The organism is Paenarthrobacter sp. NPDC089675, from assembly GCF_044749185.1.
Taxonomy (GTDB): Bacteria; Actinomycetota; Actinomycetes; order Actinomycetales; family Micrococcaceae; genus Arthrobacter.
This window is the reverse complement of record NZ_JBIVHM010000008.1, coordinates 1-53258: the sequence shown is the minus strand read 5'-3', so window position 1 is coordinate 53258 and position 53258 is coordinate 1. Positions and strand designations below refer to the sequence as shown.

General features: G+C 64.0%; 62 protein-coding genes (1 of these 62 running past the window's edge). 28 read left to right on the top strand and 34 right to left on the bottom strand.

All coding sequences use genetic code 11. The features are described from left to right. The 4 genes from ACIPY2_RS16670 to ACIPY2_RS16655 all read right to left on the bottom strand — a co-directional run. Positions 1 to 53, bottom strand: partial view of a Rho termination factor N-terminal domain-containing protein gene (locus ACIPY2_RS16670; RefSeq protein ID WP_400267504.1) — the 5' portion only. Its footprint begins 214 nt before the window's first position; 53 of the gene's 267 nt are visible here — the first part of the coding sequence; the start codon lies at positions 51 to 53; its stop codon lies off the left edge, out of view. Positions 54 to 102: 49 nt separating this feature from the next. Continuing rightward, positions 103 to 813, bottom strand: coding sequence for a DUF6766 family protein (locus tag ACIPY2_RS16665; RefSeq protein ID WP_400267503.1), 711 nt, complete (start codon positions 811 to 813; stop codon positions 103 to 105). 3 nt (positions 814 to 816) lie between these two features. Beyond that, positions 817 to 1329 (bottom strand): DUF6328 family protein, encoded by a 513-nt coding sequence (locus ACIPY2_RS16660; RefSeq protein ID WP_400267502.1) that lies wholly within the window; start codon positions 1327 to 1329, stop codon positions 817 to 819. 135 nt (positions 1330 to 1464) lie between these two features. Beyond that, a complete protein-coding gene (locus ACIPY2_RS16655; RefSeq protein ID WP_347109261.1) occupies positions 1465 to 1635 on the bottom strand; it encodes a hypothetical protein in 171 nt (56 codons plus the stop codon). A gap of 266 nt (positions 1636 to 1901) precedes the next feature. On the opposite strand from ACIPY2_RS16655, the gene ACIPY2_RS16650 reads away from it, so the two are divergent. Together ACIPY2_RS16650 and ACIPY2_RS16645 are read left to right on the top strand one after the other, a co-directional pair. Continuing rightward, on the top strand, positions 1902 to 2381 hold the full coding sequence (locus ACIPY2_RS16650; protein WP_400267501.1) for a Dps family protein: 480 nt from the start codon (positions 1902 to 1904) through the stop codon (positions 2379 to 2381). Positions 2382 to 2415: 34 nt separating this feature from the next. Next, the gene (locus tag ACIPY2_RS16645; RefSeq protein ID WP_400267500.1) at positions 2416 to 3372 is read left to right on the top strand and encodes a DNA topoisomerase IB; all 957 of its coding nucleotides are present in this window, start codon (positions 2416 to 2418) and stop codon (positions 3370 to 3372) included. 84 nt (positions 3373 to 3456) lie between these two features. Here ACIPY2_RS16645 and ACIPY2_RS16640 read toward each other — a convergent pair whose 3' ends face one another. From ACIPY2_RS16640 to ACIPY2_RS16615, 6 genes are all read right to left on the bottom strand, one after another. After that, positions 3457 to 3732, bottom strand: coding sequence for an HPr family phosphocarrier protein (locus tag ACIPY2_RS16640; protein WP_387436850.1), 276 nt, complete (start codon positions 3730 to 3732; stop codon positions 3457 to 3459). A gap of 29 nt (positions 3733 to 3761) precedes the next feature. After that, entirely contained in the window at positions 3762 to 5804 is a 2043-nt protein-coding gene (locus ACIPY2_RS16635; RefSeq protein WP_400267499.1) for a fructose-specific PTS transporter subunit EIIC, read from the bottom strand. Between the two features lie 2 nt (positions 5805 to 5806). Beyond that, positions 5807 to 6793, bottom strand: coding sequence for a 1-phosphofructokinase family hexose kinase (locus ACIPY2_RS16630; protein WP_400267498.1), 987 nt, complete (start codon positions 6791 to 6793; stop codon positions 5807 to 5809). Beyond that, positions 6790 to 7584 (bottom strand): DeoR/GlpR family DNA-binding transcription regulator, encoded by a 795-nt coding sequence (locus ACIPY2_RS16625; protein ID WP_400267497.1) that lies wholly within the window; start codon positions 7582 to 7584, stop codon positions 6790 to 6792. The genes ACIPY2_RS16630 and ACIPY2_RS16625 overlap by 4 nt, the downstream gene beginning before the upstream one ends. Positions 7585 to 8014: 430 nt before the next feature. Beyond that, positions 8015 to 8224: a hypothetical protein gene (locus ACIPY2_RS16620; RefSeq protein ID WP_400267496.1), complete on the bottom strand. Its 210-nt coding sequence runs from the start codon at positions 8222 to 8224 to the stop codon at positions 8015 to 8017. A gap of 25 nt (positions 8225 to 8249) precedes the next feature. After that, positions 8250 to 8681, bottom strand: coding sequence for a hypothetical protein (locus ACIPY2_RS16615; protein WP_400267495.1), 432 nt, complete (start codon positions 8679 to 8681; stop codon positions 8250 to 8252). Positions 8682 to 8844: 163 nt separating this feature from the next. Between ACIPY2_RS16615 and ACIPY2_RS16610 the strand changes: the two genes are divergently transcribed. The 3 genes from ACIPY2_RS16610 to ACIPY2_RS16600 all read left to right on the top strand — a co-directional run bounded on the left by ACIPY2_RS16610 (position 8845) and on the right by ACIPY2_RS16600 (position 11530). Continuing rightward, complete coding sequence (locus tag ACIPY2_RS16610) at positions 8845 to 9618, top strand: GAF and ANTAR domain-containing protein (protein WP_400267494.1); 774 nt, start codon at positions 8845 to 8847, stop codon at positions 9616 to 9618. A 400-nt stretch (positions 9619 to 10018) separates the two neighbouring features. After that, the gene (locus ACIPY2_RS16605; protein ID WP_400267493.1) at positions 10019 to 10348 is read left to right on the top strand and encodes a hypothetical protein; all 330 of its coding nucleotides are present in this window, start codon (positions 10019 to 10021) and stop codon (positions 10346 to 10348) included. 42 nt (positions 10349 to 10390) lie between these two features. After that, entirely contained in the window at positions 10391 to 11530 is a 1140-nt protein-coding gene (locus ACIPY2_RS16600) for a glutamate--cysteine ligase (protein WP_400267492.1), read from the top strand. 68 nt (positions 11531 to 11598) lie between these two features. Here ACIPY2_RS16600 and ACIPY2_RS16595 read toward each other — a convergent pair whose 3' ends face one another. Both ACIPY2_RS16595 and ACIPY2_RS16590 read right to left on the bottom strand, forming a co-directional pair. Then, the gene (locus tag ACIPY2_RS16595; RefSeq protein WP_400267491.1) at positions 11599 to 12000 is read right to left on the bottom strand and encodes a VOC family protein; all 402 of its coding nucleotides are present in this window, start codon (positions 11998 to 12000) and stop codon (positions 11599 to 11601) included. A gap of 48 nt (positions 12001 to 12048) precedes the next feature. Continuing rightward, complete coding sequence (locus ACIPY2_RS16590; protein WP_400267490.1) at positions 12049 to 12471, bottom strand: helix-turn-helix transcriptional regulator; 423 nt, start codon at positions 12469 to 12471, stop codon at positions 12049 to 12051. 26 nt (positions 12472 to 12497) lie between these two features. Between ACIPY2_RS16590 and ACIPY2_RS16585 the strand changes: the two genes are divergently transcribed. From ACIPY2_RS16585 to ACIPY2_RS16570, 4 genes are all read left to right on the top strand, one after another. After that, positions 12498 to 13136: an alpha/beta hydrolase gene (locus tag ACIPY2_RS16585; protein WP_400267489.1), complete on the top strand. Its 639-nt coding sequence runs from the start codon at positions 12498 to 12500 to the stop codon at positions 13134 to 13136. Positions 13137 to 13402: 266 nt separating this feature from the next. Further along, entirely contained in the window at positions 13403 to 14401 is a 999-nt protein-coding gene (locus ACIPY2_RS16580) for a LacI family DNA-binding transcriptional regulator (protein WP_400267488.1), read from the top strand. 8 nt (positions 14402 to 14409) lie between these two features. After that, entirely contained in the window at positions 14410 to 15141 is a 732-nt protein-coding gene (locus ACIPY2_RS16575) for an HAD family hydrolase (protein WP_400267487.1), read from the top strand. Between the two features lie 30 nt (positions 15142 to 15171). Next, a complete protein-coding gene (locus ACIPY2_RS16570) occupies positions 15172 to 17526 on the top strand; it encodes a glycoside hydrolase family 65 protein (protein ID WP_400267486.1) in 2355 nt (784 codons plus the stop codon). Between the two features lie 6 nt (positions 17527 to 17532). On the opposite strand, the gene ACIPY2_RS16565 is transcribed toward ACIPY2_RS16570, so the two are convergent. From ACIPY2_RS16565 to ACIPY2_RS16555, 3 genes are all read right to left on the bottom strand, one after another. Further along, positions 17533 to 17724 (bottom strand): YegP family protein, encoded by a 192-nt coding sequence (locus tag ACIPY2_RS16565; RefSeq protein WP_400267485.1) that lies wholly within the window; start codon positions 17722 to 17724, stop codon positions 17533 to 17535. After that, a complete protein-coding gene (locus ACIPY2_RS16560) occupies positions 17724 to 18119 on the bottom strand; it encodes a hypothetical protein (RefSeq protein WP_400267484.1) in 396 nt (131 codons plus the stop codon). Before ACIPY2_RS16560 ends, ACIPY2_RS16565 begins: the two co-directional genes overlap by 1 nt. 133 nt (positions 18120 to 18252) lie before the next feature. After that, positions 18253 to 18993 (bottom strand): ANTAR domain-containing protein, encoded by a 741-nt coding sequence (locus tag ACIPY2_RS16555; RefSeq protein ID WP_400267483.1) that lies wholly within the window; start codon positions 18991 to 18993, stop codon positions 18253 to 18255. 262 nt (positions 18994 to 19255) lie between these two features. Between ACIPY2_RS16555 and ACIPY2_RS16550 the strand changes: the two genes are divergently transcribed. Continuing rightward, a complete protein-coding gene (locus tag ACIPY2_RS16550; RefSeq protein ID WP_400267482.1) occupies positions 19256 to 19783 on the top strand; it encodes a MarR family winged helix-turn-helix transcriptional regulator in 528 nt (175 codons plus the stop codon). Here ACIPY2_RS16550 and ACIPY2_RS16545 read toward each other — a convergent pair. Genes ACIPY2_RS16545 through idi form a run of 6 tightly spaced genes read right to left on the bottom strand, consistent with a single transcriptional unit; the run spans position 19778 to position 25634 of the window. Next, on the bottom strand, positions 19778 to 21049 hold the full coding sequence (locus ACIPY2_RS16545) for a prenyltransferase (RefSeq protein ID WP_400267481.1): 1272 nt from the start codon (positions 21047 to 21049) through the stop codon (positions 19778 to 19780). The genes ACIPY2_RS16550 and ACIPY2_RS16545 overlap by 6 nt on opposite strands. Further along, positions 21046 to 21402, bottom strand: coding sequence for a lycopene cyclase domain-containing protein (locus ACIPY2_RS16540; protein WP_400267648.1), 357 nt, complete (start codon positions 21400 to 21402; stop codon positions 21046 to 21048). The genes ACIPY2_RS16545 and ACIPY2_RS16540 overlap by 4 nt, the downstream gene beginning before the upstream one ends. Then, the gene (crtI, locus tag ACIPY2_RS16535) at positions 21402 to 23087 is read right to left on the bottom strand and encodes a phytoene desaturase family protein (RefSeq protein ID WP_400267480.1); all 1686 of its coding nucleotides are present in this window, start codon (positions 23085 to 23087) and stop codon (positions 21402 to 21404) included. The genes ACIPY2_RS16540 and crtI overlap by 1 nt, the downstream gene beginning before the upstream one ends. Further along, positions 23084 to 23989 carry a phytoene/squalene synthase family protein gene (locus tag ACIPY2_RS16530; protein ID WP_400267479.1) on the bottom strand — a complete coding sequence of 302 codons (906 nt, stop codon included), beginning with the start codon at positions 23987 to 23989 and terminating at the stop codon, positions 23084 to 23086. Before ACIPY2_RS16530 ends, crtI begins: the two co-directional genes overlap by 4 nt. Continuing rightward, positions 23986 to 25089 carry a polyprenyl synthetase family protein gene (locus ACIPY2_RS16525; RefSeq protein WP_400267478.1) on the bottom strand — a complete coding sequence of 368 codons (1104 nt, stop codon included), beginning with the start codon at positions 25087 to 25089 and terminating at the stop codon, positions 23986 to 23988. The genes ACIPY2_RS16530 and ACIPY2_RS16525 overlap by 4 nt, the downstream gene beginning before the upstream one ends. After that, a complete protein-coding gene (gene idi, locus ACIPY2_RS16520) occupies positions 25086 to 25634 on the bottom strand; it encodes an isopentenyl-diphosphate Delta-isomerase (RefSeq protein ID WP_400267647.1) in 549 nt (182 codons plus the stop codon). The genes ACIPY2_RS16525 and idi overlap by 4 nt, the downstream gene beginning before the upstream one ends. Before the next feature lie 83 nt (positions 25635 to 25717). Between idi and ACIPY2_RS16515 the strand changes: the two genes are divergently transcribed. Continuing rightward, entirely contained in the window at positions 25718 to 26281 is a 564-nt protein-coding gene (locus tag ACIPY2_RS16515) for a MarR family winged helix-turn-helix transcriptional regulator (protein ID WP_400267477.1), read from the top strand. Positions 26282 to 26294: 13 nt separating this feature from the next. On the opposite strand, the gene ACIPY2_RS16510 is transcribed toward ACIPY2_RS16515, so the two are convergent. The 4 genes from ACIPY2_RS16510 to ACIPY2_RS16495 form a co-directional block, all read right to left on the bottom strand. Beyond that, positions 26295 to 27545 (bottom strand): Nramp family divalent metal transporter, encoded by a 1251-nt coding sequence (locus ACIPY2_RS16510; protein ID WP_400267476.1) that lies wholly within the window; start codon positions 27543 to 27545, stop codon positions 26295 to 26297. Between the two features lie 101 nt (positions 27546 to 27646). Beyond that, positions 27647 to 28465, bottom strand: coding sequence for a CPBP family intramembrane glutamic endopeptidase (locus tag ACIPY2_RS16505; protein WP_400267475.1), 819 nt, complete (start codon positions 28463 to 28465; stop codon positions 27647 to 27649). Between the two features lie 12 nt (positions 28466 to 28477). Continuing rightward, positions 28478 to 30289 carry a thiamine pyrophosphate-requiring protein gene (locus tag ACIPY2_RS16500; RefSeq protein ID WP_400267474.1) on the bottom strand — a complete coding sequence of 604 codons (1812 nt, stop codon included), beginning with the start codon at positions 30287 to 30289 and terminating at the stop codon, positions 28478 to 28480. A 52-nt stretch (positions 30290 to 30341) separates the two neighbouring features. After that, on the bottom strand, positions 30342 to 31193 hold the full coding sequence (locus ACIPY2_RS16495) for a LysR family transcriptional regulator (protein WP_400267473.1): 852 nt from the start codon (positions 31191 to 31193) through the stop codon (positions 30342 to 30344). A gap of 86 nt (positions 31194 to 31279) precedes the next feature. Between ACIPY2_RS16495 and ACIPY2_RS16490 the strand changes: the two genes are divergently transcribed. Continuing rightward, positions 31280 to 32119: an EamA family transporter gene (locus tag ACIPY2_RS16490; protein WP_400267472.1), complete on the top strand. Its 840-nt coding sequence runs from the start codon at positions 31280 to 31282 to the stop codon at positions 32117 to 32119. Here ACIPY2_RS16490 and ACIPY2_RS16485 read toward each other — a convergent pair. Together ACIPY2_RS16485 and ACIPY2_RS16480 are read right to left on the bottom strand one after the other, a co-directional pair. Beyond that, entirely contained in the window at positions 32116 to 32904 is a 789-nt protein-coding gene (locus ACIPY2_RS16485; protein WP_400267471.1) for a TIM barrel protein, read from the bottom strand. The genes ACIPY2_RS16490 and ACIPY2_RS16485 overlap by 4 nt on opposite strands. Further along, complete coding sequence (locus ACIPY2_RS16480; protein ID WP_400267470.1) at positions 32901 to 34076, bottom strand: Gfo/Idh/MocA family oxidoreductase; 1176 nt, start codon at positions 34074 to 34076, stop codon at positions 32901 to 32903. The genes ACIPY2_RS16485 and ACIPY2_RS16480 overlap by 4 nt, the downstream gene beginning before the upstream one ends. A 555-nt stretch (positions 34077 to 34631) precedes the next feature. Between ACIPY2_RS16480 and ACIPY2_RS16475 the strand changes: the two genes are divergently transcribed. Then, positions 34632 to 35621 (top strand): LacI family DNA-binding transcriptional regulator, encoded by a 990-nt coding sequence (locus ACIPY2_RS16475; RefSeq protein WP_400267469.1) that lies wholly within the window; start codon positions 34632 to 34634, stop codon positions 35619 to 35621. A gap of 70 nt (positions 35622 to 35691) precedes the next feature. Here ACIPY2_RS16475 and ACIPY2_RS16470 read toward each other — a convergent pair whose 3' ends face one another. Then, positions 35692 to 35859 (bottom strand): hypothetical protein, encoded by a 168-nt coding sequence (locus ACIPY2_RS16470; protein WP_400267468.1) that lies wholly within the window; start codon positions 35857 to 35859, stop codon positions 35692 to 35694. A 200-nt stretch (positions 35860 to 36059) separates the two neighbouring features. Between ACIPY2_RS16470 and ACIPY2_RS16465 the strand changes: the two genes are divergently transcribed. From ACIPY2_RS16465 to ACIPY2_RS16455, 3 genes are read left to right on the top strand one after another with little or no spacing between them, the layout of a single operon-like run. Further along, on the top strand, positions 36060 to 36866 hold the full coding sequence (locus ACIPY2_RS16465) for a hypothetical protein (RefSeq protein ID WP_400267467.1): 807 nt from the start codon (positions 36060 to 36062) through the stop codon (positions 36864 to 36866). Then, a complete protein-coding gene (locus ACIPY2_RS16460) occupies positions 36850 to 37599 on the top strand; it encodes a LamB/YcsF family protein (RefSeq protein ID WP_400267466.1) in 750 nt (249 codons plus the stop codon). The genes ACIPY2_RS16465 and ACIPY2_RS16460 overlap by 17 nt, the downstream gene beginning before the upstream one ends. Positions 37600 to 37626: 27 nt before the next feature. Then, on the top strand, positions 37627 to 38400 hold the full coding sequence (locus ACIPY2_RS16455) for an allophanate hydrolase (RefSeq protein ID WP_400267465.1): 774 nt from the start codon (positions 37627 to 37629) through the stop codon (positions 38398 to 38400). Between the two features lie 6 nt (positions 38401 to 38406). Here ACIPY2_RS16455 and ACIPY2_RS16450 read toward each other — a convergent pair whose 3' ends face one another. Next, positions 38407 to 39762 (bottom strand): DUF445 domain-containing protein, encoded by a 1356-nt coding sequence (locus tag ACIPY2_RS16450; RefSeq protein WP_400267464.1) that lies wholly within the window; start codon positions 39760 to 39762, stop codon positions 38407 to 38409. 50 nt (positions 39763 to 39812) lie between these two features. On the opposite strand from ACIPY2_RS16450, the gene ACIPY2_RS16445 reads away from it, so the two are divergent. The 4 genes from ACIPY2_RS16445 (at position 39813) to ACIPY2_RS16430 (ending at position 42285) form a co-directional block, all read left to right on the top strand. Then, positions 39813 to 40703, top strand: a complete 891-nt coding sequence (locus ACIPY2_RS16445) for a glycerophosphodiester phosphodiesterase (protein WP_400267463.1) — start codon at positions 39813 to 39815, stop codon at positions 40701 to 40703. Positions 40704 to 40799: 96 nt separating this feature from the next. Beyond that, positions 40800 to 41243: a hypothetical protein gene (locus ACIPY2_RS16440; RefSeq protein ID WP_400267462.1), complete on the top strand. Its 444-nt coding sequence runs from the start codon at positions 40800 to 40802 to the stop codon at positions 41241 to 41243. Continuing rightward, entirely contained in the window at positions 41240 to 41977 is a 738-nt protein-coding gene (locus ACIPY2_RS16435; protein ID WP_400267461.1) for an AzlC family ABC transporter permease, read from the top strand. Before ACIPY2_RS16440 ends, ACIPY2_RS16435 begins: the two co-directional genes overlap by 4 nt. After that, the gene (locus ACIPY2_RS16430) at positions 41974 to 42285 is read left to right on the top strand and encodes an AzlD domain-containing protein (RefSeq protein WP_400267460.1); all 312 of its coding nucleotides are present in this window, start codon (positions 41974 to 41976) and stop codon (positions 42283 to 42285) included. Before ACIPY2_RS16435 ends, ACIPY2_RS16430 begins: the two co-directional genes overlap by 4 nt. Before the next feature lie 29 nt (positions 42286 to 42314). On the opposite strand, the gene ACIPY2_RS16425 is transcribed toward ACIPY2_RS16430, so the two are convergent. Then, on the bottom strand, positions 42315 to 42944 hold the full coding sequence (locus ACIPY2_RS16425) for a TetR/AcrR family transcriptional regulator (protein ID WP_400267459.1): 630 nt from the start codon (positions 42942 to 42944) through the stop codon (positions 42315 to 42317). Between the two features lie 92 nt (positions 42945 to 43036). Here ACIPY2_RS16425 and ACIPY2_RS16420 point away from each other — a divergent pair, with 92 nt between their 5' ends. From ACIPY2_RS16420 to ACIPY2_RS16410, 3 genes are read left to right on the top strand one after another with little or no spacing between them, the layout of a single operon-like run. Beyond that, the gene (locus ACIPY2_RS16420) at positions 43037 to 43369 is read left to right on the top strand and encodes an MTH1187 family thiamine-binding protein (protein WP_400267458.1); all 333 of its coding nucleotides are present in this window, start codon (positions 43037 to 43039) and stop codon (positions 43367 to 43369) included. Positions 43370 to 43409: 40 nt separating this feature from the next. Next, positions 43410 to 44081, top strand: a complete 672-nt coding sequence (locus tag ACIPY2_RS16415; protein WP_400267457.1) for an O-methyltransferase — start codon at positions 43410 to 43412, stop codon at positions 44079 to 44081. Continuing rightward, positions 44081 to 44572, top strand: a complete 492-nt coding sequence (locus ACIPY2_RS16410) for a GNAT family N-acetyltransferase (RefSeq protein WP_400267456.1) — start codon at positions 44081 to 44083, stop codon at positions 44570 to 44572. The genes ACIPY2_RS16415 and ACIPY2_RS16410 overlap by 1 nt, the downstream gene beginning before the upstream one ends. On the opposite strand, the gene ACIPY2_RS16405 is transcribed toward ACIPY2_RS16410, so the two are convergent. Continuing rightward, positions 44569 to 44703, bottom strand: coding sequence for a hypothetical protein (locus ACIPY2_RS16405; protein ID WP_400267455.1), 135 nt, complete (start codon positions 44701 to 44703; stop codon positions 44569 to 44571). The two genes, ACIPY2_RS16410 and ACIPY2_RS16405, sit on opposite strands and share 4 nt — an antisense overlap. A 150-nt stretch (positions 44704 to 44853) precedes the next feature. Between ACIPY2_RS16405 and ACIPY2_RS16400 the strand changes: the two genes are divergently transcribed. Further along, positions 44854 to 45771: a spermidine synthase gene (locus ACIPY2_RS16400; protein ID WP_400267646.1), complete on the top strand. Its 918-nt coding sequence runs from the start codon at positions 44854 to 44856 to the stop codon at positions 45769 to 45771. Here the strand turns inward: ACIPY2_RS16400 and ACIPY2_RS16395 are convergent. Next, positions 45760 to 46650 (bottom strand): LysR family transcriptional regulator, encoded by an 891-nt coding sequence (locus tag ACIPY2_RS16395; RefSeq protein ID WP_400267454.1) that lies wholly within the window; start codon positions 46648 to 46650, stop codon positions 45760 to 45762. The two genes, ACIPY2_RS16400 and ACIPY2_RS16395, sit on opposite strands and share 12 nt — an antisense overlap. A gap of 144 nt (positions 46651 to 46794) precedes the next feature. On the opposite strand from ACIPY2_RS16395, the gene ACIPY2_RS16390 reads away from it, so the two are divergent. Together ACIPY2_RS16390 and ACIPY2_RS16385 are read left to right on the top strand one after the other, a co-directional pair. Beyond that, the gene (locus tag ACIPY2_RS16390) at positions 46795 to 48183 is read left to right on the top strand and encodes an MFS transporter (RefSeq protein WP_400267453.1); all 1389 of its coding nucleotides are present in this window, start codon (positions 46795 to 46797) and stop codon (positions 48181 to 48183) included. A 3-nt stretch (positions 48184 to 48186) separates the two neighbouring features. Next, a complete protein-coding gene (locus tag ACIPY2_RS16385) occupies positions 48187 to 48936 on the top strand; it encodes a 3-hydroxybutyrate dehydrogenase (protein WP_400267452.1) in 750 nt (249 codons plus the stop codon). 99 nt (positions 48937 to 49035) lie between these two features. On the opposite strand, the gene ACIPY2_RS16380 is transcribed toward ACIPY2_RS16385, so the two are convergent. Continuing rightward, positions 49036 to 50499 (bottom strand): amino acid permease, encoded by a 1464-nt coding sequence (locus ACIPY2_RS16380; protein WP_400267451.1) that lies wholly within the window; start codon positions 50497 to 50499, stop codon positions 49036 to 49038. Positions 50500 to 50767: 268 nt separating this feature from the next. On the opposite strand from ACIPY2_RS16380, the gene ACIPY2_RS16375 reads away from it, so the two are divergent. Then, entirely contained in the window at positions 50768 to 51574 is an 807-nt protein-coding gene (locus tag ACIPY2_RS16375; protein WP_400267450.1) for an IclR family transcriptional regulator, read from the top strand. Positions 51575 to 51580: 6 nt separating this feature from the next. On the opposite strand, the gene ACIPY2_RS16370 is transcribed toward ACIPY2_RS16375, so the two are convergent. Next, positions 51581 to 52036: an SRPBCC domain-containing protein gene (locus ACIPY2_RS16370; RefSeq protein WP_400267449.1), complete on the bottom strand. Its 456-nt coding sequence runs from the start codon at positions 52034 to 52036 to the stop codon at positions 51581 to 51583. 164 nt (positions 52037 to 52200) lie between these two features. Between ACIPY2_RS16370 and hutU the strand changes: the two genes are divergently transcribed. Continuing rightward, on the top strand, positions 52201 to 53258 hold a 1058-nt coding region (gene hutU / locus ACIPY2_RS16365), incomplete at its 3' end, for a urocanate hydratase (protein WP_400267448.1).

Genomic DNA, 53258 nt, shown 5'->3' with positions numbered 1-53258 from the left:
AGTTCCTCGTAGAGTTCGGGGTCCTTCAAACTCGGATTCTTCTTTTCCGGCATGGTGGGGTTCCTTTCTGCTGTGCTTGTTTGCAGTTGTTTGCAGCTCGGGTCAGGCGCCTGTCTCGTAGTGCGGTTCGGCCACCGGCTTGGACTCGGGGGAACCGCGCTCGCGGAGGTATACGGAGGCTCCCACGAGCACTGCCACCGCCAGGAATTCGCTTTGCCAGTTCTGGAAGGACTCGAACCAGAACTGGCTGGACGCGATGTAGCCCCAAGTGGACACGGGTTCCAGTCCGTGGCTGACTTGTTCCTCGTTGTACGCCGATGTGCCGCCGATTGCGTGCAGCGCGAAGGACGCCAGGAAGAGGATGGCAAAGAGGATCGAGAGCGAGTGCTCGTAGAGTTTCAACACCCAGCCGCCGCGACGGACCGGCCAAGGGGTCTTGGCTGTCCTCTTTGCTTCCCGCGGGTCCTCGTCCTGGGGTGCGTCCTTGTCCACGGGCTTCGATTCCGAGGAGCCCCGTTGGAAGAGGAAGACCGTCAGGACCACGTACATGGCCATCTGGAGGAATTCGGACTCCCAGTTCTCGAAGGTCGCTTCCACGAAAGCCCCGGTGGAGAGGTATTCAACGATTCCTACGGCTTGCCCGCCGTGGGTTTGTTGCTCATCGCTGTAGTTGGCGGCACCGGAGACGATCATTCCGCAAAAGAACGCGATGAAAAGACCGGCATTGGCCAGCAGCAGCCCGTGGTCTTTGACCCAGCGGCGCGCAGGGCTTGTTTCTGAATGGGCGGCTTGATGCTTGGTTTGTTCGGTCACTGATCAGTCCTCCTTCAGGATTCCGTTGTTTCGGACGGCCCTGTGGTGGATCCAGAACGGCATGCCCACAACAAAGACGAGCACTACGAGGATGATAAAAGCCCCTGTGACCAGGCCTGCGGTGTGGCCCACCGTTACATCGAACACAAGGGCCGCCGATCCAACGATCAGGATGGTCACGCCGGCAAGTGCCAGCTTGGTAATGGTGTCCGCGCTGGAAACGAGCGTGACTTTGAGCCCGCGCCGGAAAAGCCTCCGGTGGATGCTTACCGGTATCACAATAAGAATGGTGGTGAGGGCTGCCACCAGGACATTGAACAAATACAGGCCGGTCTGCCAATCGTCCAATTGGGAAAAACGTGCTTGGAACGGCAATGTCAGCAGAAAACCGCCCAGGATCTGCACACCTGTTTGGAGGACCCGCAGTTCCTGGATCAACTCCATCCAATTGCGGTCCATTTTTTCTTCGGTGGATTCATTCCTGCCGGTCCTCGCGGCCGGCTGCGCCTCTGCCATCCAGGCACCTCCAACGGTATAGTGCGCCGGAGGACTGTCCCCACCTTGCAGCTGTGCTGCGGGGACAGCCCTCACGTTCCGCGGATATTCAATGTGCGCCGGCTTCAAAATCCGGCCGGGGTCGCGTTGCGGGTCCTATACCGTATGGCCCCTGCGGCCTGACATGAAGCTGAGAAGCCAGCCGATGGCCGCTACTACCAGGAGGACGATACCCACCCAAAGCAGCCAGTTGAGGGCGGACGAGAATCCGCCCACCAAAAGAAGGACAATCGCAACTACACCAGCAATGATCAAAAGCGTGTTCATGGTCAGCACATTCCTTTCCGATGAATCCAAACAATCCGGATTCCTGACTATGCATTCCTGCTTACTTCAATTGAGTTATGCCGGTACCTCGAATCTTTCCGAGGTGCCCGTATCGCAGCCACTTACTGGTCTCCGCAAGCGAAAGTTCGCCAGTTGTGAACAGCGACACTCCTCATTGTACTACTAAGCATCCTTATGAAAGAGTTGTTGAAGTAGTTACTTTGTTGATTAGGTGAACGTCCAGACGGCGTCCAAGAGAGGAACACATGAAAGCGTCACAGCAACTCGCAGACAACCTTCAGATCGTCCTGACAGACCTGATCGAGCTCCAGCTTCAAGGGAAGCAGGCACACTGGAACATTGTGGGACCCAACTTCAGGGACCTCCACCTCCAGTTGGATGAGCTGGTCCTGGCAACCCGGCAGTTCGCAGATGACACGGCCGAGCGCATGCGGGCCCTGCACGCGCTGCCGGATGGCCGGAGCGCCACCATTGCCAAGAACACGCGCCTCGAAGAGTTCCCCGGTGGCCTCGTCAACACTAAGAACGCCGTAAAACTGGTCACCGACCGCGTGGAACGTGCCGTCCAGACCATGCGGGATGTCCACGACGAGGTGGATGAGGAAGATCCGACGACGGCGGACCTGCTGCATGAGTTCATCGCCCGCCTTGAGCAGCTGGTATGGATGATCAACGCAGAAATCATGGGCGCTGGGGCGTCTGTCACGGATCCTGACGAAGCCTAGCAGGCATCCCGGAACCGGACAGGCGGGGAGAAACATGGTCAGGCTTCGGAGGAGCGACCTTTCCAAGCCCGGCATCACACGGCGCCGTTCCGGCAAGGGCTTCAGTTACAGGCATCCGGATGGAACACTCCTGAACAGTGAGGATCGCCAGCGCATCAACGCGCTGGCGATCCCGCCTGCATGGACGGATGTCTGGATCAGCCCCTACGAAAATGCCCATATCCAAGCCACGGGCGTAGATGCAGCAGGGCGGAGCCAGTACATCTACCACCCCCGCTGGCGCGAACGTAAAGACACTGAGAAGTTCCAGCGGGCCGCCGAGCTCGGCTTGGTTTTTCCTTCCATCCGGCGTGCCGTCACCCTGCACCTCAAGGACAGTTCTTCCCCGAGGCAGCAAACACTCGCAGCAGCCGTCCGGCTCATGGACCTCGGTGCCCTGCGCGTGGGCTCCGAAAGCTACATGCGCCAAAACGGGTCCTACGGACTGACCACCCTCAGGTGCAGGCATGCACGCGTCAAAGAAGACGCCGTCGGTTTGAAGTTCCCCGGCAAGAGCGGCCAATGGTGGGACACGTCCATCCATGACCCGGCCCTGGCGGCGTTCCTGGAACCGCTGGCCCGCCGGCCCGGGAAGGAAAGGCTGCTGGCGTATAAGGACAACGGCTCGTGGGTTCCCCTGGATGGATCAATGATCAACGAATACCTCCGGAGCATTGCCGGAGAGGCTTACACGTCCAAGGATTTCCGCACCTGGAAAGGCACCGCAGCCGCCGCACTGTGCCTGATGAAAACCGAGGGCACCATGACCCGGCCGCAAGCGTTGGTGAAAGCCATGAAGGAAGCGGCTGAGATGCTGGGCAACACTCCTGCAGTCGCCCGGACTTCCTACGTGGATCCACGGATCGTGGAGGCGTACCTCTCCGGGGAGCTGACGGAGGTCAAGCCAACAGAGCCGTCCATTGCCGAGTTCCTGATCGGGAAGCAGAGCTGACGCGGTCTCACACCAAAAGAAAGAGCCTGGCGACACCCATTTCCGGGTGCCGCCAGGCTCTTTACGTGTCGCTGGTAAGTGCGATCAGGCGTCGTGGTCCGTTTCGAGGATCTTCACGAGGCTGTCCAGGGCGGCGTCCGCGCCTTCACCTTCGGCGCGCAGCACCACCACGTCTCCGTGGGATGCACCGAGGCTCATGAGGGACAGGATGCTGGCGGCGTCCATGGCGTCGTCGGCCGGCTCGCCTTCACGGGCGATGGTGACCTCGAGGTCCAGGTCTCCTGCTGCCTCGGCGAAGATGGCTGCCGGGCGGGCGTGGAGGCCGACGCGGCTGGCGATGGTGGCTGTACGTTCAGGCATTGATGCTCCTTTGTGAGGTTGTGGGAAGTCTAGACGGTTGCGGGAACGGCTTCGGGGGAAACCTCGGCAGGCTTGCGGACTGCCCAGCGCTTGAGGGCAATGACCAGGAGGGCGGTGATGACCACGCCTACCGCGATCGACAGGAAGAAGAGCAGGAAGTTGTCGATTGCGAAGAAGACGAACAGGCCGCCGTGCGGTGCCTTGGAGGTAACTGCGAAGGCCATGGACAGTGCGCCGGTGACAGCACCGCCCACCATGCTGGCAGGGATGACGCGCAGCGGATCGGCAGCGGCGAACGGGATGGCACCTTCGGAGATGAAGGATGCACCCAGGAGCCAGGCAGCCTTGCCGTTCTCGCGCTCAGCGAGTGAGAAGAGCTTCTTGTCCAGAACGGTTGCCAGGGCCATGGCCAGCGGCGGAACCATGCCCGCTGCCATGACAGCAGCCATGATCTGCCAGGGAGCCTGGTTGGTGACGGAGGCCGTTCCGAGGCCGGCGACCGCGAAGGAGTAGGCAACCTTGTTGACCGGACCGCCCAGGTCGAAGCACATCATGAGGCCCAGGATGACACCGAGGATGATGGCACCCGCGCCGGTCAGGCCGGACAGGCCGTCGTTGAGGGCCTTGGTCAGCGCCACGATCGGGGCACCGAGGATCAGGAACATCAGGCCGGAGGCAACCAGTGAGGCCAGGAGGGGGATGATGACGACGGGCATCAGGCCACGGAGCCAACGTGCCACGTTGAGCTTGCCCAATTGGTAGGCGATGTAGCCGGCCAGGAGGCCACCCACGATGCCGCCCAGGAAGCCCGCCCCCATGAAGCCGGACACTGCACCGGCGACGAAGCCGGGAGCGATACCCGGCCGGTCGGCGATGGCATAGGCGATATAACCCGCCAGGGCCGGGACCAGGAATCCGAGGGACAGCGCGCCGATCTTGAACAGCACTGCGCCGAGGTAGGCGCCGAGCGGCCCCCAAGCGTTGTCCGGGAACTGGGTGGGCAGGTTGAAGATGCTGTTCTCAACCACGATCTTGTCTGCGAAGCCCGTGATCAGGTAGCCGCCCATGAGGAACCCCAGCGCAATCAACAGACCGCCACCGGCAACGAACGGAATCATGTAGGAGACGCCGGTGAGGAGGGCGCGCTTCAGCTTCTGGCCGATGTGCTCGCCCTTTTCCTCGGCTTCGCGCTCGGCCTGCTCCTCCGCTCCAAAGTGTGCGACGCGGTGCGCGTGCGGGTCGTCCGCGGCGGCCAGTGCTTCCTGGACCATCTTGGCGGGTTCGTCGATGCCGCGCTTGACCGGGGCGTTGATGACCGGCTTTCCGGCGAAGCGCTCCTTGCCGCGGACGTCGACGTCGACGGCAAAAATCACGGCGTCGGCCGCAGCGATCACGGCCGGGTCCAGTGGCTTGGCGCCGGAGGAACCCTGGGTCTCGACCTGCAGGTCCACGCCCATTTCCTTGGCGGCGGCAACCAACGAGTCCGCAGCCATGTAGGTGTGCGCGATGCCGGTGGGGCAGGCGGTCACGGCGACCAGCCGCTTGGGTGCGGCAGCCGCCGTCGTGCTTTCAGCAGGTGCGGCGGAAGCGGCGGGGGCGGCAGCAGCGTGGGCGGCAGGCTTGTCGGCGAGGGCGCCGTCCACCAGTTCCACGATCTCCTGCTCGGAGGAAGCCGCGCGCAGGGCTGCGGTGAAGTCCTTCTTGATGAGCGAGCGGGCCAGCTTGGAGAGCAGTTTGAGGTGCTCCTGGTCGGCTCCGTCAGGGGCTGCGATGAAGAAGATCAAGTCCGCAGGGCCGTCCTTGGCGCCAAAGTCCACCTTGTGTGACAGGCGGGCCATGGCCAGGGCAGGTTCGGTGACCGCTGCTGAACGGCAATGCGGGATGGCGATGCCGCCGGGAACACCCGTGGCGGTCTTCTGCTCGCGGGCGAAGGCGTCGGTGAAGAGACCCTCCACCTCGGAAGCACGGCCGGCGGCGGCAACCTTGCCGGCCAGGACGCGAATGACGTCGGCGGGGGAGTCGCCCAGGTTCTGGTCGAGGGTGACCAATTGGGTTGTGATCAGCTGGGTCACTGTTAGTCCTTCTGAAGGGCCGTGATGGTTACGGCATCTGGGGTTGTCTGGTGGACTGCCGGGACAGTGGAGCCCGGCAGCGAAGCAGCAGCGGCACCATGTGCCACGGCTTGACGAAGGCAGTCCGGGGCGGACCCGCCTTGGGTTGCAGCCAGCAGGTAGCCGGCCAAGGACGAATCTCCGGCACCGACAGTGCTGACGGCTTTGATGGGCGGATGCGTGGCAAGCCACGCTCCGTCTGCCGTCACCAGGACTGCGCCTTTGGATCCGAGTGTCGCGAGAACTGCGCCAACACCGCTTTTGACGACGGCGGCAGCAGCTTGGGCGGCCTTGGCCGGGTCTGCTTCCAGTTCGTCAGCCGTGGAGACATTTGCGAAGCCCGCGGCGGCGGCAAGCTCTGCGAGCTCTTCCGCGTTGGGCTTGAGAAGGTCCGGTTTGCCCGAGGCATCACCTTCCAGTGCCGCTGCGAGCGGCGCGCCGGAGGAGTCGATGGCGATGCCGGGAGCGGGAGTGCCGTCCGCGCTGGACCGGAGGCGGCGGGCGATTGTGGCGTAGAAACCGGCAGGAACTCCTGGTGGGAGCGAGCCGGCGAGGACCACCCAGCTGGCGCCACGGGAGCGTTCCAGCAGCAGCCCGATCAGGGCCTCCTGCTGTTCTTCGCTCAGCTCCGGGCCGGGTTCGTTGATTTTGGTGGTGACGCCGTCCGGCTCGGTGAGCGTAACGTTGCTGCGCAGCGCCTGGCCGATGGGCAGCGCCGCGAACGGCACACCGCCGTCGTGCAGTCCGGCGAGGACGGGATCCGAATCTGCGCCCGGTAGGACGGCCAATGTCTCGAGGCCGGAGGCGACGAGCGCCCGCGATACGTTGACGCCCTTTCCCCCGGACTCCTGGTGGACGTGGGTTGCACGCTGGACTTCGCCGCGGGCCAAGGGCCCGGGCAGCTCCACCGTGCGGTCGAGGCTGGGATTGGCGGTCAGGGTGACGATCATGCGATCACCACGTCGACGCCGGCCTCGGCCAATGCGGCTGCGAGCTCGGCTGAAGGTGCATTGTCTGTGATCAGGGTGTCCACATCCTTCAAAGTGGCGAACTGGACCAGGGTTTCGGCGTCCAGCTTGGAAGAATCGGCCAGCGCCACAACGCGTCGGGCCGACTTGACGAAAGCAGCCTTGACGGCGGCTTCCTCGGGATCGGGCGTGCTCAGCCCGAACGTGGAGTGGATTCCGTTGGCTCCGACGAACGCGATGTCCGGCCGGAGCTTGAACGCGGCATCCACGGTGGACTGTCCGACGGCGGCCTGCGTGAGTCCGCGGACACGGCCACCGAGGATCTGGAGTGCTATCCCCGGTGCGGCTGAGAGCTTCCCGGCGATGGGAATCGCGTGGGTGATGACCACGAGTTCGTCCGTTGACCCGTTGGAAGCCGGCGATCGTTGTGCCAGCAGGTCCGCGAGGGTTTCGGTGGTGGAGCCGGCGTCCAGGAGGATGCTGCCGGTGCTGGGCTCGGGAATCATGGAGAGGGCAGCCGCGGCGATGCGGAGTTTTTCGGCCTGGCGCTGGATGGCGCGCTCGAGGATGCTTTCTTCGCGGGTGCTCAGCCGGTCGGAGGGGACTGCGCCGCCGTGGACCCGCCGTAGGTTTCCGGAGACTTCCAGCGCCGCGAGGTCGCGGCGGATGGTCTCGGTGGTGATGCTGAAACGGTCGGCCAACTCTGTGACGCTGACCCTGCCGCGCTCGCTGACGAGGGCGGAGATCAGCTGTTGGCGCTCTTCAGCGAACACTTACCCTCCATTGCGTTGAGTCGATTTCCTAACACTCCAGCCGGTGACTGCTGTCACACGAAATGTGGAATTGCTTGACTCTATCTGTGTTTGTGTTGGTTAGTCAATAGAAAACAACATAAACACAGATCGATCTGTGAGGGTTGTGAAACAGGCCCGTGACACAGCAAAAGGGCATGCCGCACTCCCTGTAGTGCGGCATGCCCTCGTTCGGATCCAGACTGGGGGATTTGCCAGGATCCGGTCTATGGGGTGGGAGGCTGTTCCCTTTCCGGCGTCGGCTCGGAGGTCGGCGTCGGCTCAGGCACCGGCGGCGGGCCAGGCTCGGGAAGCGGCACGGGCTCCGGTGTCGGCGCAGGCTCCCGCGTGCGATCGGGTTGGCCTTCCGGGCCCGGAGTGCGGGACGGCACCGGATCGGGCGAGGCGCTGCTCATGGCTTGGTGCCCCGGCCATGGCCGCGGTGCTGCGGACGGAGCGTCCTGGGCGCGGGGGTGGGGTACTTGCTCGAATCCCAGCCTGATCCCGGGTAGTCGATGGGCAGGTTGTCAGGGTCCGGCGGATCGGGAAGCTTGTGCTTGCTGCCTGCCCTCGGCTCGGAATTGGTCGCCAGTGACTCTTTCCTTCGCTTGTCTGCGTGCATGTCATCTCTTCCTGTCAGTGCGGATTCAGTCCGGGATTTCCATCCGGAAGCCGCAGGTGCATCCGAGGATGCGCGTGTTGATGTAAACCTCATAGAGTTGTTCGGCCTTTCCCACGCCCAGCGCCAACGGAGCCTGGATGCGCCGAAGTTCGCAACTCCGGGTCTTCATGGGGTTACCGCAGTGCAGGTACTGCCCGCCGAACTGCAGGACGCCCTGCTGGGTGCCAGGGCGGTTGAGGATCACGGCCACTTTCTGGACGCTGGCCAACTGTTCGTAGGAATATTTGCAGGCAAGGCACTCATAGCTAACGTCCACCATGTTGGGCATGGGCGGGTAGTGCGACTGGATCGAGTCCACAACAAGGTGCTGGTCAGTGTTGCAGTGCGAGCACCAAAGTGGCTCGTCCGGCGGCTGGTGTGCTTCGTCAGGAACTCTCGAAGCAGGTTGGGCGGGCATCGATATGCACCTTTGCAATATATTGCGGGACGCCCGTCTGCATGAGCTGTGAAGCCTGGTCCGGCTGAGCGGACTGTAGCTAGATTGTGCACATAGGAGCACCTCGGATGCAAGGATTCCGGCACTGCTGAATTACCCGTTTCCGGCGTCCATAATAGGAGTCATGGACGAAATTCACGCTGGGACGGCCGTGCCTGAAGCGCTACCGTCGGCCGACGACATCCCGGTCGCCGAACAACTCCAGGACCTTGTCATAGACAGCGAAGACGTTGGCGGGTTCCTTGGCGACCTCGCCGTTTTCTCGGCTGAATCTGTTTCCGCCGCCGCAGGACTGAAAGTGCTGTGCGGAATTACGCTGAGCCGTCGGCGTAAATCCTTGACCGTGGCCGGAAGCAGCCACGAGGCCAGGCTCATTGACGAAGTACAGCAGGCCTACGGGGATGGGCCCTGCCTTCACGCCATGCGGACTCATAAGACCGTGCTGGTCAAGGACACCTCCACGGAGAAACGGTGGTCCGATTACTGTGCCGTCATAGCCGGGCGGGGACACCTCTCCGCACTCTGCGTTCCTTTGGAGCTGGACGAAGGTGCAACGGCCGCCCTCAACTTTTTCGCTCCCCGGGCCGGCGTTTTCGACGACGCCACCATCCGTAATTGCGAGCTGTATGCCAGCCAGGCCGAACGGGCACTCCGCCTGGCGGTCCGGATCGGTACCAAGCAGCAGCATGCGGACGATCTCCGGGAGGCCATGGCCTCGCGGACCGCTATCGATCTCGCCTGTGGGATCATCATGGGCCAGAACCGCTGCGGCCAGGAGGAGGCATTCCAGATCCTCAAGAAGGCCTCCAACGGCCGCAACCAGAAGCTTAGGGACGTCGCGGAATCAATGATCAAGGCAGTTGCCGGCGCCGGTTCCGTTTCGCACTTCGAACCCTGAAGCGGCGCAGCAACCTAACAATCCCTTGTGACCCCCGGCGCCAGTGAACTACATTCATAGGTGGGTTAAGCCGATAGCCCTTGGAGACTCATGACCTGGGAAGCATCCAGGAAAGCAGCTTTGGCGGACCTTGGGATCAACAAGCCGCCTTTCCCAGCCCGTGCAGGCCTCCTTTAGGAGCATTCGCTTCTCCCGACGCTGTTCAGTGCGTCCCGCAAGGGACTGTTGTCGGAAACCACCGCCCGGTGGTGCTTGCAATAAAAGGAGAATGGCAATGACGCTTGGTTCCCCGATTCCAGCCCCGAAACGTTTGACCGGGGCCGCCCCTGCTACTTCTGACACCGGCTCGCGGCCGTGGTGCACGGTTTGCGATACCGATTCGTACATATTTGTTGAAACCGTGGTTGAGGCAGAGCCCAACCAGTCCGAGATTGTTGAAGTCAGTTATACCTGCAGCGAGTGCGACACCTTTTACGCCCATGCCGTCCGGCTGGCGGAGCTGGTCCCCGAAATCCAGGCGGAGTTCCTTTCCACCTCGGCGGCAGGACTGTGGTTCAGCTGCACGCATTGCGGCGAACCCATGACGTTGGGCAGGCCCACAGAGCGCATCATCGAAGCTCCCCGCACCACCGACGGTCCGGGAAGTCCCAGCCTGCTGGAGGTCTACTTGCAGACCCAAGTCCTGCACTGCCGCTGCGGTTTCCAGATGGAGGTTCCGCGACACGTTTGATTGCGGCTCCTGAAGACCTGCCGCTGGGGAGGAGTGGTGGCCATGCGAACGTTCGGCGTCGAGGAAGAATTGCTCATTGCCGATCCGGTTGACGGAACACCGTTGGCCCTTGCCCCGGGCATCCTTGATGCAGTCTCCGGAACCTTCGACCCCGACCATGGGCCGTCGCTGAAGTCGGAGTTCAAGCAGGAACAGATCGAGGTAAATTCACGTCCGTGCAGCACGGCCGCTGCCCTCCGTGCGGAAATCCAGCTCGGCCGGACGGCCGCGGACCGTGCCGCCCGGAGCTTGGGCGCCAGGGTTGCTGCCTTGGCCACGCCTCCCGTGTTCCATGCGACACCGACCCCCGGGAACCAGCGCTACGCGAATATGGGAACCGAGTTCGGCCTCATTTCCCGGGAGCAGCTCACGTGCGGCTTCCACGTCCACGTGTCCATTGAATCGACGGAGGAAGGCGTGGCAGTCCTGGACCGCATGCGCCATTGGCTTCCCGTCCTCCTCGCCCTGAGCGCCAACTCGCCGTTCTGGATGGGCGCCGATACGGGGTTCGCCAGCTACCGCACGCAGATCTGGAACCGCTGGCCCACTGCCGGGCCCATGGACGTGTTCGGGTCCGAGCAGGGCTACCGGGCGGTACTCCGGGGACTCCTGGACACGGCCGTCCCGCTGGATGAGGGCATGATCTATTTCGATGCACGCCTGTCCCGCGGCCAGCCAACCGTGGAAGTCCGCATCGCCGATGTCTGCCTCTACGCCGGGGACGCACTGACCATCGCGGTTGTGGCCCGGGCCTTGGTGGAAACTTCGGCGAGGCAATGGCGTGAGGGGGTACCGCCGTCGGGCGCCCCGACCAGCGTGCTGCGGATGGCCAATTGGCGGGCAAGCCGCTTTGGGGTCGGCGACCAACTGCTCCATCCGCTGGAACAGGTCCCGTACCCTGCTGCCGATGTGGTGGGTACCCTGTTGCGGCACGTGGGGCCGGCATTGAGCGAGGCCGGTGACCTCGAGGCCGCCACGGCAGGCCTCGCCGCCATTCTTCACCGCGGGACCGGTGAACTGCTGCAGCGGCAGGCCTACAGCAAGCGGTCGAGCCTGCCGGACGTGGTGGGCGCCGCCATCGAGTCCACCCACCAAGGCGGCGAGTGGACGGATGCGGACTTCGTCGCCCGCCAGGACGTTTAAGTACGACGACGGCTGCCGGCCTTTGCGACAAGGCCGGCAGCCGTCGTCGTACTTCTCCCCGGGCGGCTTCAGCCCTGGTTGATGCGTATCATGTTGCCGGAGGGATCGCGGAACGCGCAGTCGCGCGGGCCCCACGGCTGGTCGATCGGTTCCTGGAGGACTTCGGCCCCGGAGGCGCGGAGTTTCTCGAAAGTGCCGTCAAGATCGTCAGTGTTGAAGACGAGCATGGGCATGACGCCCTTGGTCAGGAGTTCCTGGATGGCGTCGCCGTCGGCTTGGGAGCGGCCGGCGTGTGGCGGTGAGAGGACCAGTTCGAGGTCCGGCTGGGCGTCGCTTCCGAGGGTTACCCAGCGCTGTCCGCCGGAGCCCACATCGTTCCTGACCTGCAGGCCCAGCGCATCGCGGTAGAAGGGGAGGGATTCGTCGACATCGTTGACTGTGACGTGTGCGTATTTCAAGGAGATGTTCATGAATCACACGCTATTGCAGGAGGAGGCGCGGCGCTTCTCCGATCCTGCTCAGCTTTGCGTGGCTGAGGCCGCTTTGTTCCGGCTGGGCCGCGTGTGCTGCTTGGCGATGCAGTTCGGCATGGCTTTCACGGCCTCATGCTCCTGGGTGCGGTACTCGCTGGGGGTCATGCCGACGATCTCCGTGAACCGCGAACTGAACGACCCCAACGAGGTACAGCCCACCTCCATGCAGGCATCGGTGACGCTGGTCCCGGCGCGCAGCAGGGCCATGGCCCGTTCGATGCGGCGGGTCATGAGGTAGTTGTAGGGCGACTCTCCGTAGGCGGCCTTGAACTGGCGGGAGAAATGGGCCGGGGACATGAGGGCACCGGCTGCCATGGTGGGCACATCCAGCGGCCGCGCGTACTCGCGGTCAATGAAGTCGCGGGCACGCCGCAGATGGGCCAGGTTGGCCAGTTCCTGCGGTGTCATGCGGTCAGTCTACTAGGCTCGTGCCCATGGATTCAGTGGTTTGGTCGAAGCCCGAAAACCAGCGCGCGGGCACGCCTTTATTGGTGATGCTGCACGGTTACGGGACCAGCGAGGAACGCATGGCTGCGCTGTTTCCGCACCTTCCGCAGGAATTTACGTGCGTGGCACTGCGCGGCCCCAAGGTCATCGGTGACCACTACGGCTGGTTCCTCCTGGACTACTTCCTGACGAACGACTTCGCAGATGTCATCACTTCCACCAACAGGGTGTTCGACTGGATCAACGCAGTCCGGAAGAACCACAGCAGCGTGAGCCTCCTGGGCTACTCGCAAGGCATGGCAATGGCCAGCACGCTCCTGCGCTTGAAGCCGGAACAGTTTGCCGCCACGGTGGGCCTCTCCGGATTCGTGCTGGACAACGATCTCCTAGCCCTGAGTGAGTCGTTTGATGTCCCGCCACCTTTCTTTTGGGGCAGGGACAAAGCCGACCCCGTGATCAACGAGGACGCCATTGCCCACACGGAGGAATGGCTGAACGCCAACACCGCCCTCACGGCACGGACTTATCCGGGGATGGGCCACAGGATCGAGCCCCCCGAACTCGTTGATGTCAGCGCATTCCTCCGCTACTACGTCCTCGGCCCCGGGGCAACCCAGCCCAACTAGGGGACAGCACTTGTCCTACTGAGGCTTCAATGGAGCGTTATCTGTCCCCCAGTTGGGGGGAGGGGGGATTAGACGGCATCCGGGGTCCTTGAAGCAACACCTCGGTGAGATTCGCGTCACAATTCCGTATTCAGGACCACTCTGTTGAATGACAAAATTGTAAGCGCTTACACTTTTGGCTGCGGCGCCCGGAATGCGGGACCGTGCTATGTGCGGATCACGTATGGAAAGGGTTGAGGCCGTGTTGAATGGTTAGGACTCAAAGGGTGACGATACAGGACGTTGCACTCCTCTCGGGGTTGTCCATCTGTACCGTCTCCCGGGCACTCAGGAACCTCCCCAACGTTTCTGAAAAGGCCCAGCGGCAGGTGGCCGAGGCCGCAAGCAAACTCGGCTATAAAGCCTCGGCCGCCGCTTCCAGGCTTGCCGGCGGGAATACAAGGTCCGTAGCCATCATTGCCCCCACGGCCACCACCTGGTTCTTTGCCCAGGCCGTCGAGGCTGCCGAGGAAGTGTTCGTCGACAGCGGCTACGACACAGTGCTGGTCAGCCTGCGCAACAAGAAAAGCGTGAAGGAGCAGGTCTTCGGCGACCTGGAGCGACTGGCCCAGAGAGTGGACGGCGTGCTGCTGCTCAATGTTGACCTCGACCCCGCGGAAGTGGGATCGTTGGAAGCTTCCGGGCTTGCAGTGGCCAGCGTGGGCATGCGCAATGTTCCGTGGGACAATGTTGGTATCGATGACGAACACGCAGCGTGGCGGGCAACCTCACACCTGCTGGAGTTGGGCCATTGGAATTTGGCCGCGCTCACGAGTACCGAACCCGTTCCCGCGGACATTCCCAGGTACCAGGGTTTCTGCCGCGCTTTGGATGACCACCACCTCACCGTCCACCCGGACCTTGCGGTGGCCTGCGATCCGACCATTGACGATGGCCGCCGGGCAATGACCGAGCTCATCGCCCGCGGCGGGAAGCCAACGGCGCTGTTCGCCCATTGTGACGAGGCAGCGTTCGGTGCGTTGATGGCCCTGCGGGAGCATGGCCTGTCCGCACCGAAGCACATGTCGGTGATCGGGATCGACGACCACCCCATGAGCTGGTTCCTTGGCCTGAGCACGGTGGCGCAGCCCGTGGCCGACCAAGGCGCCTTCGCGGCCAACCTGCTCTGCGAGAGACTCCTGAATACCGAAACCCCCAACCGACCCTCCAACCACCTGCTCGATACCAAGCTCATCGAACGCAAGACCACGCGCCACAAGCGCTGAACGGAACAATGCACATGACTGACCTTCGTACTGCCTGGACCGGCGCCTCCGCGCTGCTTTTCGACCTCGACGGCGTGCTGACGCCAACTGCCGTGGTGCACGAGCAAGCGTGGCAGGAACTGTTCGACGGCTACCTTGCGGAACAAAACCATCCCGAGGGCTACCGGGAGAGCGACTACTTCGACCACATCGACGGCAAGCCGCGCTTCGACGGTGTCCGGGACTTCCTCACCTCCCGCGGCATCACCCTGCCGGAGGGACCGGCGGACGATGCCCCCACCAGCCAAACGGTCCAGGGCCTGGGGAACCGCAAGAACGCCATCTTCAACGAAATCGTCGATACCCGCGGCGTGGAGCCCTACCCGGGCTCGGTCAAGTTCATCAACGCCGCCCTCGAGCAGGGCATGCATGTGGCCGTGGTTTCTTCCTCCCGCAACGCTCCCGCCGTGCTGAAAGCCGCCGGACTTGACCACCACTTCGAGGTGGTGGTTGACGGCCAGGTGGCTGCCGCCGTCGGGCTTCCCGGAAAGCCGGACCCCGCAACGTTCACCTATGCAGCCTCCCTGCTGGGCGTCCCCACGGAAGAATGCATCGTGGTGGAGGACGCGGTGTCCGGTGTCCAGGCCGGCAGCGCAGGCAACTTCCAGGCCGTCATAGGCGTGGACCGCGGTGCAGGCCGCCAAACCCTGCTCGAAGCCGGCGCGACGCTGGTGGTAGACGACCTCGACGACCTTCTCTGACCCTACTTTTTCGAAGGACTTCAACAGCCCATGGCACTCATCAGCTCTGACCGGCTGCGTTTCCCTTGCGAGCCTTGGAAACTCGTGGAGAACATCCACGTCCCCGGCGACGAAGGAACACTGGAAACACTGTTTGCGCTTGGCAACGGCCACCTTGGTATCCGTGGCGCCCACTCAACCCGTGGCGACGGCGAACTTCCGGGCACCTTCATCAACGGTTTCCACGAGATCTGGGACATCAAGCACGCCGAAAACGCTTACGGCTTCGCCCGGACGGGCCAGCGGATCGTGTACGTCCCGGATGCCAACAACTTCACGATTTCCATTGACGGCGAAATCCTGAGCCTGGCCGAATCCACGGTCCTGAACTACCACCGCAGCATCGACTTCTCCACCGGCGTCTACGAGGAAACCACCACGTGGGCCTGCCGTTCCGGTGCTACCGTGACCACGGTGGAGCGCCGCGTGGTGGGGTTCGATTCCCGCGGATGCCTCGGCTTGGAACTGAGCGTCAGCGCCGACCGGGACGTGTCCGCGGACATCACGTCCGCGGTGGTCAACCGGCAGGACCAGCCTGTTGAGGACCACTCGGTGCACGACCCGCGCCGTTCCGGACGCCACGCCGGCCGCGTCCTTTTGCCCCTGCACATCCAGGGGGCCGACGGTTCGCTGCGGCTCGCCTGGGAAACCTCGGAATCACGCCAGCGTGTTGCCCTGGCAGTGGACCACTCGATCTCGGCCGAGTGGCAGCCCTTTGAGACGCTTGTCGCGGAGGACGAATCATCTGTCCGGTACGTCCTTGCCATCCACGAGGGTGAGGCATTCCGCCTGCAGAAGACCGCCAGCTACGTTGTGGCCGGGGCTTCCAGCGACGAAGACCGCGGAGAGAACCTGGCTGCGGAGGCGGAAGCCAACCTGGTGACCTTCGACGAGGTCCTGCGCCAGAGCCTTGCGCACTACAACGACTACTGGACCACCGCGGACATTGCGATCGGTGGACAACCCGAACTCCAACAAGGCGTCCGCTGGGCCCTCTTCCAGTTGGCCCAGGCGACGGCGCGGGCCGGGGTTGCCGGTATTCCGGCCAAGGGCGTGAGCGGTTCAGGCTACGAGGGCCACTACTTCTGGGACCAGGAGGTGTACCTCCTGCCGTACCTGACATACACCAACCCGGACGGCGCCCGGAAGGTGCTTGAGTCCCGGCACGCCATGCTTCCCGACGCCCGGGTCAGGGCCAAGGAGCTGAGCGTGGACGGGGCGCTGTTCCCGTGGCGCACCATCAATGGCCTCGAAGCGAGTGCGTACTATGCCGCCGGAACCGCCCAGTTCCACATCGCGGCGGCTATCGCGTTCGCGGCAAACCGATACCAGTGGGCCAGCAGCGATGCAGGATTCCAGTCGGAGATCGGCGCGGACTTGCTGATCGAAACCGCGCGGATGTGGGCTTCCCTGGGCTTCTTCGGCAAGGACGGCATGTTCCATATCCACGGCGTCACGGGTCCTGACGAGTACACCGCCGTGGTCAATGACAACCTGTACACCAACGTCATGGCCCGCTTCAATCTGCGTGCCGCAGCGGCGCTGGAGCATGCGGGCATCCCGGATACCGAACGCATGGTGTGGCGCCAGGCTGCAGAGCGCATGTCCCTGCCCTACGATCCGCACCTGCAGGTCTTCAGCCAGGACAACGACTTCATGACCCTGGAGCCGTGGGACTGGAACACGCCCAAGTCCAAGTACCCGCTGCTGCTGAACTTCCACCCCTTGGTGATTTACCGCCACCAAGTGCTCAAGCAGGCCGATACGGTGCTGGCGATGTTCCTCCAGTGGCAGGATTTCACCGCCGAGGAGAAGCAGCGCGCCTTCGACTTCTACGATCCCATCACCACCGGCGACTCCACCCTGTCCGCCTGCGTGCAGGGCATCATGGCGGCCGAGATCGGATATGGCGAGCTCGCGCTGAAGCACTTCACCGATGCCCTGTTCATCGACTTGGACAACTCGCACGGGAACACGATCGACGGCGTGCACATCGCCTCCACCGGCGGCATCTGGAGTTCGCTGGTTTGTGGCTTCGCGGGCATGCGCGACCAGGGCGAGGTGCTGCGGTTCGACCCCCGCCTGCCTGACGGTTGGGAGAGTCTCTCCTTCCGGCTCAGGGTCCAGGGACGCCTGCTGTCCGTGGACCTGTCGCAAGGCTCCATGGGCCTGGCACTCGTTGAGGGTCAGGACAGCAGCAATGAGCCATTGCGCGTGCAGGTGCGTGATCACGAGGTCACGGTTGGTCCGGCAGCTGTCACGGTTCCGCTTGACGCCGTCCCCGTGCCGCCGCCGTCGGTCTTCCCGAGTTCGTTCCCGACGGCGGGCCTTCCGATCCTGGGTTAGCAGCGGTCAGTTGGCGCTGGCTGTGTGGTCCTCGACCAGGCCGCTTGCTGCGATTTCGCGCAGCGAGTAGATCCCTTTCGCGGCTGAGTCCTTGTCATGGAACGGCATGGACAGCGCCAGCTCGGTGCCCTCGGCGTCCACCAGCCTCACCTGGCAGTCGCCGCCGACGGCATCGATGAGTTCGAAGTGCCCGGCCATCACACGGCACCCCGTTCTCCCGGTGCGGGTAACGTCAGTACTTTTGCCGGTCCCGGGGACCCGCCGCTTGCCGGGTGGGCGGCCATGGCTTTCTGCCGTCGGCGGTCAAGCTCGGTGGAAACAAGTTCCAGCAGGGCCTGGGCAGGCTCTGAGAGATGGTGCGTTTCTGCCGAGCCCAATTGGTCGCAGTGCACCAGGACATGGCGGATGCGTTCCAGTTCGCGGGTGGGGACCAGGGGCCAGCGCCGGAAGAGTTCGCGGACGGCCAGCGCCCCAAGGAGGGCATCGGGCTTGGTGGGCAGATCGTGCGGCCGGTTTGCTCCTCGTCGAGCAATGGGGGCTGCAAAGGGAGCTACACCGTGGGCGTGGGCGGCTTGGACGGAATTGGGGGCCATACGGACCTCCCGAAAATAGAGCGAAGGAAGCCGGCTGCCTGACTAGAAAATAAGCTTACAGAATGTGAGTTATGTCATGTCAATAATTACGCAATATGTTGGGCAAATGATAGTAGGCTTCGCGAACTGTTGATCAGTCCTCGAAGTGGGCCGGCTTTGTGTGGGGTTGCCCGGCCATCCGGTCCACGATCTCCTGGGCAACATCGCGCAACTTGCGGTTGCGGTCGCTGGAGGCCCGCCGCAGGATCTCAAAGGCTTCGTCATGGGAGCAGCGGTTCTGCGCCATGATCATTCCGCAAGCCAGGTCGATGACCGTCCTGCTCTCCATGGCGGTCCTGAGATCGTCTCCCCGTTGGTCCGCGGCCGCAATCCTGACGGCCAGGCGCAAGGCTTTGCTGGACATCGCCACGAACAGCACGGCGTCGTCGATGGCTTTCCTGGTGAAAACCCCGGGTTCCGCGGCGAAGAAGTTCAGCACAGCAGCTGATTCCTCCCCAAGTTCCATGGGAACACCCAAAGCGCTCGCAATGCCGGCCGCCAACAGGGCTTCCGAGTAGTCCGGCCACCGGGGATCGCTGGCGGCGTCTTCCAGGACCTTGGGGACTCCGCTGTCCAGGGCATCCACGCAGGGGCCCTCGCCCATGGCCTGCTCAATCCGGTCCAGGGTGATGGCCCGCTCGCTGCTGCCGCCGATGGTGGCCGTGCGCTTCCTGCGGCGCAGTGTGACGGCGCACTCGATGTGCACGCCGATGGCCCCGCTCATCATGGCAGCGGAGAACCCGGTGAGCCCGTCCAGGAATTCCTTGATGTCCTCTGTGCCGGCGATGAGGTCGACCAACTGTTCGAAGTCCTCGGCCCTATCTTCAGCAGTCATGGTTCCCAATGTAAGCTCCGATCATCCCAAGCGCTATCTGTCACGGCCGCTGCGTACGCGAACGGCGGCAGGTCTAAACGCGTACGGACGATCACTGCTGCGCCGAGCAGTGCCAACCACCAGGCTCACGGTCACCGAAAGTTGGCGAATGAAATCCGACTTTATTCTATTCATGTGGATAGCCTCTTTCCCTGTGGGCCCTCTCCGGACTTAGTATCAGATGCTAGGTAAACGAGCATTATGCTTTGCGAAGGATTGTTGGATGGACGCACACGGCCACGCCAAGGGCTATTGGTACGGGAAAGACCCTGGGCAGAAGGAACTGGCCGTGGGCGTCTTGAACGCCCTCCGTGACTACCGGGTTTCGGAACAGGCCATGCGCAAACGGACCCGTTCGTCCATGCTGATGGGCGAAAAGGACCTGCTTGCCCTGAGGTACCTTTTCGAAGCGGAGGCCGACGGCCGCGTGATGAAGCCCAAGGATCTTGGTGACCGCCTTGGCATAACCTCGGCGTCCATGACCACCTTGATAGACCGCCTTGTTGATTCCGGCCACATTCGCCGTGAGCCGCACCCCACTGACCGCCGGGCATTGATCCTGCGTCCCACTCCCGCCTCGGACCAGGAAGTCCGGCACACCCTTGGAGCCATGCACCGCAGGATGCTGGACATCGCCGCTTCCCTGAGTGCCGGGGAAGCGCAGGTAGTGATGGGCTTCCTTCAGCAGATGAGCGCAGCCCTGGACACCGTCGACGACGAGCCGGAGGCTGGCGGATCCCCGCACTCATGACGTGATGTTCCATTGCAGGATGAGGATCAGCGTGACAAGGAATCCCGAACCGTAGTTGAGCAGGATAAACCGCCGCCACGCGGTGTTGGTGCGTGCCGCCGTCGTGTCCGTGACGTTCCACCACGGTGCGCAGTTCACGACGTACGGAATGGCGACAATAGCCGCAAGCGGCCCGGGCCACGGGGTGGCCAGCATGGCGAGTCCGGCGAGCAGCCAGAGTACGACGGCGAGCCGCACCGTGGCGCGGGCACCGATCACCGTGGCGATTGAACCGATACCGGCCTGCCGGTCCGGCACGATGTCCTGCACCGCACCAAACGCGTGCGCCGCCATGCCCCAGACAAAGAACGCGGCCAGCAGGATGATGAGGCCGGGGGTCACCTCCGCTCCGGCGATCGCCAGGCCGACGACGGCGGGGCTCACGAAGTGCGTGCTGGATGTGATGGAGTCCAGCAGGGGCTTCTCCTTGAACCGGAGTCCGGCGGCGGAGTAGGCCACCACCGCGAAGGCGCTGACGGTTAGGCTCAGCCAGGCAGCAGGTCCACCGGCGACGGCCAGGACCACCAGGAACGGGATGTTCGTCAGCGCTGCGAGCCAGAGCATGGGCCGGTGCAGCCGGGGTGGGAGCAGGGCCCCCTCGATCCCGCCCTTGCGCGGGTTCTGCAGGTCCGAGGCGTAGTCGAAAACGTCGTTGATCCCGTACATCGCCAGGTTGTAGGGGACCAGGAAGTAGAAGGTTCCCAGGACGAGGACCCAGTCGATCTCCCGGTTGGTAAGCAGCATCGCCGTGGCGAAAGGGTAGGCAGTGTTGATCCAACTGACGGGCCGGGACGCAAGGAGAGCCTGCGAAAGAAGTCCGGCGGGCCTTGCTCCGGAGGGGTCTCCGGGCTGGGAGAGCGCAGGGCCGCGGGCTTGGTTGTGGCCGTCCTCGCGGTCCTTTGTGCGATGCGTCAGCCACAGCCAAAGCCCGGGAAGCAGCAGCACGGCGGCGAGCGGATAAGCGAAGTCCTCCAAGGGCGCCAAACCGATCTTGAGGCCTAGGAGATGGGCATCGTCGTAGTGGAACAGTTCCATGCCGATCATGACCGAATCGAACACAGCCGTTAGCACCGCCAGTGCCGCGAACGCGAGGCCAACTGCCTGCCAGTGGCGGCCGTCGCTGGGGCCGCCCGCAGTGGCGGGTGCCGCTGTCGCGGCCCGTGCCAGGGCGAACCCCGCCACTGCCGCGGCGGCTACGAAAGCCAGCGCGAGCCAGAAGTACGTCATGCGTTCTCACGCTCGCGATCCTCGCTGGCGGATCGCGTCGGCAGGGCTGCGAGCATCCGCCGGGCACCCGTGAACAGCACCATCGTGCACAGGACCAGGAACAACAGGAACACAGGTTCCTCCAGAGGCAGCTCAGGGGCGATCAGCACGCCCGTGGCGATGGCACCTTCCCCGCGCAGGAAGATACCCAAGGCGATACCGGACAGGTCCCAGCCAAGGAGGAACAGCACCCCGACGACGGTGACAATCGCCGCTGCTTTCGCATCGCGCCAGAAAAAGAGGCGGAACCGGTGGTCCAGCAAAAGCATGCAGCCGATGCCGGTAAGGAGGGACGCCAGATACACAATCCCCATCATCCGGCCCTTCCGGAAGCCCCGGCCGGACGCTTCGCAGTGACGTGTCGTTTGCTGGAACTCGGACCGGGGCTATGATCGCCGCGGATTCGCTTCAGGACCAGTTCTGCACTGATGAGGCACATGGGTACACCCACTCCAGGAGCTGTGGTGGCGCCGGCGTAGTAGAGTCCTTCCACTTTCCTGGAAGCGTTCTGGGCCCGGAACATGGCGCTCTGTCCCAAAGTATGCGCCGGTCCCAGCATGCCGCCGCGCCAGGAATGGTAGTCGCGGGCGAAATCAGCCGGCCCGATCGTGTGGCGGACCACGATGCGCTCGCGGAGGTCGGGTATGCCCGCCCAGGTGGCGATCTGCTCGACGGCGGAATCGGCCACCTGCTCAATCAGCTGGTCGCCCAATCCGTCAGGTCCTCCGGAGCCCAGCGAAGGATCGGCCGGGACGGGGACCAGGACAAAGAGGTTTTCATGGCCCGGGGGAGCGACCCCGGGATCCGTGGCACTGGGCTTGCAGACGTAGATCGAAGCCGGATCCGCGATCCGTGACGGCTTGTCGAAGATCGCGGAGAAGTTTGCCTCCCAGTCGCGGGTGAAGAAGAGGGAGTGGTGGGGCATTTCGGGGAGATGCCCCCTAATCCCGAGCATCACCAGGACTGCCCCGGGACCGCTGGTCCGGCGCTGCCACCAAGAACGTGGATAGCTTCGGTCGGTGATGTCCAGGAGGCTGGTTTCCGTGTGATGAAGGTCGGCCCCGGACACCACGTTGTCCGCCACGCTGAAGTGCTCTTGCCCGGCGCCATCACGCCACTTGACCCCGGTTACCTCACGGTTTCTGCGGACGCGGAAAGGCGCGGGCCGTTGGAAGTGGCCGTGGGGAGTGAAGCGGTCCTGCCCTTTGGGCTGCGCCTCGCGCGTAGCGATCCCCACTACTTCCGCCTCCGTCCGGATCCGCACACCCGCTTCAAGGGCAAGGGCTTCGAGCCGCTCCACAAGATGCCAAAAACCGCCCATCGGGTACTGCACCCCATCACCCAGGTCCAGGGCGCTCATCAGGTGGTACATCGCGGGAGCATCGGCCGGATTGGTGCCGAGGAAGACTGCCGGGTAGCCCAAGACCTGGCGAAGGACCGGGTTCCGGAATCGTGCTGCAATGAACTTTTCCAGGGGCGTGGCCAGCAAGCGGGCCAGCTCGGGAAGGCCGCGGACCACCTCGGGCTGAAGGAGGGCCTTGAGCTTGGTAAAGGGGTTGTAGAGGAAATAGCGTTCGGCCATGTCCGAGGTGTGCCTGGCCGATTCCAGATAGTCCGCCAAGCGGGCACCGCTCCCGGGTTCCAGCCTTTCGAACGCTGCCCGAACCTGTTCGCTGCCCAACGGGACGGTCAGCGGCACTGGTGTGCCGCCGTCGTGATCCGGTTCGCTGAAGACGCGGTATGCGGGACTGAGCGTGCGCAAGTCCAGTTGCTCCGAAGTGCTGGTTCCCAGCATCTCGAAGAAGTGGTCGAAAACGTTGGGCATGAGGTACCAGGACGGACCGGTATCGAAGCGGAAGCCTTCGCGCTCCAGGCTCCCGGCCCTGCCACCGACGCGGGGGAGTTTTTCCAGAAGCTGGACCTCGTGGCCCTCGCGGGCAAGGAGTGCGGCGGTGGCAAGCCCAGCGATGCCGCCGCCGATCACTACTGTCCTTGTCATCGGCGGGACTCCAGCCAGGTTGCGGCAACCGCCCGGGCGGCCAGTCCTGCTTTGAAGACGTCCGGTACGCGCACGCGGGATTCGTAGAGCTCGGCCACGGATGTCCTTTCAATCCTTCGGGCAAGGGCGGCGAAGAGTTCCAGGGCACTCCGCACTGCGGCGCGGGCATCGTGGGGGAGCAGCGGGATCACGGCCTCGGCATCCTTGAGCTGGGCGCGGATAGTAGCGACCCACTCCATCCGCTCCCTGTCCTCCAAGTGGTCAGCCGTGCCGAGGTAGCTCCGGCCCAGGCGCGTTGTGTCGTCTGAGAGGTCCCGGAGGAAGTTGATGTTTTGGAAAGCAGCTCCGAGCCGTCCGGCCCCGTACTCCAAAGCGGCGGCGTCGGCGTCGTCGATTTTCCTGCCGCGAAGGAAGACGCGCAGGCACATCAGCCCCACCACCTCCGCCGAACCGTAGACGTAGCCTTGGTGGGCCGTTGAGTCGAACCGAAGCGGTGCTGCCGGGGCGCTGTCCTGGTTGCCGAGGTCAGTCCGCATGGAGGCGAAGAAGGGATCAACCAGCGATTCATCGATTCCTGCTGCCCGGGCCGTCTGGGCAAAGGCATGGATGATGAGGTCGCTGCTGTATCCGATCTTGAGCGCCCGGTGGGTCTCCTCCACGAAGTGGTCCAGGGCTTCGCACTGCTGCCGGCGGCTCAGCCCCGCCTCGGCCGTGACGCCATCCACCAACTCATCGGCCACCCGTACCAAGGCATAGATGTTGCGGACGTGCTGGCGGTGCCGTGGACCCAAAAGCCGGGTGGCGAGTCCAAACGAGGTTGAGTAGGCCGCAATGACCTGGTTGGCGGCGCGTTCCGCGGTCCGCGTGAACTGGCTGAAGGATGTATCTACGTCCAGGCTCATGATTGCCGTCCTTCGAGGTGTCCGGACAGGTCCACCAGTACGCTGCGGACCTGGGCGGGGATGTGTTCGGTGCTGACCAGTTCGTGGAAGGCCCGGGTTTGCTGGTCGATGTGGCCTTGGACGAACGTCTCGGCACCGCACTCGGACAGCTGCCGCCGGACCTCTTCGGCCTCCGCGCCGGCTAGGTCGGGCCGGCCGAAGGAAGGCTCGATGGCTGCCCAGGCACTGGTTTTCCGGGCGTACGCGATGATGGCCGTTTGCTTGCCTTCCCTGAGATCGGAAAAGGGATCCTTGCCGTGATGCCGCGGATCGCCGAATGTGGACAGGAGGTCGTCCTGGAGCTGGAAGGCCAGTCCCAGATGGCGCCCGGCATTGGTGAGCGCAGACTCCAGGGAGGGTTCGACGCCGGCCAGCGCGGCTGCCGCGCGGAGGGGAAGTTCAAAGGTATACGTGGCGGTCTTGTAGCCGCACATCTTCAGGATGGTTTCCAGCTCGGGGGCAACGATCCCGTCTCCGAGTCCCACGTCCAGTTGTTCGCCGGCCACCGTCTCGTTGATCGTGTGCTCCAGGAGGTCCAGGAGGCGCAGCCGGAGCGGGTGGGCCAGGTCGACGCGGGCGAAGGCCTGGTGCGTTGCCGCCAAAAGCATGTCGCCCATGAGGATGCCGCCCGTCTGGGCCCAGTGCAGGGCACTGTCCGGCCTGCCGGCGTCGGGCCTTTCACCGGTAAGCGGCAGCTGGCCGGCCTCGGCAAGGAGGGCGCCAATGAGGTTGGGGCGGCCGCGGCGGACCAGGTCGCCGTCGATCACGTCGTCGTGGAGGAGGAAGGCATAGTGCAGAAGCTCGATGGCTGCCGCGATGCTGATTGCGGCTTCGCGGTCCTTGGCGCCTGGGGCGAGGGCGTCGTACGTTTCCACCAACAGCAATGGACGGACGAACTTGCCGCCGAGCACGTTTTCTCCGGCGATGGCCCATAAGCGGCCGAACTCGGGTCCATAGGCCTGGGCTTTCTGCGCCCGCGACTCGATCATGGTGCGCAGTTCCGCCTCGATGGCGGTGCAGAGGTTGGGTCGGGTCCGCACCACATTGGGCATGAGCGTCATGCCCTCGCTCCTGCTTGGAAGGCGCCGATTTCAAGCAGTTGCGGAAACTGCATGGCCAGCCACGGGCTGAAAGCTGCCGAGGTGTGCTCAAGTGCGCCGGACAACAGCCCGGGTGAAACCCAGACCCAGTCCGCTACTTCTGTGGGGTTGGGATGAAGCTCCCCGATGATGTGCGCAACGTACACCGGGCAGATCTCGTTTTCCACAATTCCGGAAGGGTCCATCGCGCGGTAGCGGAAGTCGGGGAGGGCCGTTTCGATCCGGGTGACGTCCGTCCCGAGTTCGAACCGTGCCCTGCGCATGATCGCTTCCTCAAACTCCTCGCCCGGGGCCGGGTGGCCGCAGAAGCTGTTGGTCCAGATGCCCGGCCAGGTCTTCTTCTCCGGCGACCTGCGGGTCAGGAGTAGTTCGCCGGAGCGGTTGAGAAGGTAGCAGGAGAACGCCAAATGGAGTGGCGTGTCCGTTGTGTGGACGGTTGCCTTGGGGGCTTCCCCTATGGGTGCGCCGGCGTCGTCTAGAAGGACGACCATCTCTGTCGTATTCATCATGAGCCTTCCTTCAACGCCAATATTGCTAGACAAGCTAGAAAGAAGACTACCATGTAGGCAGTTGGGTGTAACATACTCTCATGCTTAAAAGGGAAGAAGATGACGGTACGTCCTCTTCCCGTCTTTACGATCTGGAATCGAACGATCCGCTGCATCAACTCGTGGATCGGAGCGGTCTCACCGACGCCGACCTCAAGCAGATCAACCAACTGATGGCGGCACTCGGAAGGCTCAATGACGCGGAGCAGAGGCTCTCGGACGCGTCGTTGAAATACATGAAGCTCAACCCGTCGGACATGCGGGCGCTCCACTACCTGATTGTCTGCGCCAACAGCGGTGTCATAGCAACTCCGGGTGCCATCGCTGCGCACCTGCATATTTCGACGGCGTCAACCACCAAGCTGCTCGACCGCTTGGAACGCGCCGGGCACGTAACTCGGGAACCTCACCCCTCGGACCGGAGGGCCCTGGCCATCGCGGTGACGGACGAGACCCGGGACGCAGCCATGCGCACTGTCGGCCGCCAACACGCGCGCCGCTTCCTCGCCGCGGCCCGGCTCACGTCGGCGGAGAGGGACACTGTGATGCGGTTCCTCGACGATATGGCGGCTGAAATCTCGGTGGACAACACTACCTGGACCTAGGGCCGGCTTGGTCCTAGCTTTGGCCGGTCAACGTCAGCGTGATCAGCACGCAGTTCAGGCCGACAATGAGCGTGGCACTTGTCCATCCTGCGATTTTCAGCGGCCAGGAATCCGCGTGGATCCCCATCACTTCCTTCTTGCCCGTGAGCCGGATCAGCGGGATCAGTGCGAAGGGGATGCCGAAGCTGAGCAGTACCTGGCTCAGCACCAGGGCGAGGGTCGGTTCGATCCCCGCGCCAAGGATGATGAGTGCCGGGATCAAGGTGATGACCCGGCGGACAAGCAGTGGCACGCGGACCTTCAGCAGGCCTCCCATGATGGTGGCGCCCGCGTAGCAGCCCACGGAGGTGGAGGCCAGGCCGGAGGCGAGCAGCCCAATGGCGAAAATGACGCCGATCACTGGGCCCAGCGCACTGGTGACGGCCGCATGTGCGCCGGCGATGGTGTCTGTACCCTCTGTCCCGCGGAGGCTGGTGGCGGCCAGGAGCAGCATGGAAATGTTTACGACGCCGGCCAGGAGCAGGGCGCCCACCACGTCGAAGCGGGTCGCTTTGATGAGCCGGGTCCGGACGACTGGATTCTCTGAGAAGCCGTGCCTGTCCCGGGCCAGCGCGGAGTGCAGGTAGATGGCGTGCGGCATCACCGTTGCGCCGAGCATGCTCGCTGCAAGGAGGACGGTGTCGGTTCCTTCGAAGCGGGGAAGCAGGCCGCCGAGTGCGTCGCCGGCGTCGGGCGGGCTGACGAAGAGGCCAGCCATGAAACCGACGGCGATGACACCCAGCAGCACCAGGATCGCGTACTCGAAAGTACGTTGGCCGCGGCGTGATTGCAGCGCAAGAAGCAGCATCGACGCAATGCCGATGATGACGCCGCCGGTGAGCAGGGGCAGGCCAAAGAGCAGGTTGAGGGCAACCGCGCCGCCGATGACCTCAGCCATGTCGGTGGCACCGGCAACGATTTCGGCCTGGACCCAGTAGAGCCGTCGCCGCCCCGTTCCGAGGCGCTTGCCCAGGATCTCGGGAAGGCTCATCCCCGTAGCCAGCCCGAGCTTAGCGGATTGGTACTGCACCAGGACTGCCATTGCGTTGGCCGCCACCAGGACCCAGACCAGCAGGTATCCGTAATTGGCGCCGGCAGTGAGGTTTGCCGCGACGTTTCCTGGATCGACATAAGCGATGGCCGCTACGAAGGCCGGTCCGAGCATCAACAGTCTGGACCACACGCGGCCGGAGCCGGTGCGGAGTTCGAGCGTGGGTGCGGCCATGATCAATCCTCGTCATTGGGGCGTGCTGGTACTTACGAGGATAGCGAAAAGTTAGGCATACCGAAAAGTAGTGTTTAGGCATCCCGTGGACGGTGAACGGCTCAATACACAAACACCGGAAGCCAGTCGCGGTTGTGGGCGTGGACCAAGGCAAGGAAGAGCACGAAGTCAAAGATCAGGTGCACAGACACCACATACGTAAAAGACTTGGTCAGCTTGAACGTGTACCCCTGCAGGAGGGCGAAGGGGAATGTCAGCAACGGCCCCCACGCCTGGTATCCGATTTCCCACAAGAACGAGCAAAAGATGACTGCCTGCAGGAGGTTGGCAAGCCAGTCCGGGAAGTGCTGCCGCAGCAGGGTGAACGTGGTGCAGATAAAGAACAGTTCGTCCCAGATGCCCACGGTGTTCACGCCCAGGAACAGACGCCAAAAGATCGCGGGGTCCGAGGCATCGGGCCAATTACGATAGACGCCGGTGTTGATCAGGTACGCGGGCAGGATGAAATACCCAAGTGCTACCACCCCTGCGAGATAGAGTTTGGCCGCAAGGGGCCATTGCCGCCCCGTGTTCACCGGAGACCTGATGACATGCTCGCGGTACGCGAAACGGGACACCAGCCAGGGGACCAAGACCGCCAGTGCCAGTGCGCCGCCCATCAGCGCCATGTGGCCAAGGCTCAGGTCTGCGTTGAGCGGGACCAGGCTGATGATCACAACTCCGGCCGCGATCAAGGCCAGGTGCCGCATAAGCCGCACATCCACGAAGGCTGCCGTGAGCAAGGCAGATGCCAGCAGTGAGTAGCCCAGCAGGTCGTTTCCCAGGGCAAAGAGCGGCACTCCGGACACCGAGAGCAGCGCTGCCGGCAGCAGCTTCCAGCTGAGGGCCGTCCGCGGCGGATCAGTCGAGAGTGTGGTCACGCCTCCAGCATCTCAGGACTCCCGCAGCCGCGCTTCCCCTTCCGCATACGCGTCCAGCAGTCGCAGTGCGTGCTCCCCGGTCGAGCCTTCCCGACTGAGTGCGGACTGCATGCCCTCCAACTTCTGCTCACCCGCCGGGAAGGGCGGGAGCAGGGGAATGTTGGGATCCGTCAGGACCTCCAGCACCGCAGGCCGGTCGGCAGCGAGGACTTGGTCCCATGCGGCACCGAGCTGTGTTGGATCGTCCACGCGGACACCCTTCAAACCGAGCAACTCCGCGTAGCCGGCGAACGGGAAGTCGGGCAGTTCCTGGCTGGCGTTGAACCGTGGTTCGGCTTCGGTTTCCCGCTGCTCCCAGGAGACCTCGGCCAAGTCGCGGTTGTTGAAGACGCACACCACAAACCGGGGATCCGCCCAATCCCGCCAGCGGTGCGCCACTGTGATCAGTTCGGAGACGCCCAGCATCTGCATGCCGCCGTCACCCGCAAGGGCCACCAATGGCTGGTCGGGGTGCGCGAGCTTGGCCGCCAAGCCGTACGGAATCGCGCAGCCCATGCTTGCCAGCGTGCCGCTGAGGTGGGCGGGGACTCCCGGCGGGAGGATCAGTTGGCGCGCGTACCAATAAACGCAACTGCCGACGTCGATACTCACCTGCGCGTTGTGCGGTAGCCGGCCGCTCAGTTCGCGTACCACCAACTCCGGGTTTACCGGGTTGGCAGCAATTCCGGCGCGCTGTTCGGACAGCTTCCGCCAGCCGCGTACCTGTTCCTCGACGTCGGAACGCCACTGGGCGCGCTGGCTTTCCTTCTCCTGTTGCTGGGCGTCGAGACGAACCGAGAGCTGCCGCAGGGTTTCCCCGGCGTCGCCCACCAAGCCCAGCTCCACCGGGTAACGGTTGGCAATCTTGCGGCCGTCGATGTCGATCTGGACCGCCCTGGCCTGCCCCGGCTTGGGGTAGAACTCAGTCCAGGGGTCGTTGGAGCCGATGATCAGCAGGGTGTCGCAGTTTTCCAGCAGATGCGCACTGGACGTTGTGCCGAGGTGGCCCATGGTTCCTGTGGCGAAGGGGAGGGTTTCGTCGACGTAGGGCTTGCCGAGCAGGCTGGTGGTGATGCCCGCGTTGAGCTTCTCCGCGAGGTCCACTACTTCCTTTTGGGCTTTCCGGGCGCCTTGGCCAACGAAGAAGGCAATCCGCTCGCCTATGGACAGGATCTCCGTTGCGGCGTCGAGTTCTTCGTCGCGGGGCATTACGCGGGCAGGGTGCCAGACGGGGGCTGTCATCACAATGCCGTGTTCGGGCTCGAGCTCCGGTGCCTCGGCGGTCTGCAGGTCGTGCGGGACGATGACCACGCAGGGCGTGCGGGTTTCGAGCGCAGTGCGGAAGGCCCGGTCGATCAGCATGGGAACCTGCTCCGGGGAGCTGGCGAGTTGCGCGAACTGGGCGGCAACATCCTTGAAGAGCGTGAGCAGGTCGATTTCCTGCATGTAGGCCGAACCCAGCACGGTCCGGCTCTGTTGCCCGATGATCGCGACTACGGGAACGCCGTCCATTTTCGCGTCGTAAAGCCCGTTGAGCAGGTGGACTGCGCCCGGGCCTTGGGTGGAGGTGACCACGCCAACGCCACCGGTGTACTTCCCGTGGCCCACGGCCATGAATGCTGCAGCTTCCTCGTGCCGGGCTTGGACGAACTCCACTTCGCCTTCGGTGCGCCTGAGGGCTCCCATGAAGCCATTAATGCCATCGCCGCTGTAGCCGAACACCCTGTCAACGTCCCAGGCCTTGAGCCGTTCCACGATCAGATCCGAAACCATTCGCTGAGTCATGAACCCATAGTAAGCATACTGATGGATCTGGCGGCAGGGCAGGGCGGGGCCTTCAGGCGTAGACGAACTCCAGGAGCTGCACAATGGAGGCGCATTCCCGCGGCGGATCCTTCGTCAGCCACGCCGCATACACGGGGAGCGTTGGGGTGTCCCTGACCGGGCGATAAACGACGCCGTGCCGACGGTACTGATGGGCTGTGGACTCGGCCGTAATCCCGCGGGCAGAACCGCTGCCGATGACGGTCAGCCAATCGTCGATGTCACTGATGGGAATCACCTCCTGCGGGCGCATTTCCGCAGGCCAAAGCTCAAGGGTGGTGCTTCCGGTACGCAAGTCCATCGCCACAGGGAGCGCCGCGATCTGCGCCAGGCTGACGCTCCGCCGTGGGGCCAGGGGGTCCTCGATCGACATGGCGCAGTAGCGCTTTTCCTCACCGATACGGACATGTTCGACGCCGGCGGCTCCCGGGAGGCGCCGAAGGATGGCAAGATCGGTGGTCCCGTCCAGCAGCCCGCCGCTGGGGGTATTGGATCGGACAAGCTGCAACTCAGTATCACGGAAGCGGTCCTTCCAGTGGTGCTGGAAGGCGGTGGTGTGCTCGCCCAGCGCCGACCAGGCATAGCCGATCCGGACCCTTCCCGAGTCGCCACGGGCTTCACGCTCCAGGTCCAACAACGTTGCCAGGATCCGCCGGGCCTTCGCGGTGGCACGCTCACCGGCTGGGCTCAGCCTGACCATACGCGTGGTCCGCTCCAGCAGCGTTGCCCCGAGGGCCTGCTCGAGGGCCGCGACATTGCGGGAAACGGCCGCCTGCGACATTCCGAGGGCGATTGCCGCATCTGTGAATGTCCCCTCCTCAACCACTGAGACCAAGCACCGCAGCTGCCGCAATTCCACGTCCATGAGACCCATCCTATTCATGCATCATGTGCATAAATAGTGTCATTCATGCATTTAGTGGATAAGAACTTCCGGCTCACACTCTCACCATGAACAGAAGTGCTGCGGCGGGCGGAACCGCCACCTTGGTAGCCAGTGCGCTCTCCAACCAACTCGGAGCGGCGACGGGCTCCCTGGCGTTTCCCGTGATGGGCCCCGTGGGCGTGGTGGCGGTACGCCAGCTCGTGGCCGCGGCCGTCCTGCTTCCCGCCGTGCGTCCCAAGCTGCGTGAGCTGAACTGGCAGCAATGGTGGCCGGTGCTCCTGTTGGCACTCTCGTTCGGAACCATGAACCTGGGACTGTATGCCTCGATCCAGCGGATTGGACTGGGCCTTGCCGTGACCTTGGAATTCCTGGGGCCACTGGCTGTTGCCCTTGTCAGCTCGAGGCAAAAGGCCGGCGCCGTGTGTGCCATCGCCGCGGCTGCCGGCGTGGTGCTTATAGCCCGCCCCGAGGCCTCCACCGACCTCGTGGGTATTGGGTTTGGCCTGATGGCAGCGTGCAGTTGGGCCGCCTACATTCTCCTCAATCGGGTGGTGGGCCGTCGGATCCAAGGCATCCAGGGCACGGCTGCTGCCTCCGGAGTGTCGGCGACGCTCTTCCTGCCTGTCGCCGTGGTCGTTTTCCTGAGCCGGCCAGTGGATGGCTGGGCGGTACTGTGCGCCGTGGGCGCGGGTGTCCTGGCCTCGGTCCTGCCGTACGTTGCGGACCTGATCGCCCTGCGGCGTGTCCCGGCAGGCCTGTTCGGCATCCTGATGAGCATCAATCCAGTCTTCGCCGCGGTCATTGGTGCCCTGCTGCTGGGGCAGGAGTTGGAGTTGGTGCAGTGGGCGGGGATTGGCCTGATCGTTGCTGCCAACGCCGGAGTGTTGCTGCTGGGTCGGCGCTAGGAGAAGGCGGCCCGGAAGGCGGCCATCGCAGCGTCTCCCGCCTCGATGCCATGCCCACCCACAGCTCCCGCCTCCATGCCGACCACTCCCGAATACCCGGCCTCGCGAAGGGCCTTGGCAATCGCCGGATAGTTGATCTCACCGGTGCCGGGCTCGAACCGGCCGGGAACATCTGCCACCTGGATTTCGCCCGTGAACGGTTGGGCCGCCCGAACCAGCTCGATCAGGTTTCCCTCGCCGACCTGTGCGTGATAGAGGTCCAGCATCATCTTCACGTTCGGATGATCCACGGCCCGGACCAGCGAAAGCGTGTCCTTCGCCCGGGCCAGGGGAATGCCTGGGTGGTCAAGGATCGTGTTGAGGTTCTCCAAGGCGAAGGTGATGCCGTGCTTTTCGCCCAGGGCGCCCAGCTGCTCCAGGGTTCGGAGCCCCGTGAGCCACATTTCCCCGGTGGAGCGGTGGGTTGGCCGGACCGCACGCCCGCCTTCGCCGAGCTCGGCCGGGTGGACCACCATCCTCTCCACCCCCAGCTCCAAGGCGGTGGGGATCAACTTCTCCGCGGAAGCCAGGACTTCATGCGTGTTGGCAGGATCGATCACGCTGCCGCCAAAGTAGCCACTCATCGATGAGAACCCGGCGCCTGTTGCTGCAAGTGCGCCAATGTCACGGCCCCGGGTGTCCCACAGCTCTACCTCGAACCCTTGCTCATGGATCCGCCGCACGCGGTCGATCAGCGGCAATTCCCCGTAAACCATCTCCGCGCAGACGGCCAGGCGGAAGCTCATGCCTCAGCTCCCTGCAGGAGGCGGGACGGCAAGGCCCGGGCCTGCTCTGCAGCCTGGAGCACCGCGATCTCCGAAACCTCAACCGGCAGCCCGGTCTGCGCGGACTTGAAGGCAGCCAGGGCAACGGCCAGTGCATTCCGCGCATCCACCCCACCCGGCGCTGCCACGGGGGAAGCTGCCACAGCGGCAAACGAGGCGGCCGCCGTCGTGCCTTCCGGCGCGTATCCGCGGCGCGCTGCGACGTCGTCCGCAAAGGCGGCGAGCTCTGCCGTGTAGGCGTCATGGAAGAGGCGGATGTTCAGTCGTGACGTCTCGGAGGCGATGCCCGTGGCGGTGTAACTGGTGGCGTTCGTGGCTTGCGGAGTCCCCGCGATGACCATGCCGGCCGAGCCGAACACCTCGCCGCGGACGTCGTAGCCGTAGAGTGCGTTGAAGTTCGCTTCCGCCACCGCGATGGCGCCGTTGCTGTAAGTGACGGTCACGACGGCGGTATCCAGCAGGCCGCCCGCCTTGGCCCCGGGTGCCACCAAGGCATCGGCGACTGCGTGCACTTTGACGGGGATCGCACCGGGGTTGAGCCAGTTGAGGGTGTCGAAGTCGTGGATGAGTGTTTCCAGGAAGATGGTGCCTGGCGCGATCCGTTCCGGATTGCTGAGACCGGCTTCGGTGCCGGGATCGCGGGTCAGGGAGCGAAGCAGTTGCGGTGTGCCCACGGTGCCGTCGTCGATCAGTCTGCGGGCCGCCGCGAAGTCGCTTGAGTAGCGCCTGTTGAAGCCAAAGCGGAGCACGACGCCGGCACTCGCCGCTGCGTGGATGGCCGCGTCCAGTTCCGCCACGGTCCGCCCGCCAGGCTTCTCGCAGAAGATGTCCTTGCCGGCGTGGGCTGCAGCAGTGATCAGCTCGGCATGAAAGCGTAGCGGCGAGGCGATGAGCACGGCGTCGATGTCCGGATCCGCCAAGACATCGGCCACGTCTGTACTGATCTTGCTGGTGCCAAGTGTGGTGGCCAGCTCTTGGGCGGCGGAAAGAACGGGGTCGACGATCGCCTCGAGGCGTGCGTTCGGGATTCGGCGGGCGATGGACTCGGCGTGGAATTTGCCAATCCATCCTGCGCCGATCACCGCGATGCGCACTGGGCGCTCTTCTTCCACGGGGTGGTGGAGGTACGTCATTGGTGCTCCTTGGGCTGGTTGTATCTCAAACTAGATCGTTCTAGATTCCTGGACCCATGGTGGCATGGGTGACGGGGTGCTGTCTAGATCGTTCTAGATCAAGAAGGGCGCCGCCCATTATGCGCTGACAGTTGCCGCCCGAAGGCAAGAGGCAACGCCGGGGCCAGCAACAAAAGCAGCCCCACGCAGACCACAGTCCCCAGGCACGTCAGTGCCAGCAAACCAGCCATCAGAAGAGATGGATGTGTCGCAGTTCTGAATTATCTGAACTTTCTTTAAAACCCCCCGTCATGAATCCGAGGGGTCCGGCACATATCCAGTGCCCATGTCGTTGAACCGTGCGCTGTGCCGTCGCCCTTTTCGGCCCGCGTCCGCGTTCAACGCTGAGTTAGCAGCGGTGGATGTGGCGGGTTCTGGGGCCCGCCCGGGGCGCCGCCGCTGCACATAACCGGGCTAGTGCGGTCGGTCGTCTGAGTCGCGGCCGACCGCACGCTTAACTGTCCATGCCGCAGGTTCTGGATCGTTCTATAGACTGGGCTGCGGTAGAGGAGGGCGATGTCCCAAAAACGTCCCACGCTGATTGACGTGGCGGAAAAAGCCGGTGTTTCCCGTGCGCTGGTATCCATCGTGATGCGGGATGCCCCCGGCGCGTCCCAAGCAACGCGGCTGAAGGTCCGGGAAGCTGCCCGCCAACTCGGATACCGTCCGGACAGCCGCGCCAAGCTGCTCCGCAGCAGCCGAACAAAGCTTCTCGGGCTCAGCTTTACCACGGCCCAGGCGTTTCACGCCGAAATCGTGGATGCGGCCTATGCCCGGGCCACCGAGCGCGGTTACGGAATCGCCCTGAGTGCAGTTGCCGCAGCTCGCCCGGAACCGCAGGCGGTGGAGTCGCTGCTGGATCTCGGCTGCGAGGCCTTGATCATGGTTTCCCCCACACTTGGACAGCAGGAGCTGGCCGGCTACGCGGCAAGGTTGCCTGTGGTGAGCGTGCTCCGGGATGACGTCGGGGACGCGCTGGACTCCGTCAGCAGCAGCGACCACGAAGGCATCCGGATTGCCGTGGAGCACCTCGCCTCGCTCGGTCACCGGCGGATTGTCCACGTTGACGGGGCTGACGCAGTTTCCGGTCCCCAACGCAGGGAGGCCTTTGTGGCCGAGATGGGGCGCCGGGGCCTTGAGGCCCGGGTAGTCCAAGGTGGTCCCACGGAGGAGGACGGGCTCCGGGCGGCGCGCTTGATCCTGGAAAACCCGCCCACCGCAATCATGGCCTTTAACGACCGCTGCGCCCTCGGAGTGCTGGAAAGCCTCCGGGCCGGCGGGCTTCGCGTGCCACATGACGTCTCGGTGTTGGGCTACGACGACAGCCAATTCGCCCGCCTCAGCTACGTCATGTTGTCCTCCATCAGCCAGGACGCGCAGCTTCTGGCGAGTGCCGCCGTCGACCGTGCGATTGACCGTCTGGAAGGCACGACGCCGGCCGCCCACCTGGTCAGGACGCCTCACCTCGTGCTTCGTAACACCACCGGGCCGGCGCCGTCACACTGAGCGGGCATACTGAGCCGCCAGGCTGAGCGGGCAGGGAGGGCTTACTGCGGGGGAAGACCGGGGAAGAGACTCAGGAAGCGTCCTGCGGCGGGTCGTCCCCGTCGTCCGTGTCCGGACCTTCGGCGGGGTCCTGGCTGTGGAGGCCGGTATCCTGCGGGACCCATCCGTCCGTTTCGCCCTCGGCCGGGGCGTCCGTGTGGTGCCGGGGCTCGTACTCGGGCTTGTCGGTTTGGCTCATTACGGATACTCCCTGTCCGTTGGGTGGACTTGCTTCCGTGAATGCCCCAATTCTACGCCCCGGGCCTTCGCTTGTGGGGTCCGCTCTGCGCGGAATCGGGGCGTTATTGCAGGTAGGGCAGGCCTCACAATGATGCAGCGTGGCATAGGCTGAACCAAGCAGGTGCCAGCGTTACAGCACTCGACACATTAGAGGTGAAGATGCCCAAGCGACCCAACCCGGCGGTGAGAATCGCCCAGGAAACAGCCCACAACGCGGTGTTCGATGCCCAAGGCAACACCAAGCCCGGCGTCCACAATGTGCTTCTGAAGGCCGTGGAAGTACAGCGGCCGATCGTCTTGGCCAACATCAGGAGAATGCAGCGCCGGCACCCCAACGCCACGCCAGCCCAGCTCGCGGCGAAACTTGAGCGCGACTACCTCGCCGCAGTGGCGGGCGGGGGCGCAGGGGTGGGGGCCATCGCCGTCGTTCCCGGAATTGGGACCGCAGCTTCGCTGGGACTTTCGGCGCTCGCCACAGTCGGATTCCTTGAAACGACCGCACTCTACGCCTCCTCGATGGCCGAACTGCACGGAATCCGGCTGACGGATCCGGAGCGCGCGCGGACCATGGTTATGGCCATCATGCTGGGCGAGGAAGGTACATCCCTCCTCGGTGCGCTGAGCGGCCAATCCCTGGGACGGGGCAAAGGTGTGACCAATGCCTGGGGCCGTACGCTCACCAAGAAGATCCCGGGTAGCGGCTTTGGCGTGGTGCGTGACGCGATCCAACGTGCATTCCTGAAAAGCCTGGTCAAGCGGCAGGGGACCGCTTTCCTTGGCCGGGCCCTGCCCTTTGGCGTGGGCGCGGTGGTGGGTGGCGCGGGCAACCTGATGATGGGCCGTGCCGTGATCGCCACGGCGAAGGAAGCTTTCGGTGCCCTCCCGGACACGGTTCCGGGGGAGTTGCTGCCGGACAATGCCAAGACCCTGAGCCTGGAAGGCGGTACTAGTGGACCTCAACGCTGACCTCGGAGAGTCTTTTGGCTCCTGGACCATGGGTGACGACGCCTCGATGTTCCGCCTTGTGAGCAGCGCCAACGTAGCGTGTGGCTTCCATGCCGGTGATCCACTGACGATGCTGGACAGTTGCAGGGCCGCCTTCGATCTTGACGTCCGGGTAGGGGCGCATGTTGGCTACCGGGATCTGGCCGGATTCGGCAGGCGTTCATTGGACATGAGCTTCGATGAGCTGTTAGGCGATGTCCTCTACCAACTTGGCGCGTTGGATGGGGTGGCCCATGCCGTGGGTGCGTCCGTGGACTACGTCAAGCCGCACGGCGCCCTGTACAACAGGATTGTCCATGACACTGAGCAGGCAGAGGCCGTGGTGGCTGCAGTCCACGCCTACGATCCTGGTTTGCCGGTGCTCGGCTTGCCCGGCTCCGCTTGGCTGAATCTTGCAGAGGAGGCTGGGCACCCCGTTTTCCGGGAGGCTTTCGTGGACCGCGCCTATCTCGCTGACGGAACACTGGTCCCTCGCTCGCAGGAAGGTGCGGTGCTGCATGACCCCGCCGAGGTCGTGGCCCAAGCCGTTCGCCTTGCCACCCGCGGTGAAGTAGTGGCGCAGGACGGAACGATCGTTCCTGTCCACGCCGATTCCCTCTGCATCCATGGAGATACTCCCGGTGCGGTGGAGATGGCTGCCGCAGTCCGCAAGGGCCTGGAACGGGCAAGCGTGGAGATCGAGGCGTTCGCCTAAAAATTTCGCTTCACTGAAGGAGGCCCGATGAGCGCGATAGTGATGGACCCCGGTACGCAAACCGTCGTCGTGCCCCCGGACGTGGCACTGGATCGCGCTTCGATGCAGTTGGCGAATGCCTTGCTTGGGAACCCTTTGGAGGCGTCCGGCCTGGAGATCCTGGTTGGTGGACTCAAGCTGCGCTTTGTCACGGGATCCGCCTTTGCCGTGAGCGGCGCCGAGGGGCTGGTCAGGCTCAACGGCTCTGAAATCACCATGAACAAGGCAGTGCGGGTGGCGCCCGGAGGTGTGCTGGAATTCGGCCAGGCCCTGTTCGGTCTCCGCTATTACCTTGCGGTCCAAGGCGGTGTGGAACCCCAGCCGGAACCTCTCAGAACCGGGCGCACCCTCGCCTTTGGCCGGCCCCACGGGCAGGGGTTTCCGCTGGTGAAACAGCCACCGCGCCGTGCGCTCGATTCGGGGAGGCCGGTGGTCGCCCGGGTCGCGCCGGGGCCGGACGTGGAAAGGTTCGACGCCGGCACGTGGCTTCGGTTGACCAAGGAACCTTGGACTCTCTCCCCGGAATCCGATCGTGCCGGAGCGCGGCTCGCCGGGCGGCCGCTCATGGTCGCCGCGCAGGCAACCCCCGCACGACCGTTGGTTCCCGGGGCGGTCCTGTTGCCGCCGTCGGGCCTTCCCCTGATCGCCCTCGCGGGCCACCCGGAATCCAGCCGCTCACCGGTTGTTGCCGTGGTCCGGGACGAAGACCTGGACGCGCTGGGGCAGGCCCGGCCGGGGCAAATGGTGCACTTGCTGGGGTGAACAGCCCTACCCGAACAACATGTGGGCCACTGTGAAGATCAACAGCCCGGCCAAGGCTCCTACCACCGTGCCGTTGATACGGATGTATTGGAGGTCCTTGCCCACCTGGAGTTCGATCTTCTGCGATGTTTCCTCAGCATCCCAGCGAGCCACAGTGTCCGAGATGACCCCCGCGATGTCGGAGCGGTAGGTATTCACCAGGTAACCGGCGGCGTCCCCGATCCACGTGTTGACCTTGCCGGCGAGTTCCGCATCGTTGACCAACCGTGAACCGAAGTCGCGCACGGCGCTCTTGAATCGCTGGCTCAGTTCGCTGTGTGGATCGTCGACGGCGGCGAGCAGGGCAGTCTTGACGGTACCCCACGTGCGGGAAGCCAGTTCGCGGACCTCCGGATCGCCGAGGATCTGGGCCTTGATGCCTTCCGCTCGTTCAATCATGGCCGGGTCATGTTGCAGGTCCTGGGCCAGATCCGTCAGGTAGGTGTCGATGGACTGGCGTACTTGGTGGTTCGGGTCGTTCTGGACCGCACGGACGAACTTCAGTAGTTCCACGTACACCTTGTCGCCCACGAGTCCGTCCACGAAAGTGGGGACCCATACGGGTGAGCGGTCCGATACCAGGCGGTTAACGGTGTTGTGGTTGGCATCCACCCAGTCGGCGGCACGGTCCACGAGGAGGTCCACGAGTTTGTGGTGGTGCCCGTCCGCGAAGATCCTTTCAGCCATCCGTCCTACGGGTGGACCCCACGGGGGAGTGAGCAGGTGCTTGCGGACCAAGCCTTCGATCACCGCCTGGACGTCGTCGTCGTTCAGCACGGTAAATGCGCCGCGGATTACGGCGCCGCCTTCCTTGGCTACGCGCTCGGCGCCGCCAGGAGCGGCCAGCCACGTGCCGGCCTTGCGTGCGATATCGATGCTGGCCAATTTGTCCTGCACGACTTCCTGTGAAAGGAAGTTGCTCTCCACGAAGTCGCTGAGCGACTGGCCGATCTGGTCCTTGCGCCGCGGAATGATCGCAGTGTGGGGGATTTTCAGCCCCATCGGATACCGGAACAACGCCGTCACCGCGAACCAGTCGGCAAGCGCACCCACCATGCCGCCTTCGGCCGCGGCCCTGACGTATTCCAGCCAGGGGTACTGCTTCTGCAGTGCGAACGCGAACAGGAAGATCACGGCCATCACTATCAGCAGCGTCAATGCCAGTCGCTTCATGCGCCGAAGAGCCATGGCCTTTTCCTGGTCGCCGCTGGAAAGTCCGACGACGGCGGGCCGGGTTTTGGTGCTGCGCCCGCCGGCAGTTGGGGCCGGGGCAGGGGGGTCGGTGACGTCTTCGGCCGGGATTCGTTCAGAGTTCACCTGCATTAGCCCAGACTAGCCCCCCTACGTACATGCCCGTGGGCTACCGTGACTGCATGACGAGTGAATCCTTCGACTCTGCACGGCCCCGCGTCTACGCCCACCGCGGCGCGAGTGCTGCGTTTGCCGAGCACACCAGGGCCGCATATTTGAGGGCCCTGGCCGACGGCGCTGACGGGGTGGAGTGCGATGTGCACCTGACCAGGGACCAGCACGTGGTGCTGCTGCATGATGCCAACCTGGACCGAACGTCCAACGGCACGGGCCCCGTCTCGGAGAAGACCCTCGAAGAACTCCGGGACCTGGATTTCTCGTCCTGGAAGGGTGCGCGGATCCCGGAGGCCTACGGTGGTATCGCCGACCAGTTCCTGACCCTGCCGGAGCTGCTGGACATTCTTCGGGAGGCAGGCCGCGAGGTTGGCCTCGCCATTGAGCTGAAGCACCCAAGCCCGTACCAGCTCAAACTCGAGGACCGGGTGTTGGAACTCCTCGAGGAGGAGGGCTGGACGCCGCAGGATTCGAGGCTGGACAACATCCAGGTTTCCTTCATGAGCTTCGACCCCGACTCAGTGCAGCGGCTGCTCCAAACTGTCCCGGCAGAGCACGTATGCCAATTGGTGGACAACTTCACCGCCCAGGAACTCCGTGAGGAACTGGGCCTTGGGCCAATCGCGGCCGGTGCCGTGGCAAACGTGATGAAAGCTGCCCAGCAGGAGGCCGAACGCGTCCTGGACGAGGGCGAGGCGGGCATTGCCGGCCCGGGCATCGACTACGTTCGGGAGCACGCGCGGAACGTCCAGCGTTGGCAGGAAGCCGGCAGGATTTTCCGGGTGTGGACGGTGGACTCCGAGAAGGACGTTGCCCTGTGCCAGGGACTCGGCATCCAGGAGATCACCACCAATAAGCCCGCCCAGGTCCTGGCCCAACTGTCCGTCCCGAGCAAGTAGCAGTTCAAGCCGTTTCTGCTGCCCGGAACGGCCCGGGCCGGCGTCCGGTCGGGGAAACTTTGGCAGCTCCCACAGCCGTTGTGATTGAGTGGTCTCATGTCACTTCGCTGGTCACCCAACGCAACTCAACTCATGCATTCCGTTTCAGCCATAGGTTTGAGCTCGCTCCTCTTGGCCAGCGCCATGAAGCACTTCCGCAGTCCGTCCTTCTACAACCCCGTGGTGCCGGAGTATTTGTGCCGCAACGATGAGCCTGGAAGCGCGCCCAACGGCCCACTCGCGGTGATGTCCCGGGAGGAATGGATCGCTTCCTCCGGGCTGCTTGAGGTGAGTGCCGCCGTCGGACTTTTGGTCCCCGCCACCCGCAAGGTGGCCGCGGAGGCAACTACCGCCATGTTCGCTGCATTCCTCGCCGGGCATATTGATGCGCTTCGCCGCGCATACGGTCCCCGCGGGACCCAGAAAGAGAGGCGAATCCACACACTTCGCCTGCCACTCCAAGTTCCCTTGATCCTGTGGTCGTGGAGCCTGCGGAAGTGAAACTCAGGGACTCGCCGGCTTTCAAGATCGCGCTCTCCCTGAGCATCGCCACGGGTTTGTACGGGGTTTCCTTTGGTGCCTTGTCCGTCGCTTCGGGGTTCGATTTCTGGCAGACGATGGTGCTGAGCCTCCTGCTTTTCAGCGGGGGCTCGCAGTTCGCCTTCATTGGTGTTGTGGGCGGCGGAGGTTCAGGTGTTGCCGCCATGACGGCCAGCGCGCTGCTCGGCCTGCGCAACGGAATCTACGGCATGCAGATCAACGCCATGCTGCGACCTGGCGGGTGGAAGCGGTACGTTTCGGCGCACATCACCATCGATGAGTCCACGGCCACAGCATCCGGACAGTCCGATATCGATGAGCAGCGGAGAGGCTTCTGGACCGCAGGAATCGGAATATTCGTTCTCTGGAATATGTTCACGGCCGTCGGAGCCTTGGCAGGAGACGCCATGGGCGACCCGAAGCAGTGGGGTTTGGACGGGGCGGCGGTGGCTGCGTTCCTTGCGCTTCTTTGGCCGCGCTTGAAAGGCCGTGAACCTTGGGCGATTGCCGCAGCATGCGCCTTGGCCACCATTATTGCCGTGCCGTTTGTTCCTTCCGGGGTGCCCATCCTGGTAGCGGCGCTGGTTGCCGGAGTGATCGGTTGGTACAGCCACGCCCGTATGGACGAGGGCCTTGAGCCTGACATCGACCCGTACCCCGAAAGCCGCTCGCGTGGGCAGGGAGGAGCCAAATGAACCTGTGGTTGTGGATTGGACTCGCCTGCGCCCTGGCCTACCTGACTAAACTGGTGGGCTACTTTGTTCCCGCCAAGCTCCTGGAGAATCCCCGGATCACGCATATTGCCGGAACCATGACCATCGGCTTGCTGGCGTCGTTGACCGTGGTGAACGCTGTGGCTTCCGGGCAGGCCGTGGTCCTGGATGCCCGAATCGGCGCGCTCATGGCGGCCGCCGTTGCGCTTTGGTTGCGTGCGCCGTTCCTCGTGGTGGTGATTTCGGGCGCTGGCGCGGCCGCCCTGCTGCGCTTGCTCGGCTGGAGCTGAACTGCGGGGCTGGGGGCTGAAGGGCCGGGCTAAACAGCTTCGCTGAAGGAAACTCCGGGGATGTCGGACTGCGCAGGAAGAGGCCGGGACGGGCGCTCGGTGCGGATGGCGTCTTCAACCAGGGCGAGAGGTCGCTTCCAGGCCTCGGAACCGGGTTCCATGGTGTCCACGGCGCCGATCAGCATGGCTACGAGCCGCACCATGTCTTCAATGGTGATGTCGCGTCGCAGTGATCCTTGCCCCTGCCCTCGCTGCAGGAGCGTTGCCATGGTGTCGATGAGGCCTCGCGTGATACCTACCAGCAGTCCGCGGCGGCCCGCTACGGCGCTGAGCAGGTTGGCTTCATCGCTGGCCACGCGCATCACTGCATCGATGAGGTTCATGAGTCCTTCGGCGGCGTCCATGCCGTCGAGCGCTGCCTGGGCAACCGGATCTGCGTGCTGCCGAAGCTCACGGGACAGGGCAGACAGGACGAGTTGTTCTTTGTCGGTGAAGTTGCGGAACAGGGTGGCCGGACCGACCCCGGCCGTGGCTGCGATGGTCTGCAGCGGTACTTCAGGGCCGTATTCGCGGAAACACTTGCGCGCCGCGGTGATGATCTTGTCCACATTGCGTGCGGCGTCCGCCCTGAGGGGCTTGCGTTCGGAGGGCTGTTCCATGCTGCCCAGATTAGCAATGGAGCGCTGATCCCCAGTGGTTACGCGGGAGTAGCACGTTATATGACATACCCGTACGTGGAACACTGGTTTCCATGTTGCTTGCATTCTCAGTAGCCCCTTCGGGCCAGCCCGCCTCAGCTCCCACCGATTCGCCCAACGCCGACGCCTCGGTGCACGACGCCGTCGCTGCCGCCGTCAAGATCGTCCGCGAGTCCGGACTGCCCAACCAGACGGACTCCATGTTCACCACCATCGAGGGCGAATGGGACGAGGTGTTCGACGTCGTCAAACGCGCCACCGAGGCCGTTGGGCGCTATGGCAGCAGGGTCTCCCTGGTGATCAAGGCCGACATCCGTCCCGGCTACAGCGGTGAACTGGCCGGCAAGGTTGAGCGGCTGGAAGACGCGATCTCCAAGGCAGAGTAGTTCCTTCCGCCCGGGCCCGGCGGATGCAAGACTGGGGGCCATGATCGAACACGTGGCCAAGCCCGCTTGGGTTGAGGTGGAGCGTTACCTGACGGACGTCGTCGTGCGTCCTGGCCCCGAGCATGAACGGGCCTTGAGTTCCGCCGTTGAGGCCGGCATGCCGGCCATTGAGGTGGCACCGAACGCCGGAAAGCTGCTCAAGATGCTGGTCCAGCTTTCGGGCGCGAGGCGCATCCTGGAAATCGGCACCCTGGCCGGCTTCAGCAGCATGTGGATGGCCCAGGGACTGCCCGACGACGGCCGGCTGGTGACGTGCGAATACCTGCAGAAGCATGCCGATGTTGCCCGGGCCAACCTTGACGCCGCGGGCGTGGGCCACAAAGTGGAGATACGTGTTGGTACCGCCCTTGACACGCTGCCCGCCTTGGCCTCGGAGGATGCTTTCGACTTTGTGTTCATCGACGCGGACAAGGAAAACGACGTCAACTACCTCGACTGGGCCATCCGTTTGGGGCACCCGGGGACGACGATCGTGATGGACAACGTGATTTGGGACGGGGCAATCCTGGAACCCGAACGGGATGAGGTCAACGCCCCCGGAATCATCCGGGCGCTGGACATGCTGGGCCAGGACCCTCGCCTGGATTCCACCGTGATCCAAACGGTCGGCAGCAAGGGCTGGGACGGTTTTGCGATAGCGCGGGTGCGTTGATGGATTTCAGCATCCGGGCTGCCACTGTTGAAGACGCCCGGGAAATGGCAATCATGCATGTCCAGGCCTGGCGGGAGAGCTACGGCCACCTCTTGCCGCCGGAGTTTTTCGCCAAGCAGGAATCCGCGTTGCCGGACAGGGTCGAGCGGTACAGGACCTCGATCGCGGAGGGTCACAAGCGGATTCTCGCCCACGATCCCGACGGGAAGCTCGTGGGGATAGCCGCGGCTGGAGAAGGGCGGGACGAGGACAGTCCGTGTGAGCTGGAGCTGTTCATGCTCTACACTCTTAGGCATGTTCACGGCCGCGGAGTGGGCCAGGCCTTGGTTGACGAATTATTGGGTGACGGCCCGGCCTACCTGTGGGTCCTCGACGACAATCCGCGGGCCCAGGCGTTCTACCGCCGCAACGGCTTTGTGCCGGACGGAAAGCGCCAACTTTGCGATCCTTCCTGGTACTCGTTGCCGGAGCACCGGATGGTGCGGCGCTAGCTATCGACGTCCAGTTCGTCATCCATGATGCTGGGAAGCTTGGGAACGCGCGCCAACAGCAGGCAGACGACCGTCAGCCACGCCGCCACAGCCGTCAGGACCTCCGCCCACATGGTCGCTTCGTACTCCATGGGCTGATTTTATGGCGTATCCCGCCAAATAGTAAGCAGCCTTAGCACTTGTTCCAACCGAGTCCTCCACTAGGCTTGAACCATGACTGACGCGGGGTGGAGATAGTGCCGAAGGCCGGGAAATCCAGCAAGGCGGGCAGGTCGACGCGCCTGGGGCGTTCGACGGCGGCAGTCATCGAGGTGCCGGAAGGCACCCGCCCTGACGGGCCGGTTGCGGGCGTGTACTACATCGATACCGGCGATTGTGAGTTGCTGCCTGATCCGGACAACGGCAACGGATGGCTCCTGAAAATCAATGGCGTGCTGAGCTCGCATATCGACCTTGAAGACCCTTTGTTCCTCGACTTTGAATACATGCGGTGGATTGCTGCCCTGGTGGAATCGCGCTGGCCGCGCGATACCAAGCCGAAGCTCCGGGCCCTACACCTTGGCGGGGGAGCGTGTTCCATGGCCCGCTACTTCAACGCCGCCTATCCCGATGCCCGGCAGGTCGTCGTCGAACTCGACGGAAAACTGGCAGAGTACGTGCGCGGCTGGTTCGACCTTCCCAAGGCCCCGCTGCTGCGGATCCGTGTGGGCGAGGCCCGGCAGGTTACTGAATCGCTCACGCCGGATACCCGCGACCTGATCATCCGGGACGTCTTTGCAGGAGCCTTTACCCCGAGGGCGCTGACCACCCGCGAATTCAATGCCCACGCGGACGCAGTCCTGGCGCCGGACGGGTTGTACGTGGTGAACTCCGGCGACGCCCCGGACCTCAAGAACGCCCGCGCGGACGCCGCCACCATCGCGGACACTTTTGAACACACGCTGATCATTGCCGATCCACCCATGCTGAAAGGCCGGCGCTACGGCAACATGATCATGGCCGGCAGCCATGTACCTTTCGGCGACGACCCCACCCTGGCCCGGCGCCTCCTGGGCGGCGCGGTCCCTGCCCATATCTGGGATGACGCCCAGGTCCGGGCCTTCGCTGCGGGAACGCCCGTTCGGCACGACCCTGCACCGACTGCGCCCGAGGATTCCTTTGCCAGTGATCCGGCACCCCGGGAAGAGTCAGCCCAGTAGCTCTTCCCGCCGGCTCTCCGTTTCTTCGCGCAAGGCCTGCACGACGGCGGCTACCGCCGGACGGCGCATGGAGTCGGGCCGCAGGACCAGCCAATAAGGGAGGAGTTCGGCGAAGTCTTCGGGCAGCAGCCGCACGAGGTCAGGGTGCCGGTCGGCCATGAAGCAGGGCAGGAAGCCAACCCCGGCCCCGGCGCGCGTGGCCTCCACGTGGACGAACACATTGGTTGATGTCAGGCCGTCGCGCATGGTGGGGACGAGCCTGCGCGGGGCGTCGAGGTCGTCCACCTGGAGCATGGAATCAACAAAGTAGACCAGCTGGTGCTGCGTCATCTCTTCCGGATTGGCAGGTGTTCCGTGGTCCTTCAAATACTTCTTTGACGCGTACATTCCCAGCCGATACTCGCCGAGCCGGATCGCCTCGGCCCTGTGGACCTGCGGCGTGCCCACCACCACCTCGATGTCCAAACCCGAGCGTTGCTGCAAGGCCCTGCGGGTCACGGTGACGATTTCCAGGCTGAGGCCCGGATGGTCCTTCCGCAGGCGGGCTGCCGCCGGCGCGGCAATGTACGCGCTGAAGCCGTCGGTCGCGGTCATGCGTACGACGCCGGTGATGGGGTCCGGTGCGTGGTCGCTTGCTCCCAGGGTACTCACCGCCGCCTCTACCCGTTCTGCGACGAGGACCGCTTCCGCCCCCAGTTCCGTGACTTCCCATCCACCCGCCGCGCGGGCGAGGACGCGGCCGCCGAGAGCCTTCTCCAGTGCGGCGATCCTGCGCGAAACGGTGGTGTGGTTGAGTCCCAAGGCCTGTGCCGCCGTCGTGAACTTTCCTGACCGTGAAACGGTGAGGAGGATGAGGAGGTCGTCCGGGTTCGGATTCATATCTGCAATTCTGCACACCTAAGGTGCCTTATTGGTCATTGAGACACGCCGAATCTGCAGCAATACTCAGTGGAGCAATTCGTGTTGTGGATCACAACGCACTTCGAGCAGGACCCTGTCAAAGAAGACACTGAGGAGATGGACATGAGCGTAGAGCAACGCTCCACACCGGCCGCCAGGAACAGCGGCAAAGGATCCGGGCTGAAGAAAATCGTCGCTGCATCCATGGTGGGAACCGTGGTGGAGTGGTATGAATTCTTCCTTTACGCCACCGCAGCCACACTGGTTTTCGGAAAGTACTTCTTCCCGAGCACTGGAAACGAACTCGACGGCATCATCCAGGCCTTCATCACCTACGCCGTAGGCTTCGTTGCCCGGCCGCTGGGTGGCATCGTCTTCGGCCAGATCGGCGACAAGCTCGGCCGCAAGCCCACCCTCCAGCTGACCATCGTGATCGTCGGTGTCTCGACGTTCCTGATGGGCTGCCTCCCGGGCTTTGCGGACATCGGATACTGGGCCCCGGCCATGCTGGTTGCCTTGCGCTTCATCCAGGGTTTCGCGCTCGGCGGTGAATGGGGCGGTGCCGTGCTGCTCGTCGCAGAACACAGCCCCAACAAGTCGCGCGCTTTCTGGTCCTCCTGGCCGCAGGCCGCAGTGCCCGTAGGCAACCTGCTGGCAACGCTGGTGCTGTTCGTCATGTCCACCACGCTCAGCAGCGAGGCCTTCCTCGGCTGGGGCTGGCGCGTGGCGTTCTGGCTGTCCGCGGTAATCGTGTTCGTTGGCTACTACATCCGTACCCACGTCACCGAGGCTCCCATCTTCCTCGAAGCCAAGGCGCAGGTGGAGGAGCCCAAGGCCATCAGCTACGGCGTGGGCGAGGTTATCCGAAAATACCCCAAGGGGATCCTGCAGGCCATGGGACTCCGGTTTGCCGAGAACATCATGTACTACCTCGTGGTCAGCTTTGCGATCGTCTACCTCAAGAGCGTCCACAAATACGACACGTCCTCGCTCTTGCTGGCACTCCTGATCGCCCACGTGATCCACTTCCTGGTGATCCCGCAGATCGGCCGGCTGGTTGACTCCTGGGGCCGCAAGCCGGTCTACCTGATTGGCGCGATCACGGGCGCGGCCTGGCCGTTCTTCGCCTTCCCGATGTTCGACACCAAGAACGCCGTGATCATCGTCCTCGCCGTGACCATCGGTCTCTGCCTCCACGCCTTCATGTACGCAGGACAGCCGGCCATCATGTCCGAGCTCTTCCCCACCCGCATGCGGTATTCCGGTGTTTCGCTGGGTTCGCAGGTGACGTCCATCTTCGCTGGATCGCTCGCGCCGCTGCTGGCTACCCAGTGGCTCAAGGACACCGGATCATGGCTGCCTACGGCCATCTACCTCGTGGTGGCCTGCGCCATTACCGCCGTCGCTGTCGTCTCCCTGAAGGAGACCAAGGGTATTGCGCTTGAGGACGTTGACGCCGCTGACGCTGAGCGCCACGGACTGGCAACGGCCCCCGCAACTACGAAAGGCTGATCCATGGACAACTCCTTGAACGGGCGCAAAGCCCTGGTGACCGGTGGCGCGAGCGGAATCGGGGCGGCTTGTTCCCGGGCGCTCGCCGCACGGGGAGCGAAAGTGGTGGTGGCCGACGTCGATGCCTCCGGAGCGGCGGCCCTCGCCGACGAGCTGGGCGGCACTGCCTGGACGGTTGACCTGCTGGATACGGACGCCCTGGCCGCCCTGAGCCTGGACTGCGACATCCTGGTCAACAACGCCGGCATCCAGAAGGTTGCACCCATCGAGGAGTTCGATCCTTCAGAGTTCCGGCGGATCGTGGCCCTGATGCTGGAGGCCCCGTTCCTGCTGATCCGGGCCGCCCTCCCGCACATGTATGCCAACGGCTTTGGGCGGATCATCAACATCTCCTCCGTCCACGGGCTGCGGGCCTCGGCCTACAAGAGTGCTTACGTCTCCGCCAAGCATGGACTTGAGGGGCTCAGCAAGGTCACGGCACTTGAGGGTGGCGAGCGTGGGGTTACCTCGAACTGCATTAACCCCGGCTACGTCCGCACGCCTTTGGTGGAGAAGCAGATCGCCGACCAGGCCCGGCTGCACGGCATCCCCGAATCCGAGGTCCTGGCCAAGGTGATGCTCACCGAGTCCGCCGTGAAGCGGCTGGTGGAGCCGGAGGAGGTTGCGTCTTTGGCTGCGTGGCTGTCATCCGACGACGCCGGCATGGTCACCGGCGCGAGCTACACGATGGATGGTGGCTGGTCGGCGAGGTAGGAATGGCCGCGAGGCCCCTTACCCGGCTCGGCGTGTGCCTGGCCGGGTAAGGGGCCTCGTGCTTATCCGGCGCGTACCTGCATTGCGCTCATGCCTCGGCTATGGCGCCTTGACCACCGGAAGCGACGCCGTCTCATCAACCAACTCCGCCCGGCGCAGGCCGCCGCCACGGACCCACAGCTTGTAGGCCACAAGCAGCAACACCAGCCACGTCGCGCCCACGTACAAGGCCACCCGGGTGTCTTCGAAGACCCCCAGGATCACGATCACCAGGGCCATGAAAGCCATGGTCAGGATAGAAGCGAGCGGCCACAGCGGAGAGCCGAACTCGGAAGCCGGCAAGCCTTTCTGCTTGATCTCGCGCTTCATGGCAACGTGCGAGGCCAGGATCATCACCCAGACCCAGACGGTGGCAAACGTTGCGATAGAGGCGATCACAACGAACACGTCTTCCGGGATCACGGCGTTCAGCACGACGCCCACCAGCAGGATGCCACCCATCATCACCACCGTCATCCAAGGAACACCGTGGCGGGAGACCTTGCCGAAGCTCTTGGGAGCGTGGCCCTGCTGGGCAAGGCCGAAGAGGATGCGGCCGGCCCCGAAGATGTCGCTGTTGATAGCGGACAGTGCGGCGGTGATGACTACCGCGTTGAGGATGTGCGGTGCCGCGGGAATGCCCAGTCCGGCGAAGATCTGCACGAACGGGCTGCCATTGCTGCCGATTTCGTTCCACGGGAAGATGCTCATCAGCACACCGAGCGTCAGGACGTAGAAGAGCAGGACGCGAACGGGAACGGTGTTGACTGCTTGCGGGATGACCTTCTTCGGATCGGCTGCTTCGCCGGCGGTGATGCCAATCGTTTCGATGCCGCCGAAGGCGAACATCACGACGGCGAACGCGGCCAGGAGGCCTTCGAAACCGTTCGGGAACAAACCGCCATGGTTGACGAGGTTCCCCAGTCCCGGTGCCACGCCGCCGCCGTCGTTCCCGGCCTGGAAGCCGAACACCACAATCGCCGCGCCGCCGATGATCATGGCGATGATCGCAACCACTTTGATGAGTGAGAACCAGAACTCGAGTTCCCCGAAGACCTTGACGCTGAGCAGGTTCATGGCCCCCAGGAAAAGGATGATCGCGAGCACCCAGATCCAACGGTCCACCTGCGGGAACCAGAACCCCATATAGATGCTGAAGGCTGTGACGTCCGCGATGGCGACGATCGCCATCTCGAAGACGTAGGTCCAACCGGTCACGAACCCTGCGAACGGGCCGAGGTAGCGGCTGGCGTACTGGCCGAAGGAGCCGGAAACGGGGTGCCGGACGGCCATTTCTCCCAGTGCGCGCATCACCATGAAGACGGCTGCGCCGCCGATGATGTACGCCAGGAGGACGGCGGGACCGGCTTTTTGGATGGCGGATGCGGATCCGTAGAAGAGGCCTGTGCCGATGGCTGATCCGAGTGCCATGAAGCGGATGTGTCGGACGTTGAGGCCACGGCTAAGAGCCGAACCGGCGGCCTGAAGGACGGAATCCTTCTCGGCCAGCGTGGTGTGTTGCATGGTAAAACCTTCTCGTCTTTGGGAGGGGATCGCTATTCAGCACATCACTTTCCGGGGCTTTGTGATGGGACTCACGGGGGTTTGCTGTCTTCGATGGCAGACACCGGGGTCGGAGACCGGACTTGGTATCTGGGATTCCAGACGCCGCATGGTGGACTGTGGTAGGAAAGGGCTCCGATGCGGGTGCATCCTTGAGTACGGGATACCGGACAGGCGGTGAAAAAGCTGCCCTGAACGCTAAATCAAGCAACCCAAGCAACGAGGCACCATGACCACCACGCCAACGACACCCGGCAAGTCCGCTTCCAAAGTTCCTGCCGCCGAGAACACCCTGAGGATCCTCAAGCTGCTGGCCTCGCGCCGGGGGCCGATGGCGGCGTCGAACATTGCCACGGCGCTCGGCCTGCCGCGCTCCAGCGTCTACCACCTGCTGGGCGTCATGGAGGCCAACGGCTTTGTACTTCACCTCCATGAGGAGCAGCGGTACGGCCTGGGGATCAGCGCCTTCGAGCTCAGTTCGGCCTATTCGCGCCAAGAACCTTTGTCCAGACTTGGCCGGCCCATGCTCGCGTCCCTGGTAGATGCGATCGGCGAGAGCGCGCACCTTGCGGTGCTGCACGGCCGGGACGTTCTCTACATCGTGGAGGAACGCGCCAAGAACCGCCCGAGCCTGGTGACCGACGTCGGCGTCCGCCTGCCCAGCCACCTCACCGCCAGCGGCCGCGCCATCCTGGCCGCGCTTCCCAAGTCGCAGGTCCGCGCGCTGTACCCGAATGCCGCCGCCTTCACATCCCGCAACGAGGTGGAATTTCCCATCATGAAGTACTCGGCCCTGTCCTCCCACCTGGACCAGGTCCGGCAGCGTGGCTACGCCACGGAGAACGGCGAAATCACCCCCGGCTTTGGATCCATCGCCGCCGCTGTGACGGACCATGTGGGATGGCCGACGGCGGCAGTCGCGGTGACGTTCCTGGAGGACAGACTGCCGGCCGAGCAGTGGCCGGTCCTTGCTGCCCGCATCCGCAAGGCTGCGGACGAGCTGTCAGTGCGCATCCACGGACGCCCGTCCGCCTGAGGACTCCTACCCGGCTTCGGTGGCCGTGCCAGGCCCAGAAGCGTCGCGCTCCACGAGCTTGCGGAATGCCTCCAGCTCGCCTCGGAAGCTGCCCTTGTACGAGCCTGCGGCGAACAGCCGGGCAGAGATTCCTGAGATGAAACCGCGGGTCACGAACTGCTGGTTGATACGTGTGCCTTCCCCCTCGGGCACGAACGCGACATCCGATTCACCCTTCAGGATGGCGTTCCCGAAGCGTGTGCGGATGTGGCTGGGCCGCTCCACCTCAAGGATCTCTGTGGGGCTTGCCATGCGCCCGAACCAGACCGTGTAACGGCTCCCGGGAGTGTCCATGGACCCTGTCAGGTCCGTGGTCCGGGTAACCCCTCCAATCCACTCCGGAAAGCGGTCGGGATCGGTCCACGTGGAGAAGACCTTATCGGGTGGTGCCGCGACGAAAGTGGACACACGGAACGTTGCCATGGGACCAGCATGCTCCTGTTTGCGCGGGAATGCGAGGGGTTGGCCTGCGTCTGTAATCCCGGACAGCACCCGTCGAAAAGCCGTTCCAGGTCCCTTCCGAACAGGCTCTACTGGATACAGAAGATCTTTCACCCAGACACTTTTCGAGAGATGAAGGAGCCATCATGGCACCCGCCGATTTCACTACTGGAGCCCGTCCGGTCAAGGCTGCCCGGGGCACGGAGCTCACCGCTAAGTCGTGGCAGACTGAAGCGCCGTTGCGCATGTTGATGAACAACTTGGACCCTGAGGTTGCTGAGCGTCCGGATGACCTGGTGGTCTACGGGGGCACCGGCCGGGCTGTGCGTTCGTGGGCTGCGTTTGATGCGATTACCCGGACGCTGGAGTCCATGGAGAAGGACGAGACCCTTCTGGTGCAGTCGGGTAAGCCGGTGGGTGTGTTCCGCACGAATGAGTGGGCGCCGCGGGTGCTGCTGGCCAACTCGAACCTGGTGGGGGACTGGGCGACGTGGCCTGAGTTCCGCCGTCTGGAGGCTGAGGGCCTGACGATGTACGGGCAGATGACCGCGGGGTCGTGGATTTACATCGGCACCCAGGGCATCCTGCAGGGCACTTATGAGACGTTCGCTGCCGTGGGTGAGAAGCTCAAGGCTGACGGCCGGCATCCTGCCCCCGCTGCGGAGGGCTCGTCGGAGGGCCCGCTTGCCGGGACGCTGACCCTGACCGGCGGCTGCGGTGGCATGGGCGGCGCCCAACCGCTGGCCGTGACGCTGAACGACGGCGCGTGCCTGATCGTTGATGTGGACGAAACCCGGTTGCGTCGCCGTGCGGGGAAGCGGTACCTGGACGAGGTCGAGACCGACCTGGACACCGCGATCGCGAAGGTCAATGCGGCCAAGGCTGAGCGTCGTGGCTGGTCGGTGGGGTATGTGGGTAACGCCGCTGAGGTGTTCCCGGAACTGCTGCGTCGTCACAAGGCAGGCGAGTTGACCATTGATGTGGTCACTGACCAGACCAGTGCCCATGATCCGTTGTCTTACCTGCCCGAGGGCATCACCGTGGCCGAGTGGCACACCGAAGCCGCAGCGGACCCGGAAGGGTTCACGAAGAAAGCCCAGGCCTCCATGGCCCGCCACGTGCAGGCGATGGTGGAGTTCCAGGACGCCGGCGCCGAGGTCTTCGATTACGGCAACTCCATCCGCGATGAGGCCCGCAAGGGCGG

What these genes read in the sequence shown, in the direction of transcription:
- ACIPY2_RS16660 (WP_400267502.1), bottom strand. Translation starts at nt 1,329, where the DNA reads ATGGCAGAGGCGCAGCCGGCCGCGAGGACCGGCAGGAATGAATCCACC.
- ACIPY2_RS16655 (WP_347109261.1), bottom strand. Translation starts at nt 1,635, where the DNA reads ATGAACACGCTTTTGATCATTGCTGGTGTAGTTGCGATTGTCCTTCTT.
- ACIPY2_RS16650 (WP_400267501.1), top strand. Translation starts at nt 1,902, where the DNA reads ATGAAAGCGTCACAGCAACTCGCAGACAACCTTCAGATCGTCCTGACA.
- ACIPY2_RS16645 (WP_400267500.1), top strand. Translation starts at nt 2,416, where the DNA reads ATGGTCAGGCTTCGGAGGAGCGACCTTTCCAAGCCCGGCATCACACGG.
- ACIPY2_RS16640 (WP_387436850.1), bottom strand. Translation starts at nt 3,732, where the DNA reads ATGCCTGAACGTACAGCCACCATCGCCAGCCGCGTCGGCCTCCACGCC.
- ACIPY2_RS16630 (WP_400267498.1), bottom strand. Translation starts at nt 6,793, where the DNA reads ATGATCGTCACCCTGACCGCCAATCCCAGCCTCGACCGCACGGTGGAG.
- ACIPY2_RS16620 (WP_400267496.1), bottom strand. Translation starts at nt 8,224, where the DNA reads ATGCACGCAGACAAGCGAAGGAAAGAGTCACTGGCGACCAATTCCGAG.
- ACIPY2_RS16615 (WP_400267495.1), bottom strand. Translation starts at nt 8,681, where the DNA reads ATGCCCGCCCAACCTGCTTCGAGAGTTCCTGACGAAGCACACCAGCCG.
- ACIPY2_RS16610 (WP_400267494.1), top strand. Translation starts at nt 8,845, where the DNA reads ATGGACGAAATTCACGCTGGGACGGCCGTGCCTGAAGCGCTACCGTCG.
- ACIPY2_RS16600 (WP_400267492.1), top strand. Translation starts at nt 10,391, where the DNA reads ATGCGAACGTTCGGCGTCGAGGAAGAATTGCTCATTGCCGATCCGGTT.
- ACIPY2_RS16595 (WP_400267491.1), bottom strand. Translation starts at nt 12,000, where the DNA reads ATGAACATCTCCTTGAAATACGCACACGTCACAGTCAACGATGTCGAC.
- ACIPY2_RS16590 (WP_400267490.1), bottom strand. Translation starts at nt 12,471, where the DNA reads ATGACACCGCAGGAACTGGCCAACCTGGCCCATCTGCGGCGTGCCCGC.
- ACIPY2_RS16585 (WP_400267489.1), top strand. Translation starts at nt 12,498, where the DNA reads ATGGATTCAGTGGTTTGGTCGAAGCCCGAAAACCAGCGCGCGGGCACG.
- ACIPY2_RS16575 (WP_400267487.1), top strand. Translation starts at nt 14,410, where the DNA reads ATGCACATGACTGACCTTCGTACTGCCTGGACCGGCGCCTCCGCGCTG.
- ACIPY2_RS16570 (WP_400267486.1), top strand. Translation starts at nt 15,172, where the DNA reads ATGGCACTCATCAGCTCTGACCGGCTGCGTTTCCCTTGCGAGCCTTGG.
- ACIPY2_RS16565 (WP_400267485.1), bottom strand. Translation starts at nt 17,724, where the DNA reads ATGGCCGGGCACTTCGAACTCATCGATGCCGTCGGCGGCGACTGCCAG.
- ACIPY2_RS16560 (WP_400267484.1), bottom strand. Translation starts at nt 18,119, where the DNA reads ATGGCCCCCAATTCCGTCCAAGCCGCCCACGCCCACGGTGTAGCTCCC.
- ACIPY2_RS16555 (WP_400267483.1), bottom strand. Translation starts at nt 18,993, where the DNA reads ATGACTGCTGAAGATAGGGCCGAGGACTTCGAACAGTTGGTCGACCTC.
- ACIPY2_RS16550 (WP_400267482.1), top strand. Translation starts at nt 19,256, where the DNA reads ATGGACGCACACGGCCACGCCAAGGGCTATTGGTACGGGAAAGACCCT.
- ACIPY2_RS16545 (WP_400267481.1), bottom strand. Translation starts at nt 21,049, where the DNA reads ATGACGTACTTCTGGCTCGCGCTGGCTTTCGTAGCCGCCGCGGCAGTG.
- ACIPY2_RS16540 (WP_400267648.1), bottom strand. Translation starts at nt 21,402, where the DNA reads ATGGGGATTGTGTATCTGGCGTCCCTCCTTACCGGCATCGGCTGCATG.
- crtI (WP_400267480.1), bottom strand. Translation starts at nt 23,087, where the DNA reads ATGACAAGGACAGTAGTGATCGGCGGCGGCATCGCTGGGCTTGCCACC.
- ACIPY2_RS16530 (WP_400267479.1), bottom strand. Translation starts at nt 23,989, where the DNA reads ATGAGCCTGGACGTAGATACATCCTTCAGCCAGTTCACGCGGACCGCG.
- ACIPY2_RS16525 (WP_400267478.1), bottom strand. Translation starts at nt 25,089, where the DNA reads ATGACGCTCATGCCCAATGTGGTGCGGACCCGACCCAACCTCTGCACC.
- idi (WP_400267647.1), bottom strand. Translation starts at nt 25,634, where the DNA reads ATGAATACGACAGAGATGGTCGTCCTTCTAGACGACGCCGGCGCACCC.
- ACIPY2_RS16515 (WP_400267477.1), top strand. Translation starts at nt 25,718, where the DNA reads ATGCTTAAAAGGGAAGAAGATGACGGTACGTCCTCTTCCCGTCTTTAC.
- ACIPY2_RS16510 (WP_400267476.1), bottom strand. Translation starts at nt 27,545, where the DNA reads ATGGCCGCACCCACGCTCGAACTCCGCACCGGCTCCGGCCGCGTGTGG.
- ACIPY2_RS16500 (WP_400267474.1), bottom strand. Translation starts at nt 30,289, where the DNA reads ATGACTCAGCGAATGGTTTCGGATCTGATCGTGGAACGGCTCAAGGCC.
- ACIPY2_RS16495 (WP_400267473.1), bottom strand. Translation starts at nt 31,193, where the DNA reads ATGGACGTGGAATTGCGGCAGCTGCGGTGCTTGGTCTCAGTGGTTGAG.
- ACIPY2_RS16490 (WP_400267472.1), top strand. Translation starts at nt 31,280, where the DNA reads ATGAACAGAAGTGCTGCGGCGGGCGGAACCGCCACCTTGGTAGCCAGT.
- ACIPY2_RS16485 (WP_400267471.1), bottom strand. Translation starts at nt 32,904, where the DNA reads ATGAGCTTCCGCCTGGCCGTCTGCGCGGAGATGGTTTACGGGGAATTG.
- ACIPY2_RS16480 (WP_400267470.1), bottom strand. Translation starts at nt 34,076, where the DNA reads ATGACGTACCTCCACCACCCCGTGGAAGAAGAGCGCCCAGTGCGCATC.
- ACIPY2_RS16475 (WP_400267469.1), top strand. Translation starts at nt 34,632, where the DNA reads ATGTCCCAAAAACGTCCCACGCTGATTGACGTGGCGGAAAAAGCCGGT.
- ACIPY2_RS16470 (WP_400267468.1), bottom strand. Translation starts at nt 35,859, where the DNA reads ATGAGCCAAACCGACAAGCCCGAGTACGAGCCCCGGCACCACACGGAC.
- ACIPY2_RS16465 (WP_400267467.1), top strand. Translation starts at nt 36,060, where the DNA reads ATGCCCAAGCGACCCAACCCGGCGGTGAGAATCGCCCAGGAAACAGCC.
- ACIPY2_RS16455 (WP_400267465.1), top strand. Translation starts at nt 37,627, where the DNA reads ATGAGCGCGATAGTGATGGACCCCGGTACGCAAACCGTCGTCGTGCCC.
- ACIPY2_RS16450 (WP_400267464.1), bottom strand. Translation starts at nt 39,762, where the DNA reads ATGCAGGTGAACTCTGAACGAATCCCGGCCGAAGACGTCACCGACCCC.
- ACIPY2_RS16445 (WP_400267463.1), top strand. Translation starts at nt 39,813, where the DNA reads ATGACGAGTGAATCCTTCGACTCTGCACGGCCCCGCGTCTACGCCCAC.
- ACIPY2_RS16440 (WP_400267462.1), top strand. Translation starts at nt 40,800, where the DNA reads ATGTCACTTCGCTGGTCACCCAACGCAACTCAACTCATGCATTCCGTT.
- ACIPY2_RS16430 (WP_400267460.1), top strand. Translation starts at nt 41,974, where the DNA reads ATGAACCTGTGGTTGTGGATTGGACTCGCCTGCGCCCTGGCCTACCTG.
- ACIPY2_RS16425 (WP_400267459.1), bottom strand. Translation starts at nt 42,944, where the DNA reads ATGGAACAGCCCTCCGAACGCAAGCCCCTCAGGGCGGACGCCGCACGC.
- ACIPY2_RS16420 (WP_400267458.1), top strand. Translation starts at nt 43,037, where the DNA reads ATGTTGCTTGCATTCTCAGTAGCCCCTTCGGGCCAGCCCGCCTCAGCT.
- ACIPY2_RS16415 (WP_400267457.1), top strand. Translation starts at nt 43,410, where the DNA reads ATGATCGAACACGTGGCCAAGCCCGCTTGGGTTGAGGTGGAGCGTTAC.
- ACIPY2_RS16410 (WP_400267456.1), top strand. Translation starts at nt 44,081, where the DNA reads ATGGATTTCAGCATCCGGGCTGCCACTGTTGAAGACGCCCGGGAAATG.
- ACIPY2_RS16405 (WP_400267455.1), bottom strand. Translation starts at nt 44,703, where the DNA reads ATGGAGTACGAAGCGACCATGTGGGCGGAGGTCCTGACGGCTGTGGCG.
- ACIPY2_RS16395 (WP_400267454.1), bottom strand. Translation starts at nt 46,650, where the DNA reads ATGAATCCGAACCCGGACGACCTCCTCATCCTCCTCACCGTTTCACGG.
- ACIPY2_RS16390 (WP_400267453.1), top strand. Translation starts at nt 46,795, where the DNA reads ATGAGCGTAGAGCAACGCTCCACACCGGCCGCCAGGAACAGCGGCAAA.
- ACIPY2_RS16385 (WP_400267452.1), top strand. Translation starts at nt 48,187, where the DNA reads ATGGACAACTCCTTGAACGGGCGCAAAGCCCTGGTGACCGGTGGCGCG.
- ACIPY2_RS16380 (WP_400267451.1), bottom strand. Translation starts at nt 50,499, where the DNA reads ATGCAACACACCACGCTGGCCGAGAAGGATTCCGTCCTTCAGGCCGCC.
- ACIPY2_RS16375 (WP_400267450.1), top strand. Translation starts at nt 50,768, where the DNA reads ATGACCACCACGCCAACGACACCCGGCAAGTCCGCTTCCAAAGTTCCT.
- ACIPY2_RS16370 (WP_400267449.1), bottom strand. Translation starts at nt 52,036, where the DNA reads ATGGCAACGTTCCGTGTGTCCACTTTCGTCGCGGCACCACCCGATAAG.